Below are 57,671 nucleotides of genomic sequence, written 5' to 3' on the forward strand. Positions count from 1 at the left end.
AAAGTGGAGTTGCATGCGAACGGAAAGCGTATTGATTTGTTAGGCAGCGGCAGTAGTAGCTCATTACGCGGCTCTGGATTCGAATTGCGTTTTGACGCTTTGCCAAAGGACTTAGAGACGTTAAAGTTGGTAGTTAAGGAATTTGTCGGCTATACGATCGTTGATGAAAAGATTCAGCTTAGCCAGATTAATGAGCAACCCATCCTGCTCAAAGGTGAGGATATTTGGGTGAGGGATGTATTGAAAACTGAAGATGGAGTCGAAATTACAATTGCTTCGGATGATGATGTCCTTTTTGACGGTGTAACAATTGAAGGGCAAGGAAGTTCATCCCCGCTGGAAACAACTGTGAGACAAGACTTTGAAAAGCTTCATAACGGAAGGATTTTGAAGGTGCGTACATTAGTATTTTCATCGGATACGACGCCCGAATATATGACAATTAAAGGAATGCATCATATGAAGCCGGTTGATTATGAGATTGAAATTCCCGTGAAGTAGGAATTGAATCGACATGGATGGCGGTTATATAGCTCAATGAAACCAGTCGGTTAATTTTCGACAGGTCGGGAAAACTGATTATAGATTGACGGAAAGGAGCGTTTTTCTATGAATCAGAAAAAGGAACCTCACGAAAGACTGACTGAAAGAAATAATGGCCTAAGCTCGACCCAGGAAGTGTTGTATACCAAAGAATTCAAAAGTGCCGACAAAGCTGCTAAAGAAGATGAGAATAAAAAACGAGAAAAAGAGCAATAATGAAAAGGCCACGACAGATTGCATCCCCCCTGCAATCTGCCGCGGCTTTTTTATTGTAAATACTTTGGTGCGTCGTCCTGTTTCTTCGTTATCGTTTCAGTGAAAATATTATCGGTATGGTTCCGATTCCCCATCTGGCCGTTTTGAATTACTGAAATGAGTTTTTGGATATCCTCTTTTGTGGCGGCTTGTTTTTCAGGTTTCAACATATATCCTAGCTGTCCGCTTGACTCCAAAGTGGCGAACTGGACATCTTTCATTGAACTGATTCCGTCTTGTCGAAAGCGCGCCTCCAACTTATCGACGGTGAGCCTGAGCTTCTTCAGGTTTTCCACATTGATGGTCCCATTGACGATAACAGGCACCGCTTTGCCGGAAATCGCCGTCTCTGATTTGTCGGATTTCAATTGGAGATATTCCGTTGCGAGGAGGCATAGGATGAGGATGACGGCAAGTCCGAATGTTGTCCATAGGCCATGCCCCGTCACCGGCTGAATTAATAATGTTCCAATCGCAATCATGATGATTGTCTGCGGAATTGTCATCTGAGAAATGGACTTCCTTCCGCCGATCCGCAGAAGTATCGTACCGACGATAAATATTAAAAGTGTTTCTAAAACAAGATTCATGATGATGCCCTCCTTCGTATATAAGCTATTGTTTGTAGCATTTGTATAGCTATACATAAAAACAAGGTAGGGAACACCATGACTATAATAAACACTTGCTAAATTAAAAATTAACTAATATTTACATATATAATCTCAATTTAATTCCGATATAATAAGAGCAGGCATATTGAATGCCGAGAGACTATAAAGGGAATGAGAACGATTAAAATAAATTGGAAGAAGTTATTGGTTCTGTTTTCAACCGTCTTCCTAGTGATACAGGTCGCGGGCAGCTTCTTTTTTTATGAGCTGGCAGTGAAGCGCGGCCCGAAAGAGTACTTGCAGGGAAATGCCGATTTGGAAGTTGCTGACGAGACGATGGAGCTATATTTGAATGGCGACTGGAAAAAGTGGGTTGCTGCGCAGAAGTTCGAAACCCTCCATTTGACTTCAAGAGATGGACTTAAACTATCGGGTTACTATTTACCTGCCTCCAAACCGACGAACAAGCTTGTCATTTTGACGCATGGCTATTTAGGTCATGCGAAGCAAATGGGGCTCTTCGGACAGTATTATCATAATGATTTAGGTTATAACATCTTCATGCCGGATGCGCGAGGACATGGAAAAAGCGAAGGCGATTATTACGGATTCGGCTGGCCAGATCGACTTGATCTGATCGATTGGTCGAATCTATTAGTGCAAAAGCTTGGTGCTAAGACGGAAATTGCTTATCATGGTTTATCGATGGGAGCTGCGACAGTGTTAATGGCGAGCGGTGAAAAAGAGCTTCCTCGACAAGTGCATGCCATTATCGCTGATAGCCCGTACCAATCCGTCTACCAATTGTTCACCTACCAAATGAACCGGATGTTTCATCTGCCGGCATTCCCACTATTGGATAGCACAAGTGCATTGACAAAGGTCCGTGCCGGTTATTCATTCAGGGAGGCAAGCGCTTTGAAACAAGTGAGGAAAGCAAGTGTGCCAATCTTTTATATACATGGTATGAGTGATACGTTCGTACCGACGGAGATGGCAAGAGAATTGGAACGAAACACTTCAAGCGAATCTGATATATTCCTCGTCCCGAACGCGAATCATGGAGAGGCTTTTGCGCTTGCGGGTGAGACTTATAAAGTGAAGGTCGGTCATTTCCTAGACCAATATATGAAATGAAAAGCCGGTCCCCGTCATGGGAACCGGTTTTTTCATTTACCAGTCGGCTTGTTCGCTTTTCTAACTTGTGCAGGATCCGTATCGCTATATTGCCCAGTCCCTATACCGCCGGTGCGTGCAAGAACTTCCTTCACTTCGTTGTAGCTTAGCCCCGAGTTTGCATTTTGCCGTTTCACTTCTTCAATATCGGTTCCAGCTTGAGTGAATTTTTTCGAAATCTTCATTGTCTCCACCTCCATTGCTTTAGGATTCCTGGCAAAGGGTTTTTTATTCTTTTGTCGAATTTTGTTATGAACATTACTCATGTTTTCTTTGAATTCAACAAGGGGAAACAAGAATGGAGGTGGTTGAAATGGAGAAGACAATTTACATTGTTCGTCATTGTTCGGCAGATGGGCAGTCGCCGCATGCGGATTTGACTGCAGAGGGCATTGTGCAGGCCGAAAAGCTTGCGGATTTTTTTTCGGAATTGGAAGCAGATCGAATCATTTCAAGTCCGTTCGTTCGTGCCAGAAGGACAGCTGAAGCGATTGCTGACGAAAAAAAGATCCACATCGAGGAGGACAGCCGATTGGCGGAGCGGACGTTGAGTTCACATGCTTTTGAAGATTGGTTGTTGAAATTGGAGGATACGTTCCTCGATGACCATTTAAAATATGAAGGCGGAGAATCTTCCCACGAAGCGATGGAGCGTGTTTGTAATGTCGTGGATGAACTGCCTGACGGATCTAAGGTAATACTCGTGACGCATGGAAATCTGATGACACTTCTTTTGAGATGTTATGACGAGCGGATCGGTTTTCAGGAGTGGCAGGCATTGACGAATCCGGACGTATATCGTGTCCAATTGACGGATGATGATGTACAATGGGAGCGAATTTGGAAGGAAGAAGATCTACAATGAAGACGAATTTGCCGCAACGTACCGTTGAAAGAATTTTTGAATTATAGTATAATGAAATGCATCTATAGAGGAAGGGAATGACGTGTGGACGATGTACAACTAATCTTGGAAATCCGGAAAAAGAAAAGTTTCATTCTTACGGAGAACAGGATTGGTCTGTCCATTTTTATGTCATTTCCTCAACGGTGTCTATCCCTATTTACAGGGATTTTTTGAGGTTTTTAAAAATTGGATTATGATTACCGATCCTTCCGTTATCATCCGGAGGGATTTTTTTATGCCCTCCACAAGGGGAGGAATCATTATGTTACTAGGGAATATTCATCAACTGACGTACTCGATTGGAGATACGATCATCTTGGAACAAGTTTCAGCAGAGCTGCCGGAAGGGGCTTGCATTGCGATTGTCGGTCCGAATGGGGCGGGGAAGTCTACATTATTATCCTTGCTCGCGGGGGAAATTAAACCGACGTCGGGCTCCATTGAATGGATTGGGAAAAAGCCGAGCATCACATATTTCAAACAAGAGCAAGCAGTTGAAGGTATCGTCGATTGGGAACAGTCTGAAACATCTTTGTACCGTTCGAAATGGAGTGTTCCTGAGGAGGCTGAGTATGCATCTGCGAGTGGTGGCGAACGGATGAAGATGCGTCTGTCGGCAGCGCTTTCTTCGAAAAGTGCGGTCGTTTTATTGGATGAACCGACGAACCATCTAGATGCGAGAAGTTTGGACGAATTGGTGAGAATTATTAATGAAGGGAAAGCGACATATTTAATTGTATCGCATGATCGGCATTTCATCGACCAGACGGCAGATTTCGTTTTTGAGATTGAACATGGGAGGCTGACCTTGTATACGGGTAATTACTCGGCGTATCGGAAGAAAAAAGAGATGAACCGGGCGATTCAAGAACAGCATTTCATTCAACAGCAACGAAAGATTGCAAAAGTGGAAGAGCAGATGGCGCAGCTTGCGGAATGGTCCGAGAAAGCACATCGGGAATCGATGAAAAAAGGCGGCGGCGCGATGGGGGCAAAAGAATATTGGCGTATGAAGGCAAAGAAGAAGGATGTCCAGATCCGCTCGAAACGCATGAGATTGGAGGCGGAGCTTGAAAAAGAAAGAGTCGAGAAACCTGAAGAGGAAATTACGGTCGAATTCGATATGAAAGGGCGGAGGAAAAAAGGGCATCGAGTCATGGAACTGAAGAATGTCCGAAAAGCCTATGCCGGCAACGAATTGTTCAAAGACGTATCCTTCACTGTTCAAGCTGGTGAGCGGTTTGCGCTTGTCGGTGCAAATGGAAGCGGAAAGTCGACTCTTTTCCGAATGATGATGGGGCAGGAGGATTTTGAAGGGGATTTGTGGCTGACGAAAGGCATGTCAATCGGCTATATGAGCCAAGCGGTGCTTGATTTGCCGGAAGACGTGACGCTTTCGGAACATTTTCATGCGGATTCGTACCAGGAGCAAGGGATGATTCGGACACAATTGACAAATCTCGGTTTTAACAAGAAGCATTGGCAGTTGCCATTAGGTCAGTTGAGCCAAGGTGAAAAAGTGAAGGTGAAACTCATGCAGTTCATCCTCGAAGGAACGGACGTGTTGCTATTGGATGAGCCGACGAATCATTTGGATTTACCATCGAGAGAGCAGCTCGAAAAGACATTGTCGACTTTTCCGGGAACACTGCTTTTTGCCTCGCATGATCGTTACTTCACCGAGCGAATGGCGGATAACTTGCTCGTATTTGAAAAAGGGAGCATCCGGAAATTGCCGCAGTCGCTGCAGGAGTGGGAGGAACAGAAGACCGCACCACGAAAGGAAACGTCCATCGACGAACGACTTCGTATCGAAACCGAATTGCAAGCAGTCTTAGGAAAATTAAGCATGCTGAAGCCCGGCGACGGGGAGTATGCGGAATTAGACCGGAAATTTCTAGAGCTCAGCAAGGAATTGAGGGAGCTGAAATAATTTAAACCCGCTTCGGACACTTTCTGGGGCGGGTTTTTATTTTGCGATTCTAAGAATGATTTTTTCCGAGTTTAGCATTATCTATTGAATGTGAAGAGTTATCTATCGAATCCATGAAGTTATCTATCGGATTCACAAAGTTATCTATTGAATAAATGAAGTTATCACTAAAACGGGACTTTACGAACGAACTAAAAACGCTTTTGAAAGTTATGGCACAATCTCAGATAGTTATGCTCATCTCGGGACTAAAGACCCTCCCTTCACTTGTTTCGCAACTCGGTAACAAGGGCATTGACAATAAAAAGCTGTGCAATGTTTAGGTGGTTTGTCATTGCAGCAAAATGAAAGCAGGAGGCGGTCTGTATGCTATTTGAAATCAAATCCGTAAAGCATGAGCAAGACCTAATTTCGTTCACATGGAATGACGTCGGGGGATTTTATAATGTATATAAGGATGGCAAGCATTTGTACGAAGGGTCCTACCCAGAATTTCAAGACGGAGACTTCAAACATGGCAAGCTATATCATTACATGATTGAGCGGGTTGAAAATAATCAAGTCGTCGATGTGATTGCCATGCAAACATCGGCCTTCGCGGAAGAGAAAAATGTCGAAAACCCATTGCAATTGCTTGTAATGACGACGATTGTCGCAAAGACGCAAATTGCGCTCTCCTGGGAGGAAATTAAAGACGTTGGGAAATATGAAATTTACCGAAACGGAGAATTTATAGCTGAAATTGACACGAATCGATTTATCGACCGTGACATCGATGTAGATCAATCGTACGTCTATACGATTCGGTCAAGACGTCCGTTGATTAAATCCGATGAACGGATGACATCTGCGAAATCTGTGCTGTCCAACCTGTTTGGCATGATAAATCCAAATACGTCCACATCAGAATCAGCTGTTGAAACGTTTACGACGGTTAAATCGATCGGCAAAATAAGAGACATGTTAAAGCCGATCAATGAGCGGGAGCGTGAAATTACGAACGTTGACCGGTGGAAATTCCGCTATACAACATTCCTTGAAGATGAGTGGATCCGAAATCCGAATCCGCTGTCGCCGAATCATTTTTTCAAAGGCGATGGGCGGGGTTTTGATCCAAACGGGGATAGCTTCCGAACGCGTGTGGACATTGAGTTGTCCTATGATGAAAAAGGAGAGCCGATGACATTCACGAAAGAAGTTGGAACGACAGTAGCGTATAATCATTTGAAACATTTCAAGGAAAAAGCGAAGGCCTCCGCCGATGGTATAACGATGAAGAGAACCGATCATAAAAAAGGAGAAAGTGGTTTTCTACTGGAGCATTCGGTCGGCAATCCGCTGACAACTGCACCGAAAATTGACTATGAAGTGAATGCTGTCTTCAGAAGGCATGGTACATTTGACATGTCTGGCTATTTCGATCCCGCTCCTCATCACGAAATCTATTTGATGAAAGGGAGAGGAGAAGCATGGCAACCCATTATCCAAGTTGAAAGCAGAGGGCTTGCCTTCATGTCGGAAGCGATTGCCTACCATTATTGGCGCTGCTCAAATTTTGAATGAACCATCGGCTTTGACAACATAATCGGCTTCTGTTATTATTATCTTGAATTCGAGATAATGTGATTTCAGATAGATAAAATGCAGATTGCTTGGGATAGCGTCTGCACAATGTAATTTCGTAAACGATTGGGGATTTCTTTTATCCCATTTGCAATATGAGAAATAGGGGGAGAGATTATGAAATATATTTTCAAACAAGGTGCAGACAAGTCTAAGCCGACCCTTCTTTTGCTCCATGGTACAGGTGGAACAGAACAGGATTTATTGCCGCTTGCGGGAATGATCGATCCCGACGCTTCCGTACTAAGTGTGCGGGGAAATGTTCTTGAAAACGGGATGCCACGGTTTTTCCGCCGCCTTGCGGAAGGTGTTTTCGACGAGAAGGACTTAATTTTCCGAACGGAAGAATTGCATACATTTCTTAACGAGGCAGCGGATGAGCATGGGTTTGACAGAAAGAACATTATCGCTGTCGGTTATTCGAACGGTGCCAATATCGCAGGTAGCTTGCTGTTCCATTATGCGAATTCGTTAAAAGGTGCCATTTTGCATCATCCGATGGTGCCGAGGCGGGGAATTGGACTTCCTGATTTGGCGGGAGTGCCTGTATTCATCGCTGCAGGGAAGAATGATCCGATCTGTCCAGCACAGGAGACGACGGATTTGCAGGAGTTGCTGACGGAAGCAGGCGCATCGACAGAAGTTCATTGGGAAATGAACGGACATTCGCTAACGCGGACAGAAGTGGAAGCAGCGGCGGAATGGTATCGTAAGAACTTTTAATGTAAAAAAGTCGACCCTTCATAGGTCGGCTTTTTTGGATTTATGCTGATTTTAATGAAATATACATTTCTGAAAGCAGTTCCTCCTAGATGGAACTGCTTTTTTCTGGTCGTGGCCAGATGAAGTAGGACACGGAAATGGCGAAATCGATTCCGAGAACGATCGCCCATACTTTCAACATGCCGGAGAGGGCTTCCGTTTTGGATGGATCATCGATCAAGTAAATCATTAGAAACAGGAAAGCTCCCCCGATAATGAATGCGAGCACATGTTGCAGCGAGCCTTTCATCGAATGCTTTGCATAGGCAAGGCCATGTTTGCGAACAGGCTTTGAACCTTGCTTTTTGACATAATATAAAAATTTTTCATCTGCCCACCGAATCATGCTTTTCCCGAAAGCGACTGAAACACCTAGGTAGATGGCGGCAATCGCATGGACTTGCGTGGCGGTGGCGCCGTTATAAAGATCGTTCGCTGTGACGATTAATAATAGAAGATCAATAACTGGGGTCAAGGCGAGAAAAAATAGACCGAGACGTTTTTTATTGAAGATATATCGTGTGACAAGCCCTGCTGCAATGACGACCCAAAAACCGATTTCACAAGCAATGATGATCCAAGCAATAAAATTCATAGAAACACCTCTTCTGACGAATTTGCATTGTTTGGAAATATCGTACCACAAATTAATAGATTCGCGTTCGCTAAATTGAAAAAGTCTGCCAATCGGCTGCGGACCGATTGACAAATTTTGTTCGTTCTTTGCGAAGGGCTCAATTAATCGCGCGAAGGGCTCAATTAATTCATCAAGGGCTCAATTAATCGCGCAAAGGCTCAATTAATTCATCAAGGGCTCAATTAATCGCGCGAAGGCTCAATTAATTCCACAAGGGCTCCATTAATCGCACAAAGGCTCCATTGATTCCTTAAGGGCTCCTTTATTCCCGCAAAGATTTCATTCCTCTCCCGCAAACTCATTCATTCGGCAGCTTAATCATAAATTTCGTCCCTTTGCCTTTTTCACTCTCTACTGAAATTGTTCCACCGTGCAATGTGACCAGTTGTTTCACGATCGACAACCCAAGTCCGAACTCGCCATATGGATTCGTTGTCCGTGAATCGATCGCTTTGTAGAACCGGCTCCAAATCTTCTCAATTTCCTCAGGATCCATGCCGATGCCTGTGTCCTCGATTTCAATAATTGCACTCTCCTCTGACGTATAGCCCCTCAGCCAAATTGTGCCGTTTTCTGTGAACTGGATACTGTTCTTTGTTATGTTGATGAGGACTTGGGTGAGTCGATCGTAATCGGCGAAGATGGTAGCTTTTTCACTTACCTCGACGATAATTGCATCTGCTCGTTCGGCGGCAGTTTCCTCTAATTGATCCTGGATGATGGCAAGTAGTTCCGTCAGTTGGATTTCCTGTTTCAATAACGTTACTTGATTTGAGCGGATTTTTTCGTAATCCAGATTTTCATTCACGAGTCTGATAAGCCTCATCGTTTCACTGCTTGCGAGCTGGAGGCCCCGCTCCTTTTCTGATTCTGAAATCATGTCATTTCGTAATCCTTCAATAATGCCGCGGATTGTCGTGAGCGGCGTTCGAAGTTCATGCGATACATCCGCCATGAATTGCCTCCGACGATTTTCTAGATTTTCGATTTCCTCTGCCGATTCTTCGAGCTTTTCGACCATCTTGTTGAAGTCGCCTGCAAGCTCTCCAATTTCATCAACACCTGCTGTCGGAATTCGTACCGAATAGTCGCCTTGGGCCACATTCGCAGTCGCCGATCGAAGCCGATTGATGCGCCTTCCATGGAACGTCGATAGAAGTCCGCTCACTAGCAATGTAATTGCGAGGGCAATGAACGTCGTATAGATTAAATAGCTGTTCATTTGCGAAATGACTTCCCGAGATCCTTTGATCGGGGAGGTTAATAAAACACCGCCGACGAATTGGTTTCGGTGGAAATAGGGGAGAAGGACGAAAGTGACTGCCTGTTCGAACCGTTTGTATTCTTGTTTCACGGTAATCGTTTTCCCGTTTTGCAATTCACGCCATTCTTCCTCGTTCAGTTCGATCAAAGGTGTTTTCAGGCCTGTAGAATAAATGATAGCCGACTTTTCGTCGAATAAAGAGTATTGGATATCTCGGCCTTCCAATACATATCCATATGATTTCAAAATGGAACGTGAATTCCTTTGATCCTGCTCGATATCGGTCAATATCGATTGTCCGTACGAAGCGAGCTCTTCGGTTTTATTATCATAGACGAATTGCTCGACGAAATGGGAGAACAGCAGACTAAGGATTAGAAAGGCGATGATGATGACACTAATATGACTTGCCAGTTGCTGATGGAAATATTTGATTTTCATTTTGTATCACCGGTCGTTTCGTCAAATCGATAGCCGACACCCCATACTGTATGGAAAAACGGCTGGTCTGCTTTCGAAACCTTCGATCGTAATCGTTTGATATGCACATCTACCGTCCGGTCATCGCCGTAAAAATCGTATCCCCACACTCGATCCAGCAGTTGTTCACGCGAAAACACCTGTTTTGGATGCTGTATGAAAAATTGGAGCAAGTCGAATTCCTTTGGCGTCAAGTTCGGTACAGGCTTGCCGTCTAATCGTACTTCTCGGGTCGACGTGTTGATCGTGAAATGATTTGTCTTAAGCGTATCATTGTCGAAATCATCATCCTTCTTAACGGCATAGCGCCGTGTAACAGCTTTAATGCGGGCCATGAGCGCAAGTGGGCTGAACGGCTTCGTCACATAATCATCCGCGCCCATTTCAAGTCCAAGGACTTGGTCGGATTCACTATCTTTCGCCGTCAGCATGATGATCGGCACAGCAACCTCGGCTTGACGCAGTTTCCGGCAAATTGTCACCCCGTCCATCCCCGGCAGCATCCAGTCAATGATCAAGCAATCCCAACTTCCTGACACTGCCCGCTCATACCCTTGAAGACCATCTTTCACGAATTCGCCGTGAATCCCTTCTTTTTCAAAAAACAGTTCAATCATAGAAGATACGCTTTCATTGTCTTCGATTACGAGGATGTTCATTAGCCGCCCTCCTAAGTAAAGTTTCTCTATTCATTAATTATAGCGGAATGAAATAGAAAAACCCGCTTAGATTGCTAAGCGGGTTCGATAATTATTCGTCTACTTTCATTGTTTTAAGTTCAATGGAAGCGCCATAAGGGTGAATGATAACACCCTTTAAGTTCGGCTTTTGCAAGTATGCTTTTCCTTCAAAGTATAATGGGCCTAATGTGCCGTCATCGACGAGCATTAGTTTCTCTGCGTCAATCAACATTTGAAGGCGCTTCGCTTCATCTGCTTCGACAAGAGCGCTGTCGATCAATTTCTTATACTCTTCATTGTAATAGTTCCCGCGAAGGCCACGCAGTGGTTCTCCGATCCATAAGCTTAAAATGTCCATCGCGTCGTTATAGTCTGCGCCCCAACGGGAAATACCCATTTGGAATTCGTTCGCTCTCATCGCATCCAAGCGACCGCTGTACGGTTTCGTATCAATTTGAACATCGATGCCCAAATTCTTTTTGAATTCGCTTTGGAGGAAGATCGCTGTATCTTTTGCAATTGTATCGTCCGCTGTCAAAATTTTAAGCGGAGGCAACTCGCCGACTTCGGCGATTCCTTTTTCTAAGAACTCTTTTGCTTTTGCAACGTCCATTTTCACATGATCTCCGCTCAACTCACGGAATGTTTTATCACCATCGCCATATACACCTGCAGCGACTAATCCGTAAGCAGGAACAGATCCATTATTCAGTACTGTTTTAGTCAAAGTTTCTGCGTCATAAGCAAGTTGGAAAGCTTTACGGATATTGACGTTGTCAAAAGGCTTTTCAAGGAAGTTGAATTGCAAATACCAGGAAATGAATTCAGTTTCCGTGCCGAATTCCGCGCTGTCCTTATAAGAGTCAACATCAGAAGAAGCCAAGTAAACCCGATCCAATTCTCCAGCTTCATACAAGTTCAATGCTGTGCTTTGTTCTTTAATAACTTTCATCGTTACTTTATCGACATCTACATTGTCGAAATCCCAATACTCTTTGTTCTTCACTAATGTAACGCCTTGGGCTTGATTGTATTCAGTCAATGTGTATGGTCCGTTATAAAGGATTGCATCCGCAGTCAGTGCAAATTTATCTTCCCCGACTTCTTTAATGAATTTTTCGTTCAAAGGGAAGTATGTGACGAAAGCCGTTAACCCTAGGAAAAACGGTGTCGGTGTTTTAAGGGTGACAACAATCGTTTTTTCATCGGGAGTTTCAATAGCGACTGCATCAGCCTCAGCCTCGCCATCCACAAATTCCTGCCCGCCAACAATGTAATCGGAGAGGATATTTGAATATGCGCCTGCTGTATCCGGATGCATTGCCCGGAGCCACGAGTATTTGAAGTCTTCCGAAGTGACAGGGTCGCCGTTGCTCCATTTGATGCCGTCGCGCAGATGGAATGTGTACGTTAACTTGTCATCTGACACATCGACACTTTCTGCCATTGCGGGTTGAGGTTCATTGTTCTCATCCAAACGGTAAAGTCCTTCCATTACGTTGTTCAATATGGAGAAAGAGATGCCATCTGTCGTCAACACTTGGTTCAAATCGGGAATGTCGTTAGCGAGGCTCAAGTTGACGACTTTTTCCTTTTTGTCATTCGTTTCGCCAGCCTTTTCGCCGTCGTTGCCTTTCGAGTCGGTGAAGCCGCAGCCGCTTAGAATGACTGCCATGACCAAAGAAATTACGAGTAAAAAATTGAATTTTTTCTTCATTAGTATCCTCCTAACCTACTTGTCTTTAGCAAATTTCTTCCCCCGCATGCTGTAGTGTCATTACGCCGGGGCGGTGATCGAGAAAGTTCTTATATGCAAATCCTTTCACTTCATCTTCGCTATACTTTTTCAATAGCTCATTGATCAGAGCTGGTTGCATTGAGGCATCTTCAAGGCCGATGATTTTTTCAGAGATGCCGTCAAAATCCGATCCGAGCCCAATTTGACGGATTCCTCCGAGGGAACAGAAGTGATCGATATGTGCGATAAGGTCTGATATGGATGCATCTCCTTTTTCGATTACAAAAGGTGGGTTGTATACGACGTGGATTAGGCCATTCTTTTGGAATAAATGCGTCGCCTGCTCATCCGTCAAGTTCCTTCGATGATTGCAGATCGTTTTCGAGTTGGAATGGCTCGCTATCGGATAATGAGCTAAATCCATGACATCCCAAAAGGCTTTTTCGCTTAGATGGGAAACATCTGAAAGAATCTTATTTTCATTGCAAAATTCAATAATTTCTTTTCCGAAAGACGTTAAGCCCGCCCCGCGTTTTTCTCCGACGCCATCCGCAGCCAAATTCGCATTATTCCACGTCAACCCGATTGATAGAACTCCAAGTTCGCGAAGAATCGACAGCTTCTGCATATCATTTCCGATGCAGTCGACCCCTTCCAGCGTTAGAAATGCGCCGATTTCACCTTCTTGTAGTTGGTCGAAATCGCTCCACGTTTTCAACGCTTTCATATTCGGGTTCTTGCCGATGACATCCGTGTAAAAATAGTGGATTTGATCGAGTGCCGCTTGGAATTTTTGGTCCGACTTCAAAGATGGTGAAATGAAAATGGCGAAAGCTTGGATGTGAACTCCGCCTTGCTTAAGTTTTTCGTACGTGACATCGAGCTCATTGGAATCTTTAAATGACATGTTCCCTTCTGCCTTATGCATTCTAGCTAATACGTCACAATGCAGATCAATGATATTCAACTGCTCCCATCCTCTCTAAACAGGCTTTCATATACGCCTCGAAAAGTCGCTTGGAAACCTGATCAGCGTTTTCCACCAAAGCCTCGGGATGCCATTGCACGCCAATGACAAAATGGTGATCTGGACTTTCAATTGCCTCTACAATACCGTCACTCGCTTTACCCGAAACGATAAGCGGGGAAGGGATATCCTTCAACGCTTGATGATGGAACGAATTCACCATAATTTTTTCTGAAGCTGCGATGGACTCGAGCAATGTACCTTTTTCAAGATGGACCGAATGGGATTGGTGATCCCTTTTCGCTTTTTGGTCGTGCTGCAATAAAGCACTTGCGCTTTGTGAGTGAATGTCCTGGTATAGCGTTCCGCCAAAAGCGACATTCAGAACTTGGTGCCCTCTGCATATGCCGAGGATTGGTTTATCCAAAGAGAGCATTTGCCTGACAAGCTCCAATTCAGCCGTATCTCTTTCAGGAGTAACGTTTCCAAGCTGTGGCAGCGGCTCTTCGTTGAATAGTTGAGGATTCATATCGCCTCCGCCTGAAATCAGTAATCCATCTAGCAGCTTAGTAATCTGCTTTGCGTCATTTTCCACCCCGGTTGGTATGACAAGAGGTATGCCTCCACCCGTGATGACCGCCTGGATGTACGTGTTTTGAATCGAGTGAGTAGTCGAATCTATGTTGGAAGTAATGCCAATGACTGGTTTCAATTCTCAATCCCCCTTTTTTATTTGTGAATTGAACTTAACTTCACCACCCATCAGAATAGTCTGACGAATAAGTTGTTATAACCTTATCAAACCTGAAAGAACCTTTCAAGCAGTTTTTAAACTATTTTATCTATTTTATTTAATTCGAAAAGATTGTAATACGGAAAGTTAAAATTAATTAAATAAAGTGGTTGAAATAAGTTGTTTCAAGCTTTATACTTATTTGAAAATAAAGAGAATTGGAGTGTTAGAAAATGTCTGAGCTGCTTGTCACGGTGGAACGGGGTCAATTGATAGAAAGTATACATAGAGGCGACATTGCAATTGTCAATGCGCAAGGAGAGGTGATTTCTTCCGTTGGCGATATCGAAAAAGTCGTTTTTGCGCGTTCTTCCATGAAGCCACTGCAAACGATCCCAATTATTGAGACGGGCGCGGCCGATCACTATCAGTTCGACGATGGAGACTTGGCATTGGCTTGTGCTTCCCATAATGGAGAGAAACAACATACTGAACGCGCTGCATCAATCTTAAGCAGATTGGATTTGGAAGTGGCTCATTTGAAATGCGGCATGCATCCTCCGAGGCGGCAAGAGGCGTTTGAAGAACTAATAAAAAGTGGGGGAAATGTAACGCCTATCCATAACAACTGCTCTGGAAAACATAGCGGAATGCTTGCGACTGCCCAACATATGAATGAAAGTGTGGACGACTATTACAAAATCGACCATCCCGTACAGCAGCGAATCCTTACGGTCATTAGTGAGTTGACGGATGTGCCGATGGAAGATATCCAAATCGGCATAGACGGTTGCGGTGTTCCTGTCCATGGAATTCCGTTACGGAATTTGGCGCTTGGGTTTGCTCGAATGGCTGATCCGAGCGAACTGGAAGAATCGCGACAGCAATCTATCCGCCGGGTGACGACAGCTATGATGAATGCACCGGAAATGGTCGGCGGCACATCCCGTTTCTGTACGGATTTCATGAAGCATATGGGAGGGAAGATGTTCGGCAAAGTTGGTGCAGAGGGGGTTTATTGTGTAGGGGTGCCAAAAGCGGGAATCGGAATAGCTGTAAAAATAGAAGATGGTAATGCGCGCGCCACTTCAGCTGTCATCATGGAAATCCTTAGCCAGATGGATTTAATTGATGAACAGGAAGCGGGGGCTCTTGAATCTTATCATTATCCTCCTCTATTGAATGCTAGGAAAGAGTTGGTCGGCATGTTAAAGCCTGTGTTCAGCATTTATGAGACTGCGAGATAAATATGATCCGCGTGTGAAGGGGTGAAAGGAATGAAGAAATTCTTATTCGTCAGGGTCTTCAATATCATCTTGACACTTGTTGTCATTGCGACCGCTACTTTTTTTCTGATGAAATTATTGCCGGGTTCTCCTTTTGATGAAGAAAGGCTGGCTGGGCTGACGGAAGAGGCGAGGACTGAGTTTTATGCCAAGTACGGACTCGACAAGCCTGTTATCATGCAATATGGAATCTATATGGGGAACTTAGTGAAGGGCGATTTGGGAACTTCCTTTTATTTCAAAGGGCAAAAAGTAGAATCGCTTATTAAAGATAGGATCGGACCTTCTGCATTACTAGGTTTGCAAGCTGTGATCTTGGGAATGTCAATTGGCCTCATTCTCGGTATGGTTGCCGCATTCAGGCATAATACCGCGTGGGATTACTTCACGATGTTCATTGCTGTCATCGGTGTTTCGATACCGAATTTTGTTTTTGCGGCATTGCTGCAATATTATATCGGGTTGAAATGGGGGATTCTACCTGTCGCTTTCTGGGAGAGTTATAGCAGCTCGGTACTGCCGACAATCGCTTTAGCGATGATGGTCATCGCCCTCATTGCGCGGTTCACGCGAAATGAAATGCTTGAAGTACTGCAGCAAGATTATATATTGACTGCAAAATCAAAAGGGCTTTCAAAATGGAGTGTCGTTTTTAACCATACGCTCAGAAATTCACTTATCCCGATCATTACCATTTTAGGGCCTATCACTGTCAGCTTGCTTACAGGCTCTCTCGTTATTGAAAATATTTTCGGCATACCGGGAATCGGCAGCTTGTTTGTTGACTCGATCAAAGTGAATGATTATACGACAATCATGGGATTGACATTGTTTTACAGTGCGTTTTACATTTTGACGATTTTAGTCGTCGATTTATTATATGGGATTATTGATCCGAGAATACGTTTGACAGAGTCGAAGGGGTGAGGATGATGGCAAACAATAGCGTAAAAGAATATGAAGGCCGGCTGGATGAATTGGTTGAAATGGATTTCGATGAAAATTCTTTTGAAGTCGTCGGCTATCAAAAAGATTCACAGGAAGTCATCACTCGACCTCAAATGAGCATGTTTAAGGAAAGCTGGATACGTCTCAAGAAAAATAAAGGCGCGATGCTAAGTTTGGTCATTTTATCGATTCTTATTGTCATGGCGATTATCGGGCCGCATCTTAACGAGTACTCCTACGAGCAGACCGATTACGATAAAGTGTTCCAGAAGCCGAGCAGCGAGCATTGGCTTGGAACGGACCGTTTCGGCCGAGACCAATGGACACGGATTTGGGAAGGGACAAGGATATCTTTATACATCGCATTTTTAGCAGCTACTCTCGACTTGATCATCGGAGTTATGTATGGAGCTATTTCCGCTCTATTAGGCGGACGTGTCGATAACGTCATGCAGCGGATCATTGAAGTGTTGGTCGGAATTCCGAATCTTATTTTGATCATCTTGCTTATTATGCTTATGAAACCGGGGATTGTCACAATTACAATCGCGATGGTCATTACGGGTTGGGTGAATATGGCGAGGCTCGTAAGATCACAAGTATTTAAACTGAAAACCCAGGAATTCATTCTCGCCTCCAGGGCGCTAGGAGCATCGAACGGCAGGCTTATTAAAGAGCATTTCATTCCGAATACGGTCGGTTTGATTATCGTCAATATGATGTTTACAATTCCTGCCGCGATTTTCACCGAAGCATTTTTAAGTTTCATCGGGCTCGGACTGCAAGAGCCACTCGCTTCTCTTGGTGTTTTAATAAATGACGGATTTCAAGCAATGAGAAACCATTTTTACCTCTTGCTGTTCCCGGCACTGGTCATTGTCGGACTGATGGTCTGTTTCAACCTGTTGGCGGACGGTCTAAGGGATGCGCTCGATCCGAAAATGAAAAAATGATGTGTTGGATGTAAAGAACAAAGGGGGGATTTCGATGAAGCCATTACTGGAAGTGAAAGACTTACATGTATCATTCCATACCCAGGCGGGGGTCGTTAAAGCCGTCCGGGGTGTCAATTTTACGATAAATGAAGGGGAAACTTTGGCGATTGTAGGGGAATCGGGGTCAGGCAAATCGGTCACCTCCAAAGCGATCATGAAGTTGCTGCCGGATAAAATCGCAACATACGATGAGGGACAGGTTCTTTTCGACGGTCAAGACTTGTTGGAAGCGCCTGAAAAGAGAATGGAAGTTGTCCGTGGTTCGGAAATTGCCATGGTGTTCCAAGATCCGATGACAGCGTTGAATCCTACGATGACTATTGGAAAACAAGTCGCTGAAAGTGTCATTAAGCATCAAGGATTATCGAAAAAAGAGGCGCAGAAGCGAGCAATTGAAATTTTGGAGCTGGTCGGCATACCGGAGCCGGCAACACGCGTACACCAGTATCCCCATCAGTTTTCAGGCGGAATGAGACAGCGTGTTGTCATTGCGATTGCCATTGCGTGTAACCCTAGGCTTCTCATAGCAGATGAACCGACAACAGCATTGGACGTAACAATTCAAGCGCAGATATTGGATTTATTAAAAGACATTCAAAAGCGGATGGGCACGGCAATTATCCTTATCACCCATGACTTGGGTGTCGTTGCAAATATGGCGGATAAAGTTGCTGTCATGTATGCAGGCAAAATTGTTGAGGAAGGAACGGTCAATGAAGTCTTTTATGAATCACAGCACCCTTATACATGGGGGCTGTTGAAATCGATTCCCGATTTGGATGCGGATGAAGAGCTCTACTCCATCCCTGGTTCGCCTCCCGATTTATTGCATCCGCCAGTAGGGGATGCATTTGCTGCGCGAAATGAATTTGCCTTGGCGATCGATTATAAAACCCAGCCGCCGATGTTCAAAGTATCGGACAGCCATTATGCTGCCACTTGGATGCTGCATCCGAAGGCTCCTGATCTATCGACGGTCATTCAAGTGAAAGAAAGGGAAAAAGTTGTAGTAGCAAAAAAGAGAAAAAGTAAAATAGGGGATACGTCCCCGATCATACAAGTGAAGGACCTACAGAAGCATTTCCATCTTTCCGGCAACAAACAACTACGCGCTGTTGATGGCGTTTCTTTCGATATAAAAAAAGGGGAGACGCTCGGCTTGGTCGGAGAGTCAGGATGCGGGAAATCGACAACCGGAAGAACAATCATCCGTCTATATGAACCTACAGGCGGGGAAGTGTACTTTGACGGCGAGCCTATTCACGGCCAGTTAAAAAAGGGACAGGAAAATCGAATGAAGCAAAAGATCCAAATGATTTTCCAAGATCCATATGCTTCTCTTGATCCGCGGAAAAAAGTGCTCGACTCTGTAGCGGAAGGGATCGATATCCATCGATTGGCGGCTAGTCCAAAAGATAGAAAGGATATTGTGCAAAATCTTCTTGAAATCGTAGGGCTGAATAAGGAATTTATGAATCGTTACCCGCATGAGTTTTCAGGAGGCCAAAGACAAAGGGTTGGTATTGCTCGTGCGTTGGCGGTAAATCCAGAAGTGATCATAGCGGATGAGCCGATCTCTGCGCTAGATGTATCGATCCAAGCTCAAGTCGTTAATTTGCTGAAGGATTTGCAGTATGAGAAGGATTTGACATATTTATTTATCGCGCATGATATTTCTATGGTGAAGTATATAAGTGATCGTATTGGTGTTATGTATTTAGGGAATCTTGTCGAGCTTGCTCCTACAAAAGCGATCAGTGAAAATCCTTTTCACCCCTATACACAAGCCTTAATGTCTGCAGTTCCGGTTCCGGATCCAATGGAAGAACGCGGCAGGGAACGCATCGTGCTAACGGGAGACCTTCCGAACCCGATGAATCCGCCGACTGGATGCCGTTTCCGGACGCGCTGTCCGTTTGCAATGGAAAAGTGCAAAGAGACACCCATTTGGAAAGAGGCAGAAAAGGACCATTGGGTTGCCTGTCATCTCATCGATTGAATGAAGCGATTCTGCTAGCGAAACAGTCTATATACCTAGTCATTATGGTATGATGGAAACTAATTAGTGGATGGATTAGGGAAGATGAGGAGAAAGAATGAAAACCAAAATTCATATCATCTCGATACATGAAGGTTATTTAACGATAATTTCAAAACAACTGGAACTCATTTTTGGTGATAAAGCAATCATCTCGAAATTGGTCGTCAAAGACTTGGATGGAGACAGCATTGCAGCAGAAGATATTGTCATTTTATCAAGATCGATTTTGATGGGAGTTATCCGTCCGTTCATTCCAAACGGGTGCAAGACAATCATTGCACATCGGGAAGTGAATATCGCGAACACAAAGCGATTGATTGATCTACCTGCAGGGCAGAAATTATTAGTTGTAAACGATACACTTGAGAACGCCCAGGAAACACTGGATTCCTTAAAAAACATTTTCTTTACCCATACGTATTATTTAGATGACGAAAACAATCCGGAGCAAGCTATTCCTGCTGATATCGATTACATCGTCACTCCGGGAGAGATGGAATTTGTCCCGAGCAGATATTCGAATGTCATCGATATTGGCGATCGATTGTTATCTTATGGCACGGTATGGGCGATTGCGGAGGCGTTGGAAGCAGGATTCACTCATGAGCAAATGGTGAATCGTTATGTAAAATCCCAAGTTTCACTAGCCGATCCTAATGCCGTTGGATATGAGCCGGAAAAGGACTCCTATACAGATGTTGCAAACCTATCGCAAAGCGAGATACTGTCCATTAACAAGAAAATTGAAGAGCATGGCTTTTTGAAGGAAAGCATAAAAATATTAACCATTTATGCTGAAGGGAAAGCCCAGTTAAAAACATTTGGACGGGTAAAGCTGAAAAGGCTACTTGAGGAACATGATATTTATTTATCCGAACAGCAAATCCGCTTGCGTTTGGAAGTGTTGCAAGAACTAGGGCTTTTGAACGCCCGCCAAGGAAGAGGCGGAACGACCATTACGAATTTAGGGGAAGGCTATTTGCAGGCAGATAAATTGATTCAATCATAAATAAACACCTCCGCCTCAATGGCAGAGGTGTTTCAGCCTGTTGACAAACGCTCGCATCCGTTGTTGCTCGTCTCGCTCGTCCGCTCATGAACCTTAGTTCTATTCGCGTCTTCGCTCGACTTCGCGCCTAGGCTGGCAAGCGTTTTCAATCAGGCTGAGGAAATTCCTGCCCATTGCCACTTGCCTTAAAATTTTTTTATTCCACCGGTGAATTACTAGTCAACGTCAATTCGACTGTCCGTTTTTTGGAGCCTGTGTAAACAGTGAGTGTCGCTTTGTCTCCAATGGAAAGCTCGGAATAAAGGAATTTACGCAGTTCCATTGAATTGTTGATGGCGGTTCCGTTAATTGCAGTAATGACGTCCTGCTCTTTTAAACCGGCCTTGCCTGCAGCGGATGTCGGGTCAACGCTTGCGACCATTACGCCGCCTTTTACTTCTTGCGGCAAGTTCTGCACATACATATATGGCACGTCAGCAAGATCTGCGAGGCCGACGCCGATATAAGGCCGTTCGATTTTGCCGTTTTTCGTAATTTGTTCAAGCAATGGAACGACTTCATTGCTTGGGATTGCGAAGCCAAGGCCTTCCACGCCGTTTTCTGCGATTTTTAGACTGTTAATGCCGATCAGTTTTCCGTCAGTCGTCAAAAGGGCGCCGCCGCTGTTGCCGGGATTGATCGCTGCGTCAGTTTGGATGACGTTCATTTCCCAGCTGCCCGCGGTCGTATTCACATTGATGGAACGTGAAGGCGCACTAATGATACCTTGCGTGACTGTGCCGGAGAAATCTAGACTGAGCGGATTTCCGATTGCGACGACCGGGTCGCCTGCACGCAATTTATCGGAATCACCAAATTCAAGAGCAGTATCGACTTGTTTACTGCTAATTTTCAAGACGGCCAAATCGGTCAATGCGTCGCTTCCGATCAGTTCGGCAGTCTCCTTTTCGCTGCCTTGCAATGTCACTTCGATTTTACCTGCACCTTCGATGACGTGGTTATTCGTCACGATATAGGCGCTTGCTCCGTCAATTTTATAAATGACGCCAGAGCCTGTGCCGTATTCCGAAAGCTCCGAGTTGCCGGCGAATCGGTTGCCATTAGATTTGAAGTTCGATACACCGACAATCCCTTTTGATGCATGCTCCACCATATCGGATAATGTTGCAGGAGAATCCGCTGACGTTTGAACGATATTCGGACTTGAGGAAGAATTCCCCGTCACAGCCGACGCTGTCTCTTCCTTATATGTTTTTGTTTGTAAAATATCAGTATTCGCTACGACTCCCAACGTAAGCGCGGAGCCGAGAATTCCCGCCCCGACTGTCGAAACGAAACGTTTCCCAAATGAACTTGCCATAATAAAAACCCCTCTCTTGTACTCGTTGTTTTCATTGTAAAAGGAAAGTATGAACAAATTATTACGGAGGGATGAACAAATGGTAAACGATGGGCGACTATAAAACCTTAGCAAACGGTGATAAACTATCTAACTTGCAATAGTTAGTATAGTCAGATAGAATGAATTCACAGACTCTTCATTCTTAATAACCGCAGCAAATGTAAGCGTATTCAATAGGAATGACACTACACACTCGCGCATATGGTGGCTTTGTGTGCAATTTTTGCACTTACTATAGCAATCTATAAAGAATAGGGAGGAATGGAACATGGTACAAGCTGTTGAGAATCACGTTTATGCATTTCCGAACACAGAAGGGGCAAAGGTGAATTTCAAGGAACGCTATGATAATTTTATCGGCGGAAAATGGGTTGCCCCGGTGAATGGTCAGTACTTCGACAACCCGACGCCAGTCACAGGCAAAGTGTTTACGCAAGTGGCACGTTCAACTGCGGAAGACATTGAGCTTGCGCTGGATGCGGCACATGCTGCGAAAGATGCTTGGGGTAAAACATCCGTCACGGAACGGGCGAATATCCTGTTGAAAATTGCTGATCGCATGGAAGCGAATCTTGAAATGCTTGCCGTTGCGGAAACGTGGGAAAACGGAAAAGCGGTTCGTGAAACATTGAATGCCGATCTGCCGCTTGCAATCGACCATTTCAGATATTTCGCTTCGGCAATCCGTGCGCAAGAAGGCGGAGTCAGCCAAATCGACAACAATACAGTGGCGTACCATTTCCATGAGCCGATCGGGGTCGTAGGACAGATCATCCCTTGGAACTTCCCGCTGTTAATGGCGGTTTGGAAGCTTGCTCCTGCGCTCGCAGCAGGGAACTGTGTAGTTTTGAAGCCAGCGGAACAAACACCGTCATCCATCTTAGTATTAATGGAATTAATCGAGGATTTATTGCCTGCTGGAGTCGTCAATATCGTTAATGGATTCGGATTGGAAGCGGGCAAACCGCTTGCGTCAAATCCTCGGATCGGAAAAATCGCATTCACGGGCGAGACGACGACGGGCCGCCTCATCATGCAATATGCATCACAAAATTTGATTCCGATGACGCTTGAGCTTGGTGGGAAATCGCCAAATATCTTCTTCGAGGATGTTATGGCGGAAGACGATTCATTCCTCGATAAAGCGATTGAAGGCTTCGTCATGTTTGCGCTGAACCAAGGGGAAGTGTGCACATGCCCTTCACGTGCATTGATCCAGGAATCCATTTACGACAAATTCATTGAGCGTGCAATTGAGCGTGTCAAGGCGATCAAGACCGGCAATCCGCTCGATCCGACAGTCATGATGGGTGCGCAAGCTTCGACAGAGCAACTGGAAAAAATCCTTTCATACCTCGATATCGGTAAGCAGGAAGGCGCCGAGTGCCTCGTCGGCGGCGAGCAAAATAAACTAAGCGGCGAGTTGGCTGACGGATATTATGTCAAACCGACCGTCTTCAAAGGGAATAATAAAATGCGCATCTTCCAAGAGGAAATCTTCGGACCTGTCGTGTCTGTCACGACGTTCAAGACGAAGGAAGAAGCGTTGGAAATTGCGAACGATACATTATACGGTTTAGGTGCAGGCGTTTGGACACGTGATATGAATACGGCGTATCGCTTCGGACGGGGCATTGAAGCCGGACGCGTCTGGACGAACTGCTACCATGCATATCCGGCGCATGCCGCTTTCGGAGGCTACAAGGCTTCTGGAATCGGACGAGAAAACCATCTGCAAATGCTGTCGCATTACCAACAGACGAAAAATATGCTCGTCAGCTATAGCGAAGACAAATTAGGCTTCTTTTAAGAAACACTTGATTGTTGAGTGAAAAGGAGGAATGCCGATGCCAGAACGCGTTCTTGCAACGGACGCCGCTTTGGAATTGATCGAATTATTGAAGGGAAAGCATGGCCCATTGATGTTCCACCAATCGGGAGGGTGTTGTGACGGCTCCTCTCCGATGTGTTATCCGGAAGGCGACCTGATTATCGGTGATCAGGACGTCCTTCTTGGGCATATTGGCGGCACGCCTTTCTACATGCATAAAAACCAGTTTGAATATTGGAAGCACACGCAGCTGATCATTGACGTCGTGGATGGAAGGGGAGGCATGTTCTCTTTGGAGGGAGTGGAAGGGAAGCGATTCCTCACACGGTCCCGTGCATTTACGGCGGAGGAGAATGAAAAACTGCAGCAAGAAGCATAAAGGAGCTGTCCAGAAAGTCAGTTTTTACTGACTATCTGGGCAGCTCTGTTTCTAGTAGCGCAAGTGATCATAAACCGTTGTAAGTGATCATAAATCCAGGTGAGTGATCATAAATCGCTGTGAGTGATCATAAATCCAAGTAAGTGATCATAAATCGTTACGAGTGATCATAAATCCAGGTGAGTGATCATAAATCCAGGTGAGTGATCATAAATCCAGCTAAGTGATCATAAATCGCTTCAAGTGATCATAAATCCAGCTAAGTGATCATAAAACACCCCTAACCCAAAAAAGAGACTGCCAAAAAGTCGACTCAGCGACTCTCCGGACAGTCTCTTCTCATATTATTGATTCGTTAAACTCAACAACTTCGTCAATAGACTCGCAGCAAATGCGCGCGTCGCTGGTTCAGTTGGATGGAATGCTCCATCTTCCAACGAGATGACGCCAAGTCCGCTCATTGTTGCAATTGCTTGGACTGTCTCTGCATCATAGTCTCCCATATCACCAGGTGGCGTGAATGTATTGGATGTAGGAAGATCGCCTCCAAGCTTGCTTTCTGCTACGCGCCATACCATTAGCGCTAACTGTGCACGCGTTACATTTTCAGTCGGCTTGAAATGACCGTCCTCCCCTTTGACAAGTCCGTTCGCAAAGGCAGTTTGAATGTCGGATTGCGTTGCGGCCGCATAATCACCAATATCATCGAATGGAGAGATGATATCAGCTGCTGGCAGCTGCAATGCACGAACGAAAATCGAAGCCGCTTGCGCCCGCGTCAATGCATTTTCAGGTTGGAATGATCCATCTGCATACCCGTTGAAAATTCCAAGTGAAGCAGCTTGCTCAATTGCATTCTCGGCCCAATGACCTTTAATATCGTTGAATAATGAGACTGCAGCTTCCGTCGTCACTGTTACGGAAGGTGACTCCTCGCTGCTCGTACCGTTTTCATCTACTGCCACGATTGAGAATGTATACGATTTATCTTCTTCCAACTTTCCAACCGTGAATGAATTCACATCGCCTTCAACGGATCCGACCTTTTCATCCCCGAGATAAATATCATATGTCGCAATCTGCCCCTCAGATATTGCAGGCTTCCAAGTGAGCGTGATGGCATCTGTTGAAACTTCTTCTGCTACGAAAGCATCAACCGGAATCCACGGATAGTCAGCTTGTACTTTATTCCAAAATTGTTCCGCTACGATTTGATACCCTTCCGGACTCAAGTGGATATTTTGTGGATTTGGCAAATTCACCTTGAAATCTTTTGCAACTGCATCAGCAGTTTGAATCCAATCAACATTCGGCAATTGTGCTGCCGTCTCAATTGCTGTATTCACACCCGCCAACAACTGCGCGAGCAAAGGTTGAATCTCTGCTGGTAAATGCGGATAAGGATTGTAATAGCCCATTACATACACTTGTGCGTCTGGATTGAGCTTATGGATTTCTGTAATGATCTTCATCAAATTCATACCGACTTGCTTGATCTCCATTTGAAGCGCTTGCTCGTCATACGTGACAGCAAACGTCTTCGGGTCAATCTTCACATGCGCAAGCACATCATTCGCACCCGCACTGATTGTAATTAAACCTGCACTAGCAATCGCGTCATGGAGCTTGATGGAATTGCCATCAGTATCTTTCCGCGTCGCATTTTCTTCGATATCCTTCAGCACGTCCTTTGTAGTATAGCCAGGCACAGCAAAGGATTTATTGAAAGAATGTAATAGCCCTGTTTCTTCCATAGTACCTGCAAGGTAATCGGCATAACCGTCACCCATTTCACCTAGATGGTCCATTCCGGCAGCAAGTGAATCACCTAAAGCAAGGTAACTCGCAGAGGCGACCCATGTCGGAGCGGCAATTTTAGTTGTACTCTCACTAACCGATGTGTCAGCGCTTACAATTTGAAGAGGTGCGATTCCCACATAAAGCAAGAGCGCGAATACAGCAAGCAACTTACATATGAACTTTTTTCCCATACTTCCTCCCTTTGGAACTGTTTTTCTACATTTTACCTGACAATTATGAAACTTTCAACATAGTATGTACTACCTTGTTGGACAAACATCTTGCTACTCCTAAATGTATGTCCGATTTTAAAAAATATGTGGAAAATAAAAAGGAGCTTCTCATAAAAGGAGAAACTCCGGAATATTGTTAAATAAATCGTTTCCTTTCCTCGGGCGAAGGGAGCATGCATGCACCTTCATTTTTGCCGAACCAGCGATAACGATTGCGCGCAAAATAATCGTAAAAGCCGTCACGGATATTACGTGGGACGAGTATAAATAGAAACAAGAGGTGCCACAAGCCATCTAGCTTTTTAGCAATATGAAGAGCCGCGGAAGACTTCGTGTACGCCTTTCCGTTTTCGATTAACACAATGCTATCAACGTCATCCGGAATGTTATATTGCTTCACATACTTTTCCCCGGTTTCACTTTGCAATGAAGAAAAAAGGAAGTGGGCGGCAGGATCCCGTTTTATAATGAACTGTACGCTTGAATTGCAGAAATTGCATTCTCCATCGAATAAAACAATCCGTTTCATCATCGTGTCTCCTTCCGACTTGCTTCTTCTTTTTATTATATCCTGTTCAAATGAAACGAAACACAATCTGTGCTTCTTTGATTTTATACAGAAAATTTGGTATAATAATAGAGGTGAAAACGGATACTACCATTTTTCTAACGTCTTCATTTCCCGTTACATTTGCCTTTGGTAACATGAGAAGGAGAGTGATTTGAATGGAATGCGTATTCATTGATCCGTACGAAATGGAATTGAGAAGGGACCCTGATTTTATCGCATCGCTTGAAATGATCGATGAAGGCTCGCCTGTCCATTATCCAAATAATGACCGCAAGCCAAAGTTGAGGGAAGCTTCCGGTTTTGATGCAAGTGAATTGCCACAGACATATCAATAATAGCATGTATGAGAGCTGTCTCCGATCTAGGGGGCAGCTCTTTTGTATTGCTTATGTATGAAAAATAGAAGTTTCAAAATTAAGAAACTAAGGGATAGATAGACAGATAGCATAGAAGAGATCGTCTTAATGCTTCCGATTATTAGACATAGGAGGAATCGCCATGAAGTTAGCACGAAATATTATCATCGCCCTTATTGCCGGTGTCGTTGTCGGACTCCTTCTAAACTTATTTGCGCCTGGAATTTTCGTATATGCTGATAAGTACCTGTTCAAAACGTTAGGCACCATCTTCCTAAATTTAATGAAGATGCTCGTCATCCCGGTCGTTTTTGTTTCCATTGCGCTTGGAACGATTGGCATAGGTGATCCTAAGAAGTTAGGAAGGATCGGTGGGAAGACATTAGTATTCTTCTTAGCTACAACCGCTATCGCTATTGTCATCGCCCTTTCTTTGGCACTCCTGTTAAAGCCGGGTGCAGGGGGGGATTTTGATACGACAGGAGCGAATTATGAAGCGGAAGAGGCACCGCCTGTCACCGATACGTTGTTAGGCATCATCCCGACAAATCCGATCACTGCAATGGCGGAAGGAAATATGTTGCAGATTATCTTCTTTGCAGCATTGGTCGGATTCGGGATTGCAATGCTCGGCAAGCGAGTGGAAAGAGTGACTGAATTTCTAGAGCAGGCTAACGAACTCATTATGTACCTTATCACTTTCATCATGAAGTTTGCGCCATACGGAGCATTTGGCTTGATTGCATCAGCAGTCGGCAGTCAAGGGTTCGACGCGCTGCGGGCGATGGGAATGTACATGGGTGTTGTTCTAGGTGCTCTTCTCATTCACTCGGTCGTCGTCTACGGAGGCTCGGTGTCTTTACTCGGCAAGCGGAATCCGATCTGGTTCTTCAAAAACTTCTTTCCTGCGCAGGTCGTCGCCTTTAGTACGGCGAGTTCTGCGGCAACGCTTCCGATTTCTATGAAGACTGCACAAGAGAAGTTGAAAGTGCCTGAATCGATCAGTTCATTTACACAATCTTTAGGCGCAACGATCAATATGGACGGGACGGCGATTATGCAAGGGGCAGCAGTTGTGTTCATAGCCCAGGCTTTTGGCATTGAACTGTCAATGGGACAGTTGCTCACTGTCGTCCTCACTGCCGTCCTTGCTAGCATAGGAACGGCTGCTGTGCCGGGTGCAGGGCTGATCATGCTGGCGATGGTTCTAACATCTGTTGGCCTGCCTGTCGAAGGAATTGCACTCGTCCTCGGTGTCGACCGACTGCTGGATATGGTGCGAACGGCTGTCAACATTACAGGGGATGCAGCTTGTGCAGTTGTCGTTGCTCAGACGGAGGGCGTCCTAGGTAATCCGGATGATGATCGCGTGCCGTCGAGTACTAAAACCGCCTGACTCAACGGACGGGAAAGCATAAATGAAGCTGTCCAGAAAATCAGCAAAGAGACTGATTTTCTGCGACAGCTTTTTGCTTGAAAACGATTGCGTCACGCTTATTTTCCTAAGTCAATACTCTCCCACACATCTTGGAGGTCATCTGTCAGGCGGATGGCCTGTAGCTCTTTTGCGGCTTGTTGTGCCATCGTTCCTTTACCGCCGATGAAAAAGTGGCTGTTCGGCTGCTTTGCTGCAAATGCATCAAGCTTCTTCAATAGGTCTGGCTCCTCTTCAAAAGGGATGGAAGTGGACGCAGAAAGGATAACGATGTCAGGACGGATCTTTTGGATCACTGCCTCGATGGAACCCGGTGCGGGGGAAGCGCCGACTAGAAAGGTACGCCATCCTTTTAGCATGAATTGTAACAGGACAAGATGAAGCGGGATTTCATGCCGTTCATATGGAAGGCATGCGGCGAGGGCCACAGGGGCTTCCGGATGATGCTGATTGTTTCTTCGGAGCTGCACGAGATAATCACGGACGGCGAGGCTTGAAACCGATTCTTGGTATTCATCCCATTCTCCTCTCTCCCATCGATCGCCGACTTCCTGCAAGAAAGGTTTGATGACTTGGTCCAACAAGGCGGAAAGTCCGACTTCGTAATTTGCCTGTTGAAGGGTGATCATCAATTCGAGCTCATCGCATCTGTTTCCCTTTTCCAATAATTGAAGGACGAATTCATTCAACCTGCCCTTTTGGAGTGATGGTTCCTTAAGGGAGGGAACTATCTCTTCTTTCATTTTATCGGCCAGTTGAACTGCTTGCCGGATCGGCATGCCTTCTTCACAGAGTGTTTTGACATGCAAGAGGAGATTGATGTCTTTCTCGCTATATATGCGGTAGCCATTTGGTAGCCGTTCGGGGCGGATAAGATCGTAACGCTCTTCCCATTTGCGGATGACCTGCTTGGAAAGACCCGTCATGTCCGCAACCTGCTGGATATAATAACGATTATTTGTAGTAGCTCTGCCCAAACCGGCCCCTCCTAACGAATTGCAAGATTTGGCAAAGATTCATACATATCAACCTATTATTAAAGAAAGTATCGAAGATGTGGTCTCTGTTTTTTATGAAAATGTATTAGCGGTTCCTAAACTTCGTAAAATTATTGAGGAACGGACACAAGTGGATTATTTGAAGAGCGTTTTAAGTGACTACATCGTGGAAATGTTTGACGGGCGGATAGATACGGAGTCCATCAGAAAAAAGGTGAAATTGGCGAACATGCACTTCAGCCTGGGTGTCGAACCGAAATGGTACATGGGTACCTTTCAACAAATCCAGGAAAAGTTGATCCGACTGATTTCCGAAAAGGTAAGCCCTTGGGAAGAACGGATGGCAGCTGCTACGGCCGTCTCCAAGCTCATAAACTTTGAAATGCAAATTGTGTTGGAAGAATACGAGAAGAAGAATGAAGAGTTGAGGCGTGAGCAATATGATATTGTGAAAAATGAATTGAAAGGAAAGATTTCATCCATCAGCGAAGACTTAGCAGGCCTAACGGAAGAAACTAGCATCTCAATTGAACAAGTGGATGCAAATGCACATGTCATTCGCTCCAGTATCCATTCGAATGTTGAGAGTGTGAAAATGATTCAAAGCTTTGCTGTCCTTGGAAATGAGAAGGTGGAGCAGTTGGAAGAGCAGATGACCTTCATTTCTGGGAATACGGAGAAGATGGTGAACCTAATCGGGGATTTGAAAGACTCCTCGAATGAAATTATCGATATTATCGAGATGGTGAAAAAGATTGCAGAACAGACAAACTTGTTGGCTTTAAATGCCTCAATTGAAGCAGCGCGAGCGGGGGACGCTGGTAAAGGCTTTGCGGTCGTAGCCCAGGAAGTCCGTAAATTAGCGGAGCAATCTAAACAATCCGTTGAGCAAATTACTGAACTCGTCAGTAAATCCACTAGCTTAACAGACCAGGCTGTCGGAACAATTGACGAAGTACGAGAAAGTGTTTCCCTTGGGATGAAAGGTTCTAAAGAATCACAAATGAAATTCATGAAGATCCTCCATTCCATAGAGGACAATAATGAGCATATTAGCCGAATTGAAACAGACGTGACGGCACTTGTGCAAGTTATTAAGGAAATAGGAAACGACACGAAGAAGGTGGCAGCTACAGCCGACAGTCTTCACCAGACAGCTTTGCAAATATAAGTGACAAGGAGTGTGGAAAATGTTTCTCGCGTGGAATGAAATCCAAAAGAATAAGCTGAGATTTGTACTGATTACGGGTGTCCTCATGCTTGTCGCTTATCTCGTCTTCTTCTTATCTGGCCTAGCAACAGACTTGAAGGATCTAAATCGGGAATCGGTCGATAAATGGAAGGCGTCTGCAATTATCTTAACGGAGGAATCTGATAAGAGTCTCTATCAATCATCTATGTTGATCGAGCAAACAGAAGCGGTAAAGGCTGACGAAATAGCGGTCATTGGCCAAATTAGCGCAATTGCCGGGAATGGTGATCAAAAGACCAATGTATCGCTCTTTGGAATTCGAAAAGACGAATTCCTCATGCCGGAAGTGACGGAAGGTAAGTCTATTGCGGGGATGAACGAAGTGATCGCGGACGATTCATTAAAAGAGGAAGGGTTTAGCATAGGAGATGAACTTCATTTATCATCCTCTATAGAAAAAGTAACAATTGTCGGCTTTACCGATAAAGCCAGGTTCAACGCAGCGCCGGTTCTTTACGCCGACCTTGACACTTTCCATAAAGTTAAATACGGAGTAGGTGCGGAAGCAAACAATGATCGCATCAATGGAATTGTCATCCGGAACGGAGGAGACAATGTCGTTCAAGACGATGCTCTGCAAGTTATTGAAATAGAAGAATTCATTCAAAGCTTGCCTGGCTACACCGAACAAAATTTAACGTTGACGTTCATGATCTATTTTCTATTTGCTATATCAGCAGTCATTGTAGCCATTTTCCTTTACGTATTAACTGTCCAGAAAATTAGTATGTTCGGTGTAATGAAAGCGCAAGGGATCTCTAATTATTATTTATCGAAATCGGTCATTGCACAGACTTTACTATTAGCAGCTATCGGCGTCATGATCGGATTGGCGCTAACATTGACAACGGGGGCATTCCTACCAGCCGCTGTTCCAGTCTCCTTTGACTTGCCGACGATGCTCATATACGGGGCAGTTCTTGTCATCGTAGCTATTGCAGGAGCCGTTTTTTCAGTTTGGACGATCGTCCGGGTAGATCCATTGAAAGCGATTGGAGGGTGAATGATGACAGTCCTGGAGTTAAAACATGTGACGAAAACATTTGGCAGCGGTCATAAAAAGGTGGATGCGCTAAAGAACACGGAATTCCATGCAAGCCGTGGGGAATTAATTGCGATTGTCGGGCCTTCGGGTTCCGGAAAAAGTACGTTTCTGAGCATTGTCGGTGGACTGCTTACTCCGACTTCCGGAGACGTCATCTTGAATGGAAAGAACGTCACGAAGATGACTGAAAAAGAGCGTGCGCAAATTCGGTTGAATGAAATCGGCTTCATCCTTCAAGCTTCGAATTTAATACCTTTCTTGACAGTGGCAAAGCAATTAAAGCTATTAAACAAAGTGAAAAAGGGTAATATGAATGTTGATGAGATGGAACAGCTTTACAAAGACTTAGGCATTGGCGACTTACGAGGCAAGTACCCGTCCGACTTGTCCGGAGGCGAGCGGCAACGTGTAGCCATTGCGAAGGCATTATATAGTAACCCATCAATCATCTTAGCTGACGAACCAACGGCATCTTTAGACTCAGACCGGGCGTACGAAGTAATGGACTTATTAAAGAGGGAGACGAAAAATAAGAAAACAACGAGCATCGTCGTAACGCATGATACACGTCTCGTTAGTTATTGTGACAAAGTGTACATGATGACAGATGGTGTCCTCGTACTGCAAGAAGAATTGACTCCTCTCAAGAAGGATGAAGATGATGCAAAAAACAGTTGTATGGTTTAGAAAAGATTTTCGGCTACACGATAACCCTGCATTATCAGAGGCGGCGAAAGAAGGATTCGTTATTCCCGTCTTTATCTGGTCAGAAGAAGATAAGCGAGAATATGCGGAAAGTGAAGCGTCCTCATGGTGGATCTACCATTCCGTCGCAACACTTGAAAAACAGCTTCAGGCACATGGCTTGAAGCTGTTTATTAAATATGGAGATGAGTTTGATGCACTTGTTGAGGTGATGGATGAGGCTGAAGCAAATGCCGTTTATTTCAATGAACGTTATGAGCCTGTGGAACGGAAGAAAGAAAGCAGGATTAAAGCTCAACTCGAATCAATTGGGAAAAAGGTGCAATCATTTCACGGGCACCTTTTATTTAGCCCTGATCTGTTGAACAAACAAGGCGAGCCTTATAAAGTGTTCACTTCTTTTTGGAAAAGGTGCATGCAGGAAGATGTAGCGCGCCCGCGGCCCTTTCCAGTTGAGATGAAAGGAATTGAACGAGGGATTCACTCCCTTGCGTTGAATCAATTGCGGATCATCGACGAGAAAAACTGGCATCAGAAGTTTGACGAGTATTGGAAACCGGGAGAGCATCCGGCAGTTGAAAAATGGCAACAATATTTGGAGGATGGAATGTCTTTTTATCATGCGAAGAGGGACTTTATTTCAAGCGGCTCCTCCTCCGAACTGTCGCCGTATATAGCTGCAGGAAACATTAGCGTGAAGGCGATGTGGCATTCCGCAAAATCTGTAAGCGAAGAAACAACGGAAGCCTCGGTCCATCAATCCATCGACACTTTTCTTAAACAACTAATATGGCGTGATTTTGCCTACCACCAGCTAATCCACAAGCCAGATATCATCCGATATCCGTTGCGAAAGCAATTTCTGGATTTCCCTTGGCAAGGGACAGAAGAGCAACTTATGAAATGGAAACGGGGGCAGACAGGCTATCCATTGGTCGATGCAGGCATGCGAGAACTATGGAAGACGGGGATGATGCACAACCGAGTTCGAATGGTAACTGCCTCGTTTTTAGTCAAACATTTATTAATTCCGTGGCAAGAAGGCTATAACTGGTTTAAGCATACGCTTCTCGACTTCGATGCTGCAAACAACGCGACGGGATGGCAATGGGTAACAGGATGCGGCATTGATGCTGCCCCTTACTTTAGGATTTTTAATCCGTTCCTCCAAAGCGAAAAATTTGACCCGAGTGGTCGCTATATACGGAAATGGGTGCCGGAACTTTCCAATCTACAAGCTCCGTATATACATAAGCCGTGGGAAGCGCCTGTCTCCGTTCTGGAAAAGGCCGACATTCAAATTGGCGTGACCTATCCTTTGCCAATTGTCGATCATGCAGCTGCGAGGAATCGTGCATTGGACGCATATCAACAAGTGAAAGGGACCTAGATGTGCCCACGTGGGGAGACAAGCACACAGAAATTCCTTTCAACCATAGTCGCTCGCCCGTATGCCCCGTCCATTTTCACATGTAATAGAACGAGGGGGTGAGTGAAGATGATGATGCACCGTGGACACTGTGGAGGACATTGTGGAATGAACCAGATGCTTCCTATGAATCAAATGCCGCAAAACACTCAATTGCAACCAATTGTTTGCCCGACACAATGCCGTTACCATGACCAATTCTTCCCGGTTGAACAACCATATATTCATCCGATAGTCAACGTCAACAGGCAGCATCCTGTTATCACGCCGCGACACTATTATACCGAGACAACGGAAAATGTAATGGGCGCGCCAGTATTCCCTGGACAAGGGCCTGGTTTTGGTAGAAGGGGCAGAGGCTTCTTCGGCTTCGGGAGAAGACCGTTTTAAAAGCAATATCGCTGTCTCCGGCGTCGAGCAAATCGACAATGGGACAGCTTTTTTGTTTTTTAAATCGCGTCGGGGGAGTCGGATTACATATAAACCTGTCCGCACTCAAGAAAACAGATCTGCGCCCAAGAAACTGTTCCCCGCGCTCAAGAAATCAAATCCGCGCCCAAGAAACTGGTCCCGCGCTCAAGAAATCAAATCCGCGCCCAAGAAAGCCACCTCCACGCTCAAGAAATCAAATCTGCGCTCAAGAAACTGTTCCCCGCGCTCAAGAAATCGAATCCGCGCTCAAGAAACTGGTCCAGCGCTCAAGAAATCAAATCCGCGCTCAAGAAACTGTTCCCGCGCTCAAGAAATCAAATCAGCGCCCAAGAAACTGTTCCCGCGCTCAAGAAATCAAATCCGCGCTCAAGAAACTGTTCCTCGCGCTCAAGAAATCGAATCCGCGCCCAAGAAACTGTTCCCGCGCTCAAGAAATCGAATCCGCGCTCAAGAAACTGTTCCCGCGCTCAAGAAATCAAATCTGCGCCCAAGAAACTGTTCCCGCGCTCAAGAAATCAAATCCGCGCTCAAGAAACTGTTCCCCGCGCCCAAGAAAGCCACCTCCACGCTCAAGAAATCAAATCCGTCCTCAAAAAAAAGCCGCCCCCGCAAAGGAGGCGACCCCTAACTTCAATCAACATTAAAATACCTTGCATCCGGATGTGCAAACACGATGGCCGACACCGATGCCTCTGGCTCCATCATGAATTCCTCGGTCAAATGGACGCCGATGTCTTCCGGTTTCAGCAAACCGAACAGTTTCGACTGGTCCTCGAGGTTTGGACAAGCCGGATAGCCGAACGAGAAGCGCTGGCCTTGATACTTGGCCGCGAACCGGTCGCGCATCGTGAAGTCGGTGGCGTCCGGGAAGCCCCATTGGTCGCGGATTTCCTGATGAACCCGCTCAGCGAAACCTTCCGCGAGTTCAAGCGCAGTTGCTTGGAACGCGTGGCTCTCAAGGAATTTCCCTTCGGCTTTCAGCTTATTCGCATAGTCCCGCACGCCGTGACCCGCCGTCACTTGCATAAATGCGACATAATCCATTTCCCCGCTGTCCGCCGTCTTCAAATAGTCGGCAAGGCAGAGGAACGGCTCCTTGCTTTGACGAGGGAACGTGAAACGTTCGATTTCCGTCTTCCCGTCTTCCGGATCATAAATGATGACGTCGTCTCCATCCGCCTGCGCAGGGAAGAACTGGTACATGCCGGAAGCGGATAACTGTCCCGATTCTAAGAATCCAGTGACCATTTCATGAAGCTGCACCGCTCGCTCCTCTCCATTTGCAAGCATCTTATCGACATTGCCGCGCAAGCCTAAATGATGCCCGATCAACGTTCGCATATTAACGTAGGGATATAAATGCGAAACGGAATAATCTCTTAGAACACGTCTACGAAGATCCGATGGTACGAATACAGGTGCATCCTCCCGTACTGTCTTCACAGGCCTCGGCAATACTGCAACCGCAGTATCCCGTGTCGCTCGGATCGCCTCCGACTCAAGCCGCTTTTCCTGCTTCTCAACAAGTTCATTTAACAAAGCCTCTTTATCGCCGCCTTGCAATCGGTTCGCCAGTTCAAGCCCTTGCATCGCGTCCTTTGCATAAATGACTGGTCCATCATATTCCGCGGCAATCTTCGTTTCCGTAAATCTACGGGTCAACGCAGCTCCTCCAACCATGACAGGCGTATCAATACCTGCTGCCTTGAAATCCTGAGCGGTTATCACCATTTGCTGCGCCGATTTTACAAGCAACCCCGATAACCCGATAATGTCCGGCTTTTCTTTTCGGATGACATCAATGAGCGTCGCCGGAGTCACTTTAATACCAATGTCGATGACGCGATACCCGTTATTGCTCAAAATGATATCGACGAGGTTTTTCCCGATGTCATGGACGTCGCCTTTCACAGTCGCTAACACGATCTTCCCTTTGCCGGAATCATCCTCTTTCTTCTCCATGAACTGCTCGAGGAATGAAACCGAAGCCTTCATCACTTCTGCACTTTGCAATACTTCCGCGACGATCAGCTGGTTGTCGTTGAATAGGCGTCCGACTTCGGACATCCCTTCCATCAAAGGTCCATTAATGACGTCAAGTGGCGTGTCATACATCTTAAGCGCAGCCTCTAAATCGGGGATCAACCCTTCCTTCGTCCCTTCAACGACATAATACGCAAGCCGCTCGGGCACCGTCTTTGGAATATCGTCTTCGGTTTTCTCCTTCTTTTTATCCCGATAGAAATCAGTGAAATCTGCTAGCGTCTGATCTGTCGTATGGAATAGCAGATCGTTCGCTAGATTTATTTCATTCTCCGGAATCGACGCGTAACGTTCCAATTTCTCTGTATTGACAATAGCGTAATCGAGTCCTGCCTGCGTGCAATGATATAAATACACCGCGTTCAGCACTTCCCGGCCAACAGGGGGCAGTCCGAAAGAGACGTTGCTTACACCTAGCGTCGTTAATGAACGCGGCATTTTCTCTTTGATCAGACGGATGCCTTCAATCGTTTCAACTGCCGACCCGATGTATTGTGCATCACCTGTTCCGACAGGGAAGACGAGCGGATCGAAAATGATATCTTCAGGAGCGATTCCCCATTTATTTACAAGTAAGTCATAGGAACGCTCGGCAATTTCGAGCTTTCGTTCCCGTGTCACCGCCATCCCGATTTCATCGATTGTCCCGACGACGACGGCAGCGCCAAATTTTTTCACGAGAGGAAGTACCGCGTCGAACCGTTCTTCGCCATCCTCCAAGTTGATCGAGTTGATGATCGCTTTCCCTTGAGAGAATTTCAACGCCTCTTCAATTACTTTTTCATCTGTCGAATCGATGACGAGAGGCACTTTCACTTTTTTGACGACTTCTTGCATGAAATTCTTCATATCTTCAAGTTCATCCCGGTCCGGGTTTGCAAGGCAAATGTCGAGAACATGAGCGCCGCCGCGAACTTGGGCACGTGCAATCTCGGAAGCCTCCTCAAACTTCTCCTCTACGATCAACCGTTTAAATTTCCTAGATCCGATGACGTTCGTCCGCTCGCCGATTAACAATGGGCGCATCGATGGGTCGTACAACAACGGTTCAATCCCCGAAACGGCATGATCATGCCCATTCTCCGGCTTTTGTCGTGGAGCGAGTCCGTCCACAGCTTCGCGGATCGCACGAATATGATCAGGCGTAGTTCCGCAACATCCGCCAACCATGTTCAGCCATCCTTTATCTGCAAAACCTTTTAGTTTTTGTGATAACGATTCAGGCGATTCATGGTAATGGCCTTCTTCATCCGGCAGCCCGGCGTTCGGATAACAAGTGACAAAGCTCGTTGCAAGATCAGAGAGCGAGCGCAGATGGTCTGTCATGAATTCCGGGCCTGTCGCACAGTTCAACCCTACTGAAAGCGGCTTAATATGCTCGATGGAAATATAAAACGCTTCGATGCTTTGACCGGCTAGCGTTGTACCCATAGGTTCAATCGTCCCGGAGATCATGACAGGCAGTTCAATGCCTGTTTCGTCGAATGCCCGCTTGATTCCGATTGTTCCGGCTTTGACGTTGAGCATATCTTGGCTCGTTTCCATCAATAAAATATCAGCGCCGCCTTCAATCAGTGCTTTCGCTTGAACGTAGAAGTCCTCGGAAAGCTTATCGAATGTAATCCCCCCGGTAACGGAGAGAGTCTTCGTAGTCGGGCCAATTGCACCGGCGACGAAACGCGGCTGCTCAGTTGTCGAGTAATCGGCTGCGCACTGTTTCGCGATTTCCACAGCCTTTTTGTTAATTTCAGAAGCGCGGTGACCGAGACTGAATTCGTCCAGTACGAGGGGAGTACCCCCGAATGTGTTTGTGCAAATGATATCGGCACCCGCCTCTAAATAGGCACGATGGATTTTATCGAGAATATCAGGGCGGAGGATGTTCAAATATTCATTGCAACCTTCATATTCTTCGCCACCGAAATCGTCCGCGGATAGATCTTCCGCTTGCAGCATCGTGCCCATCGCTCCGTCTATGATGAGAATTCTATTTTTCAGTTGTTGTTCAATAGGATGTTTAGGCATGGACGATATTCCTCTCCTTCTCCGCATCAAGCTGTTTTATATGATTGATCAGTTCTAACGACATGTCATAGCGAAGGAATGGCGTAATAATGTAGATGCCGTTGAATAGCTCGGCGGCAGTGTCGATCAGTTCCTTTGAAATGTTGACGCCTTCCTGAGTCGCTTTTTCACGGTCATCCCCGCAAGCGGCCATCCTTTCGAGCACCTCTTCGGATAGTTTAATGCCAGGAACTTCATGGTGCAGGAATTCCGCATTTCGAATATTCGTGAGAGGCATGATGCCGATGAAAATCGGTGTATCTAAATGCTTCGTCGCTTCGTATATGTCGATGATCTTCTCTTTCGTATAGACGGGCTGGGTAATGAAATAATCGGCCCCGGACGCGATTTTCTTCTCAAGACGTTGTACAGCGCGATCGAGGACGCGAACATTCGGATTAAATGCGGCAGCGACCGAGAATTTTGCTTTTTTGCGCAGCGGTTTGCCTGTGAAGGAAATGCCTTCGTTCAATTGTTTAATGAGCTGCAACAGCTCCATGCTTGATACATCATAGACGCTCGTAGCGCCTGGGAAGTCGCCAACCTTCGTCGGGTCGCCGGTAACAGCAAGGATATCATGGATTCCTAGCGCATCAAGCCCCATTAAATGAGATTGCAAACCGATTAAATTATGGTCGCGGCACGTCAGGTGGACAAGCGGCCGTACGTGATGCTCATGCTTTAAAATTGAGCCCATCGCCATGTTGCTAATGCGAGGGGAGGCGAGGGAATTGTCCGCCATTGTGACGGCATCTACACCAGCTGCATATAATTTATTCGCTCCTTCAAAGTACTGCTCGGTTTCCAAATGGCGAGGCGTGTCGAGCTCTACGATGACCGTCCGCTCTGTCTTCGCTTTTATGTGAAGAGGTTCGTGTTTTGCAGGTTCCGCTTCCCGGATGACAATCGGCTTTTGTGGAGTGACGGTTTTTTCCGTTACCGGCGGCAATCCCGCCAATTGCTTTTTGGCAGCTGCAATATGTTTTGGCGTCGTTCCGCAGCATCCGCCGATGAGGCGTACTCCCTCTTCACGAAGGAACGTTGCTGCACGGCCGAAATAGTCTGCTTCGGACGCATAGACGATACGGCCATCCTCGACGTCGAGCAAGCTTGCGTTCGGGGCTGCTGATAAGAATGCTCGCTCTGGAATTGACACTTTTTCAAAAGCTTGGATTGTGTGGTACGGGCCTAGCCGGCAATTAACACCGACAATATCAGCGCCTATTGATTCCAACTGGTGAAGGGCATCATTCAGATTCATGCCATTTTGCAATATGCCAGGCTCATCCATCGCTACTTGTGCAATGAGTGGGATATCCGTCAGCTTCCGCAATTCAGTAACGACGGCCGATAGCTCTTCAAAATCATAATATGTTTCCAATAATAGTCCGTCGGGATCGCCGGATAGCAATGCATCTGCCTGTTCGCGCATCATCGTCAGCACTTCGGCGATAGAGGCGTCGCTTTTCCGGATGCCACGCAGTCCTCCGATTGTCCCGAGCACATATTGATTGCCAGGCGCTGCTGCATGCTTTGCGATTTGAATCGCCGCCTCATTGAATTCCTTCACCCTATGCTCTAAACCATAGCGGGCGAGCTTAAGGGAATTGGCGCCATATGTATTCGTCTGAATCACATCCGCCCCCGCGTCGATATATTCACGGTGGATCTTCTCGATGATTTCCGGCTTTTCAATGTTCAATTCCTCATAACTAAAGTCAATGCCATATGAATAAAGCAGCGTTCCCATTGCGCCATCCGCCACTAGTACATTATCTTTCAACCGATCAAGCAATCTCATCAGAAATCATCCTCTCTTCAAGTCTGCAACTTCCTATACAATAAATTTCGACAGCAATGAAAAATAAAAAAGCCTTCGAATAAAAAGAAGGCTTTACATATGCGAAATCTCGCTCCTTCTCATCTATCAGGCCGAAATGGACCTGCTGGAATTAGCACCTGACCGAAACGGCTGGTTGCTGAAGCTTCGACGGGCCAGTCCCTCAGCTTCTCTTGATAAGAATTTGTTATGCAGTTGTTTGAATAATTTAAAACATCATATCGTTAATTGTCCGCCACGTCAATAGGTGAATTATGATAGAATAGGCGTATGAACAAAAAGTAGAAGGTGAATTCGTTGAGGATCTTCAAATTTTCCGTTCCGATTGCACTCCTTGTCGCCGGTGTTTCGTGGTGGATGCTCCATAAGGATCATCAAGAAGTGCCAGGGATGACTCGAGTATGGATTACAGTAGGTGCAGCTCTCTTAAGCGGGTTAATTGCCCATTTTTTATTTCCGAAAAATGAAGACAAGAAGCATTAATACAGAAATCGATAGCGACTTAAGCTGTCGGTTTTTTTGTGCGCTGCATTTAGGTTAACTTTAATAAAATTCAGGTTGACACAAATTGAGTTAACTTATATTCTATTGAAGATAACTCAAATTACGAGGTGGATTATGACAACAGCTTCAGTGAAAACGAAAAGTGGGATGAGCGCTCTCAGTCTCGTCTACTGTGGGATGTTTGCGGCATTAATGATGATTGGGGCAAATATTACATCGTTTGTACCGTTTCTTGTGATCGGCGGTGTGCCTATCACATTGCAAACGTTTTTCGCAGTGCTGGCGGGGCTTCTCCTAGGAAGCCGACTTGGCGCAACAGCGATGACAGTTTATATGATCGTCGGATTGGCGGGGGCGCCGGTCTTCTCGAAATTCCAAGGAGGATTCGGTGCTATTCTCTTACCTACATTCGGTTTTATCGTTTCCTTTATTATTGTCGCGTATATCGCGGGTAAGATTGTTGAAAAATATGGGGGTTTGAGAAGCTATATCGTTGCAGCTTTAGTCGCAATGAGTGTGAATTATTTGTTCGGAACAAATTGGATGTATGCAGCTTATAAGCTATGGGCAGCAGCCCCTGATGCATTCAGTTATAAGGTTGCATGGGCCTGGATGATACCGCCGTTGCCGAAGGATATTTTCCTTTCCGTTCTTGCAGGAATCTTCGGCCATCGGATGTATAAAGTTCTGAAAGTGAGGCGTGCGCATTGATGAATTATGAGGAGCTTGCAGATCGCATCCTCAATGGAGGAGCTTTATCAGATGAAGAAGCGCTTTCCATTTTGGATTGCCCGGATGATGATCTGCTTCCGTTGTTGCATGCGGCCTATAAAATTAGGAAGCATTATTATGGAAATAGAGTGAAGTTAAACATGATCATCAACACAAAATCTGGTCTTTGTCCGGAAAACTGTGGGTATTGCGCGCAGTCGATCGTCTCAAAAGCCCCGATTGAGAAATATGCAATGATGAAACAGGAGGAAATCGTGGCGGGGGCTGAACGTGCGGCGTCTGTAAAGGCAGGAACGTATTGTATCGTTGCAAGCGGTCGGGGACCGGTCAATCGGGAACTTGAAATCGTCATTGATTCCGTTAAGGAAATTAAAGCGAAGCATAGAGACATGACTGTCTGTGCTTGTCTCGGCATTTTGAAGCCTGAACAAGCAAAACGTCTGAAAGAAGCAGGTGTCGATCGCTACAACCACAATATCAATACGTCTGCCGCACATCATGATAGCATTACGACATCCCACACATACAATGATCGCGTGAATACGGTCGAACTAGCGAAGGAAGCTGGAATTTCGCCGTGCTCAGGCGTTATCATCGGTATGCGGGAGACGAAAAAGGATGTAGTTGCAATGGCACGTAGTCTGCATGCGATGGATGCCGATTCGATTCCTGTTAACTTTTTGCATGCGGTGGATGGGACGCCGCTCGAAGGGATGAATGAGCTGACACCACGCTATTGCTTAAAAGTGCTATGCCTCTTCCGCTTCATCAATCCGACGAAGGAAATCCGAATTTCGGGTGGTCGGGAAGTGAATCTGCGGTCGCTTCAGCCATTCGGTCTTTATCCGGCAAATTCGATCTTTATCGGTGATTATTTGACGACTGCCGGACAAGAAAGCGATCGGGACCGGCAAATGCTAATGGATCTTGGATTCGAAGTCGATTTGGAGCCATTAACGAAACAGCCGGTAACAAGTTGAATAAAGATAACAAAGGGCGATCCTTCAAGTTGATGAGTCTCAACTTGAAGGATCGCCCTTTTTCATTGATGGCGGCTGCCATAAAGAAAAGTCTTCTTGTTCCATGAAATACTCCTTTACCGAAATTGAACCGTCAAAAGGTATTGCTTCAATCGTTTCGAGCATGTCATCAAACTGGGCTTCTTTAACTGCAGAGATATTTCTGTTCGTTATTCGTGCAGGAAGTTGATGTTCCTCAATCGTTTTAACCCATTCTTCCAGCGTCGGCTCACTGATGATGACCGTCTCGAAATATTTCATATCCCCATTATCCTCCCGATATCGATAAAGAAGACGGGCACCGATATAATCGTTTTTCTTTCCTTTGAACCCGGGATTCGTCCAGAGGCCGATTAGCAGATCGGTTATTTGGTCGTAACGGAAAGTGACGGAATTCGTTTCACCGGTCCACTCGTTGGCGAAGTAAAGTGTGTAGCCATCTTGTTCCTCCACCTTTGTGAACGTTGTTGGCCCTTTTTGCCGAGGTAGCTTTAGAAGTTGGATGCATATCCAACCGATGAATAGGGAAATGCCGCCGAGCAGGGCTGCCAGTAGCCACTCTCCGTCCAAAAATGTATCTACGGTCAAGTATAATAGAGCGATGCCAAACGCTCCGAAGCCGATAAGGGCAAGATAATAATAAACTTTTTTAGCTGCTGACATTTTACCTGGCAGCTTATCGGCGCTAAAAACATTCGTCTGCATAATAGCTCAACTCCTTTCTCTCTTGTCTTGTACGGAAGTTCGGGGTGGTAGGATTCAAAAACTTGGTCAAAAAGATGAATCGTTTTGCTGCTTCATCCGTATAGTTAGAGGAGATAAATTTTTAATAGAAAAGAGTGTTCATATGATAAATTTACTGCTATTTTCAATTGTCGTCGGTATCGTTTCCGCGATGATCATCGTGCCGTTCACGTCGGTTTCTAAAGAGGGGAAACCAGCCTTTAATCGAATTGGTGCATTGTCTGCGACAGTAGGGCTCATGGCAGTTCTCACATTCGCCCTTTATTACGTCACGAATCTGGACAGGAATTGGACGTCGCTATGGGCTTTATTCCTTGTCGTAGCTGTAGCGGGAGTCGTGCTTGCAACCGGGAAGGAACGAAGCGCCAAAATTGTCCTGTTATTGGCTGCGTTAGCGGGAAGTGCGTTCATCCTTAGTGCGCCGCTATTTAATGCAAATCAAAAATATAAAGCGGTTGAAATGGATCAACAAGTGGAAATCAAAGCGTTTGACGAAACGAAGACGCCTGCAAGTGTACCGCCAAAATTTGCTCGGAATAAAATGAAGAAGGCATTCGGCCAAGTGCCGAATACGAGTTATTATGAGCTCGGCAACTTGCAGATTCAAAAAGTGGATGGGAAATTTGTCTATATCGCGCCAGTTGAATTTTCGGGATTCTTCAAATGGATGAACGGGAAGACGACACCTGGCTACTTCACGATGAGCGCGACCGATTCGGCGGACAATCCGAAGTTCGTGAAAACGGAAATGGCCTATACGCCTTCATCGTACTTCCATAAACAAGTGGAGCGCCATATGCGGATGGCGGCGCCGGATCTCATCTTTTACGGCGATGTGCAGCTTGAAATTGATGATGATGGAAAGCCGCATTATATACGTTCCTATGGGGAATTCATTACAGCGAGAAACGGTTTTGACGTCCAAGGGGTCGTCATGGTAGATCCGGGTACGGGTGAAGTGAGCCGATATCCGCTTTCGAACGTCCCTGAATTTATCGATGGGGCGGTTTCACCCGAAGCGGTCAGCTTGCAAAACAGCTACTTCGGAAAATACGTTCACGGATTCTGGAATTCAATCGTCGGGAAGAAGGATGTGAAGCTGCCTTCAGACGAAGGGACGGAGTCGAATGTCAGTCCGGTGTTCGATGAAAATGGCCATATGTATTATTTCACTGATTTCACAAGCCCGAAAGAAGGCGTCGACTCGATGCTTGGCTATGCATTGACGGATGGCCGCACAGGCGAAGCGACTTACTATACTGGCAATCTGGAAGAGTCGTATATGGACTCGCAAGGTACGCTTCAAATTATTGAAAAGAAATTCATCGAGAAGAAATGGACCGGAGAAATGCCGGTGCTCTATAACTTTTACGGAGAGGCGAGCTGGTTGACGCCGGTTCTTGACTCAAACGGCTTCCTGCAAAATTACTTCATCGTTTCGGCAGCAAACCCAGAAATCTCCGTGTACGCCAATTCACCGAATGAAGCGTTGAGGCTATATAAGACGGCACTGCAACGCGGGGGAAGCACGGTCGACGGCAGCTCGAACGCCGAGGAAGGAAAAGCGTCTGTCAACGTCGTCCGAGTGTATAAGGAACGCGCCGGCGACGCTACACTCATTTCGATCCTTGCAGACGACGGCCGGAACTTCATCGTTTCCACCGAAGCTGTTCCGTTAGCAATCTACATCCAAGAAGGCGACCACCTCGCCATCACGTATTACGAAACAGGCGAGCTCTTCCTGCCTGTTAAGGAACTGAAAAACGCTACGATTGAATAAAAAAAGGCAGCCTCCTGGATATCGGGGGCTGCCTTTATACGTTAATGAGCGATTACGACGAATTATGAGCCGTTCGTAGCCTTTATACGTGTCTACTTCGGGTTATGGACTTTTACAGTGTTTTATGGACATTTCTAGCGGTTTATGGGCTTTTACAACGACTTATGAGCTTTTCCGGCAATTTATTATTGGAAAAGGGTGTAAGGAGTTTGTTCAAAAGGGCAGACTGCACCTATGCGAAAATAACAGCCGTTTGCCTCAACTGTTACGAACCGCCCTTTCGAACAGAACCCACGAAGAGGAAGAAGAGGTCAGACAAAATCCTCAACTACCTTATTACCCTATTTTTTAAACCTTAAACATTAACAGCTGACAAATTTATTCGCTATTAATTGAATGGAAGATAGATTTTTCTGTTAACTTGCATATAAATTGCGCGCCAGATGTATTTTCATGTACAATTAAGTCAAAGATAGTCAAAGTCAATGGCTTAGCACCGTGAGAAAAGAGGTGACATCATGCGAAACATTTCTGACATTATTGAAGGGTATTTAAAGGCAATTATCGAAAAAGAAGATAGCGGGACTGTGGAAATCAAACGGAGTGAGGTCGCAGAAAAATTTCAATGCGTGCCTTCACAAATTAATTATGTCATCAACACCCGCTTCACCGTCGAACGCGGATACGCAGTCGAATCAAAGCGCGGAGGCGGTGGATACATCCGGATTTATCGCGTCCAGACGAATTCGCATAAGGAATTGATCGAACATATTTTAGAAGGAATACAACATGGCGCAACATATGCAATGGCTGAAGGAATCATCTACAGGCTATTGAACGAAGAAGTCATTTCGGAGAGAGAGTCTAGGCTCATTTTAGCTGCGGTGGACCGGACGACGCTCCATTATCCGCTGCCGGAGCGCGATCTTATCCGAGCGCGGATTTTGCAGGCGATGCTATCAACTCTAATCTATAAGCAGCTTGGATAGTGAATTTGACGAATACGAGGTGCAAAATATGCTATGCGATAATTGCAAAGAACGACCGGCTTCCGTGATTTTCACCCAGGAAGGCATGGGCGGTTCTACAGAACGGCATTTATGTGAGAAATGTGCGTTTCAAACACAAATGTTCCACTTTGACCCGAATCAGGAACCGTTGTCGATCCAACAATTCCTTTCCCATTGGTTTGGTGGAAGTGAATCAATGCAGCCTTTTCAGCAGTCTAGGGAAAGCACGTCCGAAGGACCAACTTGCCCCGATTGCCAATTAACGTTCAGGAAATTCCTCGATATAGGCAAGTTCGGTTGTCCGACGTGCTATGACTCGTTCAGGGAGTATTTGCCGCGAGTTTTCAGCAAGCTCCATAATGGTCATACGACACATGTCGGAAAAATTCCGGTCTCCTTTAACGAACGATTTGCCTTGAAAAAGAAAGTCGAGGAAATCAGGCTGAAAATGCAGGAAGCGATCGAGGAGGAACGATTTGAGGATGCCGCCGCGTTGAGGGATGAAGCGAATGCGCTGAAAGAGCGTTTAGCGGAATGCGGCGATGGAGGTGGTGACAGCCATGTCAATTAATAAATTCATGAAAGGTGCTGTCACTGGATGGATGACATCGCATGGGGAGCATGCGGATATCGTCATGTCGACAAGGATCCGCTTAGCCCGGAATTTAAGGGGATATCGATTCCCGATTGCGTTCACAGTTGAAGAGGCGCAGAAAGTCGACTCGCAAGTTTCGGCCGCCTTGCTTACTTCCGATGAAAAAGGGTATGCCTATATGAAGATGTCAGAACTTCCGGCAACAGAAAGACAAGTGCTTGTTGAAAAGCATTTGGTCAGTCCGCAATTGACAGACCCTAAGCGACATGGAGCGGTTGTACTGTCGGAGGACGAGACATTGAGCATCATGCTGAACGAAGAGGATCATATCCGCATTCAATGCATCTATCCAGGATTCCAGCTTGAAAATGCATACGAGCATGCAGATTCTGTCGATAACTATTTAGAGGATAAACTTCCCTATGCTTTCGATGAAGATTTCGGCTACTTGACGAGCTGTCCGTCAAATACGGGCACAGGCATGCGGGCGTCGGTCATGATGCACTTGCCTGCTTTAACGATCACAAAGCAAATTGAGCGCATTATTCCGGCCATTTCAAGGCTAGGCATGATTGTCAGAGGCAGCTACGGAGAGGGAAGCGAAGCGCCGGGCAATATTTATCAGGTTTCGAATCAGACGACTTTGGGCAAACCGGAGAAAGAGATTCTTTCTGATTTGAAAAATGTAGCGCTCCGGCTGATCGCCCACGAAAGGCGTTCGCGTGAACTTCTTCTTTCCAAATCGCGTATTGCACTAGAAAACAAGCTTTTCCGCTCGCTCGGCATTATCTCGTATGCTAGATTGCTGCCTTCTGGAGAAGCGGCACGTTGTCTATCAGACGTCCGTCTGGGCATTGATTTGGGAATAATCGAGGATGTAGACATGTCCATTTTGAATGAATTAATGATTTTCATGCAGCCTGGATTCCTACAGCAATACGCAGGGTCGGAATTGACTGCGGAAGAAAGGGATATATTTAGAGCTAATCTATTCCGTGAACGTTTGCGTTCGGAACAGCAAAGGGAAGAAAATAATAAAGAAAACTGAGCAATAGTTTTGCAACGGATTTTTCTGTTTATTATAATTATGTCAAAGAAGGTCAAAGTCAATTTATTGGAATTGGATTGCTACCTGAACTATTGGAATAGAGTAAGAGGAAGTCCTATTATTTCATTTCAATAGTGGGAAAGGATAGACGTTACTTATAGAAGGAGTGGAAGAATATGATGTTCAATCGTTTTACACAGCGGGCTCAAAAAGTCCTGCAGCTTGCACAAGAAGAAGCGATCAGACTGAAACATGAATCGATCGGCACTGAGCATATCTTATTGGGTCTCATACGGGAAGGCGGCGGCATCGCCGCGAAAGCATTGGAAGCGATCGACGTCAGCTTCGAAACGATTGAAAAGGGCGTGGAGAGCCTTGTTGGTTCCGGTTCGAAGGAAGTCGGGCCGATTGTCCATTACACGCCGAGAGCAAAAAAGGTCATCGAGCTTTCTGTCGATGAATCGCGGAAACTCGGCCATTCCTATATTGGGACGGAGCATATTCTATTAGCGCTCATTCGCGAAGGTGAGGGGGTGGCTGCCCGTGTATTGAATAATGCAGGTGTCAGCTTGAACCGTGCGAGACAGCAAGTACTCCAATTGCTCGGGAGCAACGATAATGCTGTCGGCAACCAAGGTGCTTCCTCGTCCGCTTCTACTCCTACACTTGATAGCCTAGCTCGTGACTTGACGGAAATAGCGCGGGAAGGCACACTTGACCCGGTAATCGGGCGCAGTAAGGAAATTACTCGAGTGATTGAAGTATTGGCACGTCGTACAAAGAACAACCCTGTATTGATCGGAGAGCCGGGTGTTGGTAAGACAGCGATTGCGGAAGGGCTTGCGCTTCAGATTGTAAACAATGAAGTACCTGAAATCCTGCGTGATAAGCGCGTTATGACTTTGGATATGGGAACGGTCGTCGCGGGTACGAAATACCGCGGTGAATTTGAGGACCGCATGAAAAAGGTGATGGAGGAAATCCGTCAGGCGGGCAATATTATTCTATTCATTGATGAATTGCATACACTTATCGGGGCTGGCGGAGCTGAAGGGGCAATTGATGCTTCGAATATCTTGAAGCCGTCGCTAGCACGCGGGGAATTGCAATGCATCGGTGCCACGACGCTTGATGAATACCGTAAATATATCGAAAAAGATGCTGCGCTTGAAAGACGTTTCCAACCGATTCAAGTCGATGAACCGACTGTTGATGAGACGATTTTGATCATCAAGGGCTTGCGCGATCGATACGAAGCGCATCACCGCGTGAAAATTACGGATGAAGCGATCGAGGCCGCTGCAAAAATGTCGGATCGGTACATTTCTGACCGTTTCCTTCCGGACAAAGCGATCGACTTGATCGATGAAGCGGGTTCGAAAGTGCGACTCCGTTCGTATACGACCCCTCCGAATTTGAAGGAGCTTGAAGCGAAGCTTGAAGCGATCCGCCACGAAAAGAATGCCGCGGTGCAAAGCCAGGAATTCGAAAAGGCGGCATCATTCCGCGATAAAGAGCAGAAAATGAAAGAAGAGCTCGAAACGACGAAGACGGAATGGAAAGAGAAGCAAGGCAAGCAGGAATCAGAAGTGACCGTTAATGACATTGCGGAAGTCGTCGCGATGTGGACGGGGATTCCGGTCGCGAAAATCGCAGAGACAGAAACTGCAAAACTGTTGAATATGGAAGAGCTTCTGCATGAACGCGTCATCGGGCAGAAAGAAGCCGTAACGGCCATATCTAGAGCGATTCGGAGAGCTCGCGCCGGATTGAAGGATCCGAAGCGTCCGATCGGTTCTTTCATCTTCCTTGGACCGACGGGTGTCGGTAAAACTGAGCTTGCGAGGGCGCTTGCAGAAGCGATGTTCGGTGATGAAGATGCGATGATCCGCATCGATATGTCCGAGTATATGGAGAAGCATGCGACGTCAAGGCTCGTTGGTTCACCTCCGGGATATGTCGGATATGACGAAGGTGGCCAGTTGACTGAGAAAGTCCGTAGAAAACCGTACTCCGTCGTCTTGCTGGATGAGATTGAAAAAGCGCACCCGGATGTCTTTAATATTCTGTTGCAAGTGCTTGAGGATGGAAGATTGACGGATTCCAAAGGCCGGACAGTCGACTTCCGCAACACGGTCGTCATCATGACGTCCAACGTAGGGGCGGAAACGTTGAAGCAAAATCGCTATGTCGGTTTTAACTTGCAAGACGGTGAACGCGATTACGAAGATATGAAGTCAACGATGCTTGAAGCGTTGAAAAAAGCGTTCCGTCCAGAGTTCCTGAATCGTGTGGATGAAATGATTGTCTTCCACTCGCTTGAGAAGGAGCACTTGCGAGAGATCGTTTCCCTTATGTCGAACGAGTTGACGAAACGTCTTGCTGAACAAGATATTACGCTTGAGTTGACAGATGAGGCGAAGATGAAAATCTCCGAAGAAGGTTATGATCCTGATTACGGTGCACGCCCGTTGCGCCGGGCTTTACAAAAGCATGTGGAAGACCGTCTATCGGAAGAGTTGTTGAGCGGGACCGTTCTGACGGGCGGAAAAGTCATTGTCGATGTAGAAGATGGCGAGTTCGTCGTCAAGACAGACCGTATTCCAGTGGCAGAAAATCAATAATAGGATGGCCCTCCCGTAGAGTTCGCTATCTACGCGGGTGGGCTATCCTTTTCGTATATGGAGGTAAGTATGGCGAAACGGAAAACGAAATTCATGTGCAGAGACTGCGGCTATGAATCTCCGAAATGGATGGGGAGATGCCCCGGATGCGGTGAATGGAATACGATGGACGAAGAAGTTGAAATCGTAAGCAAAGGTCCGCGTGGCGCCTTCAAGCATACCGAGACGGTTCAGCAGAAAGCAATGCCGATCAGCTCGATCGAGACGATGGAGGAGCCGAGGGTCAAAACGGAGCTTGGTGAATTGAACCGCGTTCTCGGCGGTGGGATTGTCCCGGGTTCGCTTGTTTTAATCGGCGGTGATCCGGGCATAGGAAAATCAACGCTGTTGCTGCAAGTGTCTTCGCTCCTTGCGAATCAAAAGCAACGTGTTCTTTACATATCAGGTGAAGAATCAATCAGGCAGACGAAGCTGCGCGCCGAACGTCTTGGCGTTGCATCAGATGAGCTGTTCATCTATGCAGAGACCGACTTGGCAAAGATACATGAAACGATTAATGAGGTCCAGCCGAAATTTGTCATTGCGGACTCGATTCAGACGATTTATCATCCCGAGGTGACATCCGCACCAGGGAGTGTTTCGCAAGTTCGAGAGTGTACAGCTGAACTGATGCGTATCGCAAAGACACAAAATATAGCTATTTTTATCGTCGGTCATGTGACAAAAGACGGACAAATTGCAGGTCCGCGTCTTCTTGAGCATATGGTGGATACTGTCCTCTACTTTGAAGGGGAGAGACATCATACGTATCGAATATTGCGGAGCGTGAAGAACCGTTTCGGTTCGACGAATGAAATAGCAATCTTTGAAATGCTGCAGTCAGGATTGAAGGAGGTTTTGAATCCTTCAGAGCTGTTCCTGCGAGAACGTTCCCAAGGAGGTGCTGGATCGACTGTCGTTGCCTCCATGGAAGGAACTCGTCCGATCCTTGTCGAAATCCAAGCGCTCGTAACGCCGTCAAGCTTCAATTACCCGAAGCGGATGGCAACCGGGATTGATCAGAACCGTGTCTCTTTGTTGATGGCTGTTCTTGAAAAACGGATGGGAATGTTATTGCAGGCGCAAGATGCCTATATTAAGGTTGCAGGCGGCGTTAAGCTTGACGAGCCGGCTATCGACTTGGCGGTTCTTGTGAGCATTGTGTCAAGCTATCGCGATGCAGCTGCTGGGGCAACTGACTGTTTCATTGGCGAAGTGGGCTTGACGGGGGAAGTGCGCCGCGTTTCCCGCATTGAACAGCGGGTGACGGAAGCGGCAAAGCTTGGATTTGAGAAGGTTGTTATTCCGTCGTCGAATATCGGTGGATGGGATTTTCCGGAAGGGATTCAAGTGGTCGGTGTCGAAACGATAAGTGAGGCATTAAACGTTGCCTTTTCGTGAAAAATCAAGGATATGGGACTTTTTATAGGGAGTTCCATGTCCTCAGTTTTTCTATATGAGGAACTTCACCGACTTTTCTTCTGTCCTATATTTATCCGGGGTCATCGATACCGATGCCTCAAAACGGTGAAGGATATGGAAAACATGTATAGTTGTTAGTAATGAAATGGAGGTGTTGTACATGTTGAAAAGAGTGGTTCAGATAGGACTTTTGCTGATCGGAGGAACACTCGGCGTATTATTTTTACCGTATTTATTCACATTATCTTCTTTTACTTCAAAGCCGATGATTGATAATCCTTACGTAGCTGCTGTCCTAGGAGCGGTCGTGTTATATTTGCTAAGTCTTTTCATTGCAGATCCGATCGTGAATTTCATCAAATGGATAGAAGACCGTCTATTGAAGGCTCCGATTTTCGATTTGTTGTTCGGGACAATCGGCCTGATGGTCGGATTGAGTGTTGCTTTTCTCGTCAGTTTCGGGCTGAGCAGTGTGGAAATTCCTATTATCACTTCCATTCTGCCTGTGCTTCTTTCTATCCTTCTTGGATACCTCGGTTTTCAAGTCGGTTTTAAGAAACGTGAAGAGTTTTCAAACGCCATTTTTTCGGCAAGGAATAGCAACCCGAAGAAAAGAGAGAACGTGGAGGCTGTTAGCCAGCCGGATGCTAAGCTCCACAAGATTTTGGATACAAGCGTTATTATCGACGGAAGGATTGCAGACATAGCGTCGACAGGATTTCTGGAAGGGCTGCTTGTCGTCCCTCAATTCGTCTTGACGGAACTACAGCATATTGCGGATTCGTCCGATTCGTTGAAGCGTACAAAAGGACGGCGGGGGCTCGATGTGCTAAAGCGGCTTCAGACGGATGACGGGCCGAATATTTTTATTACAGATGAAGACTTCACAGACGTTGCGGAAGTCGATCTGAAACTTGTTCGTCTTGCGAAAAGCATGAATGGCCAGGTCGTTACGAATGATTTTAATTTGAATAAAGTGGCGGATCTGCATGGTGTAGCGGTTTTAAACATTAATGATCTAGCAAATGCAGTGAAGCCAGTCGTCATACCAGGCGAGGAAATGCATGTCGTCGTCATCAAGGATGGCAAGGAGCATAATCAAGGCGTCGCCTATTTGGATGATGGTACGATGATCGTCATAGAAGATGGTAGAATGCATATAGGCAATGCAATCGATGTCATCGTCACAAGTGTATTGCAGACTTCTGCAGGACGGATGATTTTCGCTAAGCCGAAGAATGGTAAGACGGCAAAGGCGTATTGAAGAAGAAAGCTGAGGAACAACGATGGAGACATATACAGTAATGCTCCCGGCAGCAGGAAGCGGTCGGCGGATGGGAGCGGGATTCAACAAGCTGTTTTTAGAGATGGCAAGCAAGCCCATTCTCATCCACACATTGGATGTGTTCGAACAGGATCTAGCCTGCTCGGGAATGATCCTCTCCGTGAAGGACGAGGAAAAGCCGCAAATTGAAGAGATGCTGGAACGGTTCGGCATTACGAAAGTGACTGCGCTTGTCGAAGGTGGAACGGAGAGGCAGCAAAGTGTAGCGGCTTGCATACGTGCGCATCAATCAGGAGGAATCGTTCTTGTACATGATGCGGCAAGACCTTTCATCAAACAAGAAGTCATACATGAGCTTGTGGGAGTCGCTCAATTGCATGGCGCCGCAATTGCGGGCGTCCAAGTGAAGGATACGATGAAATATGCACCGGGCGGCATTGTCGAGGAGACTGTGGACCGTTCGAAGCTTTGGACGATCCAGACGCCCCAAGCGTTCCGCTATGAACTTATAAAGGAAGCGTCCGAGAAAGCCGAAGCCGAGGGATTCCTTGGAACGGATGAATCGATGATCGTCGAGCGTCTAGGACACCCGGTGAGAGTTGTAGAAAGTACGTATGACAATGTTAAAATGACGACGAAGGAGGACCTCCTATTTGGAGAGGTCCTCTTGAAGCAGAGAAGGCAGGAGGATTTCTGATGATTCGCATAGGACAAGGTTTTGATGTACATCAGTTTGAGGAAGGGCGGCCATTGATCATCGGCGGCATTACGATTCCACATGAGAAAGGGTTGACGGGGCATTCCGATGCGGATGTCTTATTGCATACAGTGACTGACGCTGCGCTTGGTGCCATCGGAGAAGGGGATATCGGCAGGCATTTCCCTGACACGGATGAGGCATTCAAGGATGCGGATTCTGCAGTCCTTCTTCAAAAAGTGTGGGAAATCGTAGAATCGAAAGGATACCGGTTGGGCAATGTCGATTGCACAATCATGGCGCAAAAGCCGAAAATGGCTCCGCATATCGAAACAATCCGGGCGCGCATTGCAGAATTGCTGAAAGCGGATGTGTCGCAGGTTAACGTAAAAGCGACAACGACCGAAAAACTTGGCTTCGTCGGCAGGGAGGAAGGGATCGCCTCTATGGCGACAATCCTTCTCTTGAAAGATTGAGCCCTTTCAAATTGAACGCAGCAGTGATAAAATGACACTTGAATCAATCAAGAACGGAGATGCACTCAAATGACAACAGAAGTACGTGTACGTTATGCGCCGAGCCCGACCGGCCATTTACATATCGGCGGAGCCCGGACAGCGTTATTCAATTACCTATTTGCAAAACATCATGGCGGAAAATTCATTATCCGTATTGAAGATACCGACACGGAACGGAATATCGAAGCGGGCGAATTATCACAGCTTGATAATTTGAAATGGCTCGGAATCCATCATGACGAGTCCGTCGATATCGGCGGGGAATACGGCCCTTACCGCCAGATGGAACGCCTTGATCTTTATACGAAATATGCGCAGGATATGCTTGACGGAGGCCATGCTTACAAATGTTTCTGTACGACGGAAGAACTCGAAGCGGAGCGTGAAAAACAGAAGGCTTCTGGCATCGCAGCACCGATGTACGCAGGCACTTGCCGCCATCTGACTGCTGAAGAAGTCGCTGAAAAGGAAGCTGCAGGCATGCCGTACACAATTCGGATGCGAGTACCTGAAAACGTCACTTATAAAGTCGAAGACCTCGTCCGCGGGGAAGTTGCGTTTGAATCGAAGGATGTAGGTGACTGGGTGCTCGTGAAAGCGAATGGCATCCCAACATACAATTTCGCGGTCGTCATTGATGATCATCTGATGAAAATTTCCCACGTCTTCCGCGGCGAAGAGCATTTGACGAATACACCGAAGCAATTGATGATATACGATGTGTTCGGCTGGGAATACCCTCGATTCGGCCATATGACGTTAATTGTAAATGAAGATCGTAAAAAGCTTTCAAAGCGTGACGAATCAATCATCCAATTCATTTCTCAATACAAGGATCTCGGCTACTTGCCGGAAGCGATGTTCAACTTCTTTGCATTGCTTGGCTGGTCGCCAGGCGGGGAAGAAGAAATCTTCACGCATGATGAATTGATCAAGCTTTTCGATGAAAGCCGTCTATCCAAATCGCCATCCATGTTCGATAAGACGAAGCTGACGTGGATGAACAACCAATACGTGAAGAAGCTCAGCTTGGATGAAGTAATCGAATTGACGTTGCCGCATCTTCAAGCTGCTGGACGTGTGAGCAAAGAGATGACGGAAGAGGAACGCAACTGGGTACACGACCTGATTGCCCTTTACCAAGCGCAATTGAGCTATGGTGCGGAGATTGTCGAATTGACCGCCCAATTCTTCAATGACCATATTGAATATGATGAACAATCCAAGGAGATCCTTTCAGGAGAGCAGGTACCGGAAGTGATGGCTTCATTCCAACGTCAGTTGACCGCACTTGAATCATTTGACCCTGCTTCGATTAAAGCGGCGATTAAAGAAGTGCAGAAGGAAACTGGCCATAAAGGGAAGAATCTATTCATGCCGATCCGCGTCGTCACAACAGGACAGTCGCACGGTCCTGAATTGCCGGATTCCATTGCATTGATCGGTAAGGAAAAGACGATTGAGCGAGTATCAAAATTCGCCAAAGCGTAATTTGATTAGTTGACTTTAGGCATTATCGATGTACAATTGACGTACATTCAATAAATCTTACTTTCAATATAAAACGAAAGCTTTGATAAGGAGAAGTACACATCGCATGCTCTTCAGAGAGGATCATCACCGGCTGAAAGTGATCCGTGCCTCTGCAGTGTGGAAATGCCCCTTTGAGCGCCGTGCCGAACAGTTAGTAGGCCGGACGCATCGCCAGCGTTACAGGCGTCAAGCGGGAAGGGGTTCAATCTCCTTTCAAGCGGAGTGGAACCGCGCATTCAATGCGTCTCTGTCTAATTACGGACAGGGGCGCTTTTTGTATTGAGACGGAAAAATAAGAAGGGGAGGTCGAAAACAGTGTTTCGTAGGATGAAGGAAGATATCCGTTGCATATTTGAACAAGATCCTGCAGCGCGCAGCACGTTCGAGGTGGTGCTTACGTATTCTGGCCTCCACGCGGTGTGGGCGCATAGAATAGCGCATGCGTTATATAAAAAGAACTTGCTGTTTCTAGCGCGGGCCGTTTCACAGATCAGCCGCTTTTTCACAGGCATCGAAATCCATCCGGGTGCGACGATCGGCAGACGCCTATTTATTGACCACGGCATGGGGATTGTCATTGGCGAGACGTGCGAAATTGGCGATGATGTAACATTGTACCAAGGTGTAACGCTGGGAGGAACAGGCAAGGAAAAAGGTAAACGCCACCCGACTCTTGGCAATAATGTGCTTGTAGCTTCAGGAGCGAAAGTACTTGGTTCCATTACAATCGGTGAAAATAGCAAGATCGGGGCAGGGTCGGTCGTTTTGATCGATGTGCCTGCCGATTCAACTGTCGTCGGTATTCCAGGCAAAGTCGTCGTCACGAACGGCGTACGGGTGAAGGATAAACACGACCATCGGAATTTGCCGGATCCAGTCATGGACACATGCAACCGCTTAGAAGATGAAATTGCATTTCTGAAAAGACGGATTGAAGAACTTGAGAAGAAGGAAGGGAAAACTGATGAGTATTCAAATTTATAATACATTGACACGGAAAAAGGAACCTTTCATTCCGCTAGAGGAAGGGAAAGTGAAAATGTACGTGTGCGGGCCGACCGTCTACAATTATATTCATATCGGCAATGCGAGGCCAGTCATCGTTTTTGACACGGTTCGCCGGTATTTGGAATATCGAGGCTACGACGTCAATTACGTGTCCAACTTCACCGATGTCGATGACAAAATCATCAAGACGGCGAATGAACTAGGTGAAGAGGTCGGAGAATTGACTGACCGTTTCATTAACGCTTATTTCGAAGACGTGGGAGCTCTCGGCTGCGGCAAAGCGGATGCTCATCCACGTGTTACGGAGCATATTGACGACATTATCGCTTTTATCCAAGTGCTCGTAGATAAAGGGTTTGCTTATGAAGCGCAAGGAGATGTCTATTACAGGACACGCAAGTTCGACGGATATGGCAAACTGTCCCACCAGTCAATCGATGAGCTGAAAGTAGGGGCTCGTATTGAAGAAAGCGGCATTAAAGAGAATGCGCTCGACTTCGCTCTTTGGAAAGCGGCGAAAGAAGGGGAGATCGCTTGGGAAAGTCCATGGGGTCCTGGGCGGCCTGGTTGGCATATCGAGTGCTCTGTCATGGCGAGAGAGCATCTAGGCGATACGATTGACATCCATGCGGGCGGGCAAGATTTGACATTCCCGCATCATGAGAACGAAATCGCGCAGTCCGAGGCGATGACCGGGAAGCAGTTTG

The 57,671-nt window shown here is 46.1% G+C and carries 52 protein-coding genes, 1 riboswitch and 1 other annotated feature (2 of these 54 running past the window's edge); of the genes, 37 read left to right on the forward strand and 15 right to left on the reverse strand.

Features of this window, described 5'->3' with window-relative positions:
- Both ACR65H_RS04155 and ACR65H_RS04160 read left to right on the forward strand, forming a co-directional pair.
- Positions 1–501, forward strand: the 3' end of a protein-coding gene (locus ACR65H_RS04155) for a DUF4179 domain-containing protein (RefSeq protein WP_440498890.1). It extends 768 nt beyond the left edge of the window; 501 of the gene's 1,269 nt are visible here — the last part of the coding sequence; its start codon lies beyond the left edge, outside the window; it ends in the stop codon at positions 499–501.
- A 108-nt stretch (positions 502–609) separates the two neighbouring features.
- Entirely contained in the window at positions 610–759 is a 150-nt protein-coding gene (locus ACR65H_RS04160; protein WP_440498891.1) for a YfhE family protein, read from the forward strand.
- Between the two features lie 50 nt (positions 760–809).
- Here the strand turns inward: ACR65H_RS04160 and ACR65H_RS04165 are convergent, their stop codons facing one another.
- Complete coding sequence (locus ACR65H_RS04165) at positions 810–1,388, reverse strand: DUF421 domain-containing protein (RefSeq protein ID WP_440498893.1); 579 nt, start codon at positions 1,386–1,388, stop codon at positions 810–812.
- Between the two features lie 195 nt (positions 1,389–1,583).
- On the opposite strand from ACR65H_RS04165, the gene ACR65H_RS04170 reads away from it, so the two are divergent.
- The gene (locus tag ACR65H_RS04170; RefSeq protein ID WP_440498894.1) at positions 1,584–2,549 is read left to right on the forward strand and encodes an alpha/beta hydrolase; all 966 of its coding nucleotides are present in this window, start codon (positions 1,584–1,586) and stop codon (positions 2,547–2,549) included.
- Positions 2,550–2,581: 32 nt separating this feature from the next.
- On the opposite strand, the gene ACR65H_RS04175 is transcribed toward ACR65H_RS04170, so the two are convergent.
- Positions 2,582–2,773, reverse strand: a complete 192-nt coding sequence (locus ACR65H_RS04175) for a gamma-type small acid-soluble spore protein (RefSeq protein ID WP_440498895.1) — start codon at positions 2,771–2,773, stop codon at positions 2,582–2,584.
- Positions 2,774–2,901: 128 nt separating this feature from the next.
- On the opposite strand from ACR65H_RS04175, the gene ACR65H_RS04180 reads away from it, so the two are divergent.
- The 4 genes from ACR65H_RS04180 (at position 2,902) to ACR65H_RS04195 (ending at position 7,774) form a co-directional block, all read left to right on the forward strand.
- Complete coding sequence (locus tag ACR65H_RS04180; protein WP_440498897.1) at positions 2,902–3,453, forward strand: histidine phosphatase family protein; 552 nt, start codon at positions 2,902–2,904, stop codon at positions 3,451–3,453.
- Positions 3,454–3,757: 304 nt separating this feature from the next.
- On the forward strand, positions 3,758–5,428 hold the full coding sequence (gene abc-f, locus ACR65H_RS04185; RefSeq protein WP_440498899.1) for a ribosomal protection-like ABC-F family protein: 1,671 nt from the start codon (positions 3,758–3,760) through the stop codon (positions 5,426–5,428).
- A gap of 366 nt (positions 5,429–5,794) precedes the next feature.
- Positions 5,795–6,991, forward strand: a complete 1,197-nt coding sequence (locus tag ACR65H_RS04190; RefSeq protein WP_440498900.1) for a DUF3238 domain-containing protein — start codon at positions 5,795–5,797, stop codon at positions 6,989–6,991.
- A 177-nt stretch (positions 6,992–7,168) separates the two neighbouring features.
- Complete coding sequence (locus ACR65H_RS04195; RefSeq protein ID WP_440498902.1) at positions 7,169–7,774, forward strand: alpha/beta hydrolase; 606 nt, start codon at positions 7,169–7,171, stop codon at positions 7,772–7,774.
- Positions 7,775–7,859: 85 nt separating this feature from the next.
- Here the strand turns inward: ACR65H_RS04195 and ACR65H_RS04200 are convergent, their stop codons facing one another.
- The 6 genes from ACR65H_RS04200 to ACR65H_RS04225 all read right to left on the reverse strand — a co-directional run bounded on the left by ACR65H_RS04200 (position 7,860) and on the right by ACR65H_RS04225 (position 14,291).
- Complete coding sequence (locus ACR65H_RS04200) at positions 7,860–8,408, reverse strand: hypothetical protein (protein WP_440498904.1); 549 nt, start codon at positions 8,406–8,408, stop codon at positions 7,860–7,862.
- 340 nt (positions 8,409–8,748) lie between these two features.
- Positions 8,749–10,155: a HAMP domain-containing sensor histidine kinase gene (locus ACR65H_RS04205; protein WP_440498905.1), complete on the reverse strand. Its 1,407-nt coding sequence runs from the start codon at positions 10,153–10,155 to the stop codon at positions 8,749–8,751.
- Positions 10,152–10,853, reverse strand: a complete 702-nt coding sequence (locus tag ACR65H_RS04210) for a winged helix-turn-helix domain-containing protein (protein ID WP_440498907.1) — start codon at positions 10,851–10,853, stop codon at positions 10,152–10,154. Before ACR65H_RS04210 ends, ACR65H_RS04205 begins: the two co-directional genes overlap by 4 nt.
- A gap of 91 nt (positions 10,854–10,944) precedes the next feature.
- Positions 10,945–12,591 carry a peptide ABC transporter substrate-binding protein gene (locus ACR65H_RS04215; RefSeq protein WP_440498908.1) on the reverse strand — a complete coding sequence of 549 codons (1,647 nt, stop codon included), beginning with the start codon at positions 12,589–12,591 and terminating at the stop codon, positions 10,945–10,947.
- A gap of 25 nt (positions 12,592–12,616) precedes the next feature.
- Positions 12,617–13,579 carry a dipeptidase gene (locus ACR65H_RS04220; protein ID WP_440498910.1) on the reverse strand — a complete coding sequence of 321 codons (963 nt, stop codon included), beginning with the start codon at positions 13,577–13,579 and terminating at the stop codon, positions 12,617–12,619.
- The gene (locus ACR65H_RS04225) at positions 13,566–14,291 is read right to left on the reverse strand and encodes a gamma-glutamyl-gamma-aminobutyrate hydrolase family protein (protein WP_440498912.1); all 726 of its coding nucleotides are present in this window, start codon (positions 14,289–14,291) and stop codon (positions 13,566–13,568) included. The genes ACR65H_RS04220 and ACR65H_RS04225 overlap by 14 nt, the downstream gene beginning before the upstream one ends.
- A gap of 254 nt (positions 14,292–14,545) precedes the next feature.
- On the opposite strand from ACR65H_RS04225, the gene ACR65H_RS04230 reads away from it, so the two are divergent.
- The 5 genes from ACR65H_RS04230 (at position 14,546) to ACR65H_RS04250 (ending at position 20,591) form a co-directional block, all read left to right on the forward strand.
- Positions 14,546–15,559, forward strand: a complete 1,014-nt coding sequence (locus ACR65H_RS04230; RefSeq protein ID WP_440498914.1) for an asparaginase — start codon at positions 14,546–14,548, stop codon at positions 15,557–15,559.
- 30 nt (positions 15,560–15,589) lie between these two features.
- Positions 15,590–16,525, forward strand: coding sequence for an ABC transporter permease (locus ACR65H_RS04235; protein ID WP_440498916.1), 936 nt, complete (start codon positions 15,590–15,592; stop codon positions 16,523–16,525).
- Positions 16,526–16,584: 59 nt separating this feature from the next.
- The gene (locus ACR65H_RS04240; RefSeq protein ID WP_440499209.1) at positions 16,585–17,499 is read left to right on the forward strand and encodes an ABC transporter permease; all 915 of its coding nucleotides are present in this window, start codon (positions 16,585–16,587) and stop codon (positions 17,497–17,499) included.
- Between the two features lie 34 nt (positions 17,500–17,533).
- The gene (locus ACR65H_RS04245) at positions 17,534–19,540 is read left to right on the forward strand and encodes an ABC transporter ATP-binding protein (protein ID WP_440498918.1); all 2,007 of its coding nucleotides are present in this window, start codon (positions 17,534–17,536) and stop codon (positions 19,538–19,540) included.
- Between the two features lie 97 nt (positions 19,541–19,637).
- On the forward strand, positions 19,638–20,591 hold the full coding sequence (locus ACR65H_RS04250) for a winged-helix domain-containing protein (RefSeq protein WP_440498919.1): 954 nt from the start codon (positions 19,638–19,640) through the stop codon (positions 20,589–20,591).
- 196 nt (positions 20,592–20,787) lie between these two features.
- On the opposite strand, the gene ACR65H_RS04255 is transcribed toward ACR65H_RS04250, so the two are convergent.
- Positions 20,788–21,951, reverse strand: coding sequence for a S1C family serine protease (locus ACR65H_RS04255; RefSeq protein WP_440498921.1), 1,164 nt, complete (start codon positions 21,949–21,951; stop codon positions 20,788–20,790).
- 310 nt (positions 21,952–22,261) lie between these two features.
- Between ACR65H_RS04255 and adh the strand changes: the two genes are divergently transcribed.
- Positions 22,262–23,803, forward strand: a complete 1,542-nt coding sequence (adh, locus tag ACR65H_RS04260) for an aldehyde dehydrogenase (protein ID WP_440498923.1) — start codon at positions 22,262–22,264, stop codon at positions 23,801–23,803.
- Between the two features lie 37 nt (positions 23,804–23,840).
- On the forward strand, positions 23,841–24,203 hold the full coding sequence (locus ACR65H_RS04265; protein ID WP_440498925.1) for a DUF779 domain-containing protein: 363 nt from the start codon (positions 23,841–23,843) through the stop codon (positions 24,201–24,203).
- A 344-nt stretch (positions 24,204–24,547) separates the two neighbouring features.
- Here the strand turns inward: ACR65H_RS04265 and ACR65H_RS04270 are convergent, their stop codons facing one another.
- Together ACR65H_RS04270 and ACR65H_RS04275 are read right to left on the reverse strand one after the other, a co-directional pair.
- On the reverse strand, positions 24,548–26,194 hold the full coding sequence (locus ACR65H_RS04270; protein WP_440498926.1) for an S-layer homology domain-containing protein: 1,647 nt from the start codon (positions 26,192–26,194) through the stop codon (positions 24,548–24,550).
- A 178-nt stretch (positions 26,195–26,372) separates the two neighbouring features.
- Entirely contained in the window at positions 26,373–26,765 is a 393-nt protein-coding gene (locus ACR65H_RS04275) for a thiol-disulfide oxidoreductase DCC family protein (RefSeq protein ID WP_440498928.1), read from the reverse strand.
- Positions 26,766–26,962: 197 nt separating this feature from the next.
- On the opposite strand from ACR65H_RS04275, the gene ACR65H_RS04280 reads away from it, so the two are divergent.
- The gene (locus ACR65H_RS04280; RefSeq protein ID WP_440498930.1) at positions 26,963–27,142 is read left to right on the forward strand and encodes a hypothetical protein; all 180 of its coding nucleotides are present in this window, start codon (positions 26,963–26,965) and stop codon (positions 27,140–27,142) included.
- 163 nt (positions 27,143–27,305) lie between these two features.
- Positions 27,306–28,559, forward strand: a complete 1,254-nt coding sequence (locus ACR65H_RS04285; RefSeq protein WP_440498932.1) for a dicarboxylate/amino acid:cation symporter — start codon at positions 27,306–27,308, stop codon at positions 28,557–28,559.
- Positions 28,560–28,657: 98 nt separating this feature from the next.
- Here the strand turns inward: ACR65H_RS04285 and ACR65H_RS04290 are convergent, their stop codons facing one another.
- On the reverse strand, positions 28,658–29,575 hold the full coding sequence (locus tag ACR65H_RS04290; RefSeq protein WP_440498934.1) for a MerR family transcriptional regulator: 918 nt from the start codon (positions 29,573–29,575) through the stop codon (positions 28,658–28,660).
- 28 nt (positions 29,576–29,603) lie between these two features.
- Here ACR65H_RS04290 and ACR65H_RS04295 point away from each other — a divergent pair, with 28 nt between their 5' ends.
- The 6 genes from ACR65H_RS04295 to ACR65H_RS04320 all read left to right on the forward strand — a co-directional run bounded on the left by ACR65H_RS04295 (position 29,604) and on the right by ACR65H_RS04320 (position 35,087).
- Positions 29,604–30,767 carry a methyl-accepting chemotaxis protein gene (locus ACR65H_RS04295; RefSeq protein WP_440498936.1) on the forward strand — a complete coding sequence of 388 codons (1,164 nt, stop codon included), beginning with the start codon at positions 29,604–29,606 and terminating at the stop codon, positions 30,765–30,767.
- A gap of 19 nt (positions 30,768–30,786) precedes the next feature.
- Positions 30,787–31,851, forward strand: coding sequence for an ABC transporter permease (locus ACR65H_RS04300; protein WP_440498938.1), 1,065 nt, complete (start codon positions 30,787–30,789; stop codon positions 31,849–31,851).
- Between the two features lie 3 nt (positions 31,852–31,854).
- A complete protein-coding gene (locus tag ACR65H_RS04305) occupies positions 31,855–32,580 on the forward strand; it encodes an ABC transporter ATP-binding protein (RefSeq protein WP_440498940.1) in 726 nt (241 codons plus the stop codon).
- Positions 32,555–33,988: a cryptochrome/photolyase family protein gene (locus tag ACR65H_RS04310; protein ID WP_440498942.1), complete on the forward strand. Its 1,434-nt coding sequence runs from the start codon at positions 32,555–32,557 to the stop codon at positions 33,986–33,988. The genes ACR65H_RS04305 and ACR65H_RS04310 overlap by 26 nt, the downstream gene beginning before the upstream one ends.
- A gap of 108 nt (positions 33,989–34,096) precedes the next feature.
- Positions 34,097–34,417, forward strand: coding sequence for a hypothetical protein (locus ACR65H_RS04315; protein WP_440498944.1), 321 nt, complete (start codon positions 34,097–34,099; stop codon positions 34,415–34,417).
- Positions 34,368–35,087: a hypothetical protein gene (locus ACR65H_RS04320; protein ID WP_440498945.1), complete on the forward strand. Its 720-nt coding sequence runs from the start codon at positions 34,368–34,370 to the stop codon at positions 35,085–35,087. Before ACR65H_RS04315 ends, ACR65H_RS04320 begins: the two co-directional genes overlap by 50 nt.
- 2 nt (positions 35,088–35,089) lie before the next feature.
- Here the strand turns inward: ACR65H_RS04320 and metH are convergent, their stop codons facing one another.
- Positions 35,090–38,527, reverse strand: coding sequence for a methionine synthase (metH, locus tag ACR65H_RS04325; RefSeq protein ID WP_440498947.1), 3,438 nt, complete (start codon positions 38,525–38,527; stop codon positions 35,090–35,092).
- Positions 38,520–40,367: a bifunctional homocysteine S-methyltransferase/methylenetetrahydrofolate reductase gene (locus ACR65H_RS04330; RefSeq protein WP_440498949.1), complete on the reverse strand. Its 1,848-nt coding sequence runs from the start codon at positions 40,365–40,367 to the stop codon at positions 38,520–38,522. The genes metH and ACR65H_RS04330 overlap by 8 nt, the downstream gene beginning before the upstream one ends.
- 116 nt (positions 40,368–40,483) lie before the next feature.
- A riboswitch (SAM riboswitch) is annotated at positions 40,484–40,589 on the reverse strand.
- Between the two features lie 114 nt (positions 40,590–40,703).
- Here ACR65H_RS04330 and ACR65H_RS04335 point away from each other — a divergent pair.
- The 3 genes from ACR65H_RS04335 to bioB all read left to right on the forward strand — a co-directional run bounded on the left by ACR65H_RS04335 (position 40,704) and on the right by bioB (position 42,622).
- On the forward strand, positions 40,704–40,889 hold the full coding sequence (locus ACR65H_RS04335; RefSeq protein WP_440498951.1) for a histidine kinase: 186 nt from the start codon (positions 40,704–40,706) through the stop codon (positions 40,887–40,889).
- 135 nt (positions 40,890–41,024) lie between these two features.
- Positions 41,025–41,621: a biotin transporter BioY gene (locus tag ACR65H_RS04340; RefSeq protein WP_440498952.1), complete on the forward strand. Its 597-nt coding sequence runs from the start codon at positions 41,025–41,027 to the stop codon at positions 41,619–41,621.
- Positions 41,621–42,622 (forward strand): biotin synthase BioB, encoded by a 1,002-nt coding sequence (gene bioB / locus ACR65H_RS04345; protein ID WP_440499210.1) that lies wholly within the window; start codon positions 41,621–41,623, stop codon positions 42,620–42,622. The genes ACR65H_RS04340 and bioB overlap by 1 nt, the downstream gene beginning before the upstream one ends.
- 39 nt (positions 42,623–42,661) lie before the next feature.
- Here the strand turns inward: bioB and ACR65H_RS04350 are convergent, their stop codons facing one another.
- Positions 42,662–43,366, reverse strand: a complete 705-nt coding sequence (locus ACR65H_RS04350; protein WP_440498954.1) for a hypothetical protein — start codon at positions 43,364–43,366, stop codon at positions 42,662–42,664.
- Between the two features lie 142 nt (positions 43,367–43,508).
- Here ACR65H_RS04350 and ACR65H_RS04355 point away from each other — a divergent pair, with 142 nt between their 5' ends.
- From ACR65H_RS04355 to cysS, 12 genes are all read left to right on the forward strand, one after another.
- Positions 43,509–45,185 carry a hypothetical protein gene (locus ACR65H_RS04355; protein ID WP_440498956.1) on the forward strand — a complete coding sequence of 559 codons (1,677 nt, stop codon included), beginning with the start codon at positions 43,509–43,511 and terminating at the stop codon, positions 45,183–45,185.
- 518 nt (positions 45,186–45,703) lie between these two features.
- A complete protein-coding gene (locus ACR65H_RS04360; RefSeq protein ID WP_440498958.1) occupies positions 45,704–46,174 on the forward strand; it encodes a CtsR family transcriptional regulator in 471 nt (156 codons plus the stop codon).
- Positions 46,175–46,202: 28 nt separating this feature from the next.
- A complete protein-coding gene (locus tag ACR65H_RS04365) occupies positions 46,203–46,766 on the forward strand; it encodes a UvrB/UvrC motif-containing protein (RefSeq protein WP_440498960.1) in 564 nt (187 codons plus the stop codon).
- Positions 46,756–47,838 (forward strand): protein-arginine kinase McsB, encoded by a 1,083-nt coding sequence (mcsB, locus tag ACR65H_RS04370; RefSeq protein WP_440498962.1) that lies wholly within the window; start codon positions 46,756–46,758, stop codon positions 47,836–47,838. The genes ACR65H_RS04365 and mcsB overlap by 11 nt, the downstream gene beginning before the upstream one ends.
- A 176-nt stretch (positions 47,839–48,014) precedes the next feature.
- Entirely contained in the window at positions 48,015–50,462 is a 2,448-nt protein-coding gene (gene clpC, locus ACR65H_RS04375; protein ID WP_440498964.1) for an ATP-dependent protease ATP-binding subunit ClpC, read from the forward strand.
- A 69-nt stretch (positions 50,463–50,531) separates the two neighbouring features.
- Entirely contained in the window at positions 50,532–51,902 is a 1,371-nt protein-coding gene (radA, locus tag ACR65H_RS04380; protein WP_440498965.1) for a DNA repair protein RadA, read from the forward strand.
- Positions 51,903–52,083: 181 nt separating this feature from the next.
- Entirely contained in the window at positions 52,084–53,187 is a 1,104-nt protein-coding gene (locus tag ACR65H_RS04385) for a PIN/TRAM domain-containing protein (RefSeq protein ID WP_440498966.1), read from the forward strand.
- Positions 53,188–53,209: 22 nt separating this feature from the next.
- Positions 53,210–53,905 (forward strand): 2-C-methyl-D-erythritol 4-phosphate cytidylyltransferase, encoded by a 696-nt coding sequence (gene ispD / locus ACR65H_RS04390; protein ID WP_440498967.1) that lies wholly within the window; start codon positions 53,210–53,212, stop codon positions 53,903–53,905.
- Positions 53,905–54,381, forward strand: coding sequence for a 2-C-methyl-D-erythritol 2,4-cyclodiphosphate synthase (gene ispF / locus ACR65H_RS04395; protein ID WP_440498968.1), 477 nt, complete (start codon positions 53,905–53,907; stop codon positions 54,379–54,381). The genes ispD and ispF overlap by 1 nt, the downstream gene beginning before the upstream one ends.
- A 69-nt stretch (positions 54,382–54,450) precedes the next feature.
- On the forward strand, positions 54,451–55,914 hold the full coding sequence (gltX, locus tag ACR65H_RS04400) for a glutamate--tRNA ligase (RefSeq protein ID WP_440498969.1): 1,464 nt from the start codon (positions 54,451–54,453) through the stop codon (positions 55,912–55,914).
- Positions 55,915–55,987: 73 nt separating this feature from the next.
- Positions 55,988–56,208 (forward strand) — a binding site (T-box leader).
- A 63-nt stretch (positions 56,209–56,271) separates the two neighbouring features.
- Entirely contained in the window at positions 56,272–56,940 is a 669-nt protein-coding gene (gene cysE / locus ACR65H_RS04405; RefSeq protein WP_440498970.1) for a serine O-acetyltransferase, read from the forward strand.
- A protein-coding gene (gene cysS, locus ACR65H_RS04410; RefSeq protein ID WP_440498971.1) for a cysteine--tRNA ligase crosses the window boundary here: on the forward strand, positions 56,921–57,671 show its 5' portion. 647 nt of this gene lie beyond the right edge of the window; 751 of the gene's 1,398 nt are visible here — the first part of the coding sequence; its start codon is at positions 56,921–56,923; its stop codon lies off the right edge, out of view. Before cysE ends, cysS begins: the two co-directional genes overlap by 20 nt.

This window comes from Sporosarcina sp. SAFN-015 (assembly GCF_059415085.1).

Bases quoted from the DNA above. Each gene is read 5' to 3' on its own strand.
- ACR65H_RS04270 (WP_440498926.1), bottom strand. From the start codon at position 26,194: ATGGGAAAAAAGTTCATATGTAAGTTGCTTGCTGTATTCGCGCTCTTG.
- ACR65H_RS04235 (WP_440498916.1), top strand. From the start codon at position 15,590: ATGAAGAAATTCTTATTCGTCAGGGTCTTCAATATCATCTTGACACTT.
- abc-f (WP_440498899.1), top strand. From the start codon at position 3,758: ATGTTACTAGGGAATATTCATCAACTGACGTACTCGATTGGAGATACG.
- ACR65H_RS04330 (WP_440498949.1), bottom strand. From the start codon at position 40,367: ATGAGATTGCTTGATCGGTTGAAAGATAATGTACTAGTGGCGGATGGC.
- ispF (WP_440498968.1), top strand. From the start codon at position 53,905: ATGATTCGCATAGGACAAGGTTTTGATGTACATCAGTTTGAGGAAGGG.
- ACR65H_RS04245 (WP_440498918.1), top strand. From the start codon at position 17,534: ATGAAGCCATTACTGGAAGTGAAAGACTTACATGTATCATTCCATACC.
- ACR65H_RS04280 (WP_440498930.1), top strand. From the start codon at position 26,963: ATGGAATGCGTATTCATTGATCCGTACGAAATGGAATTGAGAAGGGAC.
- ACR65H_RS04240 (WP_440499209.1), top strand. From the start codon at position 16,585: ATGGATTTCGATGAAAATTCTTTTGAAGTCGTCGGCTATCAAAAAGAT.
- ACR65H_RS04205 (WP_440498905.1), bottom strand. From the start codon at position 10,155: ATGAAAATCAAATATTTCCATCAGCAACTGGCAAGTCATATTAGTGTC.
- gltX (WP_440498969.1), top strand. From the start codon at position 54,451: ATGACAACAGAAGTACGTGTACGTTATGCGCCGAGCCCGACCGGCCAT.
- ACR65H_RS04255 (WP_440498921.1), bottom strand. From the start codon at position 21,951: ATGGCAAGTTCATTTGGGAAACGTTTCGTTTCGACAGTCGGGGCGGGA.
- metH (WP_440498947.1), bottom strand. From the start codon at position 38,527: ATGCCTAAACATCCTATTGAACAACAACTGAAAAATAGAATTCTCATC.
- radA (WP_440498965.1), top strand. From the start codon at position 50,532: ATGGCGAAACGGAAAACGAAATTCATGTGCAGAGACTGCGGCTATGAA.
- ACR65H_RS04285 (WP_440498932.1), top strand. From the start codon at position 27,306: ATGAAGTTAGCACGAAATATTATCATCGCCCTTATTGCCGGTGTCGTT.
- ACR65H_RS04365 (WP_440498960.1), top strand. From the start codon at position 46,203: ATGCTATGCGATAATTGCAAAGAACGACCGGCTTCCGTGATTTTCACC.
- ACR65H_RS04355 (WP_440498956.1), top strand. From the start codon at position 43,509: ATGATAAATTTACTGCTATTTTCAATTGTCGTCGGTATCGTTTCCGCG.
- ACR65H_RS04215 (WP_440498908.1), bottom strand. From the start codon at position 12,591: ATGAAGAAAAAATTCAATTTTTTACTCGTAATTTCTTTGGTCATGGCA.
- ACR65H_RS04175 (WP_440498895.1), bottom strand. From the start codon at position 2,773: ATGAAGATTTCGAAAAAATTCACTCAAGCTGGAACCGATATTGAAGAA.
- ACR65H_RS04195 (WP_440498902.1), top strand. From the start codon at position 7,169: ATGAAATATATTTTCAAACAAGGTGCAGACAAGTCTAAGCCGACCCTT.
- ACR65H_RS04210 (WP_440498907.1), bottom strand. From the start codon at position 10,853: ATGAACATCCTCGTAATCGAAGACAATGAAAGCGTATCTTCTATGATT.
- ispD (WP_440498967.1), top strand. From the start codon at position 53,210: ATGGAGACATATACAGTAATGCTCCCGGCAGCAGGAAGCGGTCGGCGG.
- ACR65H_RS04180 (WP_440498897.1), top strand. From the start codon at position 2,902: ATGGAGAAGACAATTTACATTGTTCGTCATTGTTCGGCAGATGGGCAG.
- bioB (WP_440499210.1), top strand. From the start codon at position 41,621: ATGAATTATGAGGAGCTTGCAGATCGCATCCTCAATGGAGGAGCTTTA.
- ACR65H_RS04360 (WP_440498958.1), top strand. From the start codon at position 45,704: ATGCGAAACATTTCTGACATTATTGAAGGGTATTTAAAGGCAATTATC.
- ACR65H_RS04310 (WP_440498942.1), top strand. From the start codon at position 32,555: ATGCAAAAAACAGTTGTATGGTTTAGAAAAGATTTTCGGCTACACGAT.
- ACR65H_RS04275 (WP_440498928.1), bottom strand. From the start codon at position 26,765: ATGAAACGGATTGTTTTATTCGATGGAGAATGCAATTTCTGCAATTCA.
- ACR65H_RS04200 (WP_440498904.1), bottom strand. From the start codon at position 8,408: ATGAATTTTATTGCTTGGATCATCATTGCTTGTGAAATCGGTTTTTGG.
- ACR65H_RS04170 (WP_440498894.1), top strand. From the start codon at position 1,584: ATGAGAACGATTAAAATAAATTGGAAGAAGTTATTGGTTCTGTTTTCA.
- ACR65H_RS04385 (WP_440498966.1), top strand. From the start codon at position 52,084: ATGTTGAAAAGAGTGGTTCAGATAGGACTTTTGCTGATCGGAGGAACA.
- ACR65H_RS04190 (WP_440498900.1), top strand. From the start codon at position 5,795: ATGCTATTTGAAATCAAATCCGTAAAGCATGAGCAAGACCTAATTTCG.
- adh (WP_440498923.1), top strand. From the start codon at position 22,262: ATGGTACAAGCTGTTGAGAATCACGTTTATGCATTTCCGAACACAGAA.
- ACR65H_RS04165 (WP_440498893.1), bottom strand. From the start codon at position 1,388: ATGAATCTTGTTTTAGAAACACTTTTAATATTTATCGTCGGTACGATA.
- clpC (WP_440498964.1), top strand. From the start codon at position 48,015: ATGATGTTCAATCGTTTTACACAGCGGGCTCAAAAAGTCCTGCAGCTT.
- ACR65H_RS04230 (WP_440498914.1), top strand. From the start codon at position 14,546: ATGTCTGAGCTGCTTGTCACGGTGGAACGGGGTCAATTGATAGAAAGT.
- ACR65H_RS04305 (WP_440498940.1), top strand. From the start codon at position 31,855: ATGACAGTCCTGGAGTTAAAACATGTGACGAAAACATTTGGCAGCGGT.
- ACR65H_RS04250 (WP_440498919.1), top strand. From the start codon at position 19,638: ATGAAAACCAAAATTCATATCATCTCGATACATGAAGGTTATTTAACG.
- ACR65H_RS04340 (WP_440498952.1), top strand. From the start codon at position 41,025: ATGACAACAGCTTCAGTGAAAACGAAAAGTGGGATGAGCGCTCTCAGT.
- ACR65H_RS04315 (WP_440498944.1), top strand. From the start codon at position 34,097: ATGATGATGCACCGTGGACACTGTGGAGGACATTGTGGAATGAACCAG.
- ACR65H_RS04265 (WP_440498925.1), top strand. From the start codon at position 23,841: ATGCCAGAACGCGTTCTTGCAACGGACGCCGCTTTGGAATTGATCGAA.
- ACR65H_RS04300 (WP_440498938.1), top strand. From the start codon at position 30,787: ATGTTTCTCGCGTGGAATGAAATCCAAAAGAATAAGCTGAGATTTGTA.
- mcsB (WP_440498962.1), top strand. From the start codon at position 46,756: ATGTCAATTAATAAATTCATGAAAGGTGCTGTCACTGGATGGATGACA.
- ACR65H_RS04350 (WP_440498954.1), bottom strand. From the start codon at position 43,366: ATGCAGACGAATGTTTTTAGCGCCGATAAGCTGCCAGGTAAAATGTCA.
- ACR65H_RS04160 (WP_440498891.1), top strand. From the start codon at position 610: ATGAATCAGAAAAAGGAACCTCACGAAAGACTGACTGAAAGAAATAAT.